Here is a 56,700-nt window from a genome sequence, read left to right on the forward strand (position 1 = left end):
GCCGGCCGGCAGCGGCATCGACGTGCTGCCGCATCCGCACATCGGCCTCGCGACCGTCACCTACCTGTTCGACGGTTCACTGATGCATCACGACAGCCTCGGCTTCCGGCAGAAGATCGTGCCGGGCGACGTGAACTGGATGACCGCCGGCCGCGGCATCGTGCATTCGGAGCGCTCGCCCGACGAAGACCGGCCGCGCGATCAGCCGGTCCACGGCATCCAGACCTGGGTCGCACTGCCGGTCGAGCATGAAGACACCGCGCCCGCGTTCGTCCATCATGCGGCCGACACACTACCGTCGTTCTCGCGCGACGGCGCGAGCGTGCGCGTGATCGCGGGTACCGCGTTCGGGCTCACGTCGCCGGTCGCCGTGTTCTCGCCCACGCTCTATGCGGTCGCGCAATTCACGGCAAACGGCACGCTGGCGCTCGATGCCGAACATGAGGAACGCGGCGTGTACCTCGTTGACGGCGACCTCTCGATCGACGGCACGCCGCTCGCCGCCGCGACGATGGCCGTGCTCGAACCGGATGCGACCGTGACGCTCGCGAGCGCGAACGGCGCCCGCGTGATGCTGCTCGGCGGTGCGCATCTGCCGGGCGAGCGGTTCATCGAATGGAATTTCGTGTCGAGCGCACGTGCGAAGATCGATGCGGCCCGCGCGGCGTGGGCCGACCAGACCTTCGGCAAGGTGCCGGGCGAAGAAAACGAGTGGACGCGCCAGCCGGAACGCAAGGCGCAACAAGGTAACAACGCGCAGTAGGCGGGTTCGCCCGCAGGCAAGCCACGCAACGGCCGGCACACATGCCGGCCGTCGTGCGTTTACCGCTTCAATCCCATCAGCTTCGCGAGCGTCGGCCAGCGGTCGAGCGACTCGATGAACGCGCGGCGCGCCTGCTCGTCGACGTAACGCTCGGGATCGAGCGCGGGCAGATGCCGCGCGAGGCCGAGCACGTCGTTCGGTTGCGACAGGCGGTCATCGTCGCTGTCGGCGGGGAGCATTACTGTTCGTCGATCCATACGCCATCCGGAGTTTTCACCGAGTAGCCCGCGGCCGTCTGCATCGTCACCGTGCCCTCGTTCTCGCCCACCATCCGTGTGCGCGGCAGGTCGGCCGCGTACTGCGCGAGCGTCGTGCCCGGCTTGAACGGGCTGTTCGACACGAGGTTCGACAGCAGTTGCGCGAGCGCGAGGAAGCTGGTCGGCTGGTCGATCACGGTCGTCGCGCCGTGGTTGCCGGCAAAGCCGACGAGCCGCACGCCGACCGGCCCGTGCACGATGCGCGGCGTCGGAATCTCGCGCAGCCCCGCGACCTGGTTCTTGTCGCCGCGCAACGCGGCGCCGTGCTCGGGCACGAACACGATCACCGCGCGGCGGCCCGATTGCGCGATCAGGTCGGCCAGGTGATCGAAGTCGTCCATCAGCTTCGTCACGCGCTGCGGATACGAGTCGATGCTCGTGAGCGCGCTGCCGACGACGCGGTTGCCGTCGTGCAGGCTGATCGTGTTGTAGTACAGCGCGACCGGGCCCGGCACCGACGCGCGCTGCGCGTACCAGTTCGCGAGTGTCGCGTAGTCGCTCTTGATTTCCGAGCCGTCGAACGCGTGCATCGCGACGGGCGCGGCCGCGTTCGACACCGGCGGCGCGTCGGGCACGCCGATGTTGTCGTGGATCACCTGCAGGAAGTTGTCGAAGTGGCCGTCGTGGTTCAGCAGCGACTGCACCTTGTAGCCCGCGCTCGCCAGTTGCGAGAACAGGTAGCACTGCTGCGGCGCCGGCTTGTACAGGTCGGCGTGCGCTTCCTGCCCGCAGCTCGCGCGCAGCACGCGGATCGCCGCCGGCCCGCTGTAGCTCGCGGCCGTGCTGAAGTTGGTGAACAGGTAGTCGAAGTGACTCAGCATCGGATGGTTGCGCGCCTTCGCGGCGTCGAGGTCGTCCCACGACAGCGAGCAGATGTGCAGCACGATCACGTCGAACTGCGCGGCCGGATCGTTGCCGAGATGGCCGAACGCGACCTGCCGCTGCGATTCCTGCGTGCGGAACGTCGCGAGCGCGGCGTTGTGATCCTCCGGCTGGCCGGCGAGCGTCGCGCCCGTCGCGGCCGCCTGCTTCGGAAGCGGTGCGACGACGCGCGCCATCAGCCCGCTGCCGGCCTGCCACAACGGCATCACGATCAGCACGGCCAGCACGAACGTCGCGACGCGCAGCCAGCGGTTGACGATGAAGTAGACGATCAGCGCGCCGGCCACCGTCAGCAGCAGCACCGGCGGCAGCAGGCGCGGCAGCAGCTCCATCCAGTACTCGAGGTTGAACGTGCTCACTTCACGCGCGGCCTCGACGAGCCGGGCAAGCGGCGGCGCATGCATCTCGCGCGCGAGCAGCGGCACCGCGATCGCGATCGCGACGACCTGCCGCACGATGCGCCACGCGCGCCGCCGGATCGGCGCGCTCGCCGCGAGCGCCACCGCGAACGCGAGGTTCGCGAGCCAGAACGGCTGCAGGTGCCCGGTCGCGAACAGCGCGAACTTCAGGATGAAATACAGATTCCAGAACGTCATCTAACCCACTCCATGATGAGCGCCGCGTCAGTCGCGCGCCCGATCGAGTTTCGGCGCCAGCATGGCCAGCAGGCCGCGCGCCGCACCCTTCCACATCCGTACGTTGCCGTCCAGGCCGATCCGCAACACTTCCTTCAGCCCGCCCAGCGGCGTGTCGATCCGTTGGCCTTCGTGCCAGTCGAGCCACGCGTCCGCGCGGCCGAACGTGCATTGCACGAGCTGGCGCTCCTGTTCGAGCGTGAGTTCGTCGAAGCTCACGCCGACGTGGGTCGGCGTCACGCGGCTCACGCGCACCGGGAACGGGAACGGCCGGTCGCCGCGCGTCACGCACACCGTCAGCGTGTCGCCGACGGCAAGCGGGAGCCCCGGCACCGCTTCGAGGCCGAGGCCGCCGGTCGAGTAGTCGCTCGTGAAGCACGCGGCGGTCGACCCGTCGGCGAGCAGCAGCATGGCCGGCACGCGCATCGCGATCCGGTGCGTGACGCGCACCTGCTTGGTTTCGCGCGCCACGGCCAGCGCCGCGCCGAGCATCGCGAGGTTGTACACGGTCCAGCCGAGCGTGATCAGGATCGTCGACGCCTCGTCGCCCTGGTCGGCCACGAGCCGCCACACGCCGGCGAGGATCGCGAGCACGTTCATCCCGAACAGCACCAGATATGGCTTCGACGTCGACCAGTCGACGTAGCCTTCGTCGATCTTGCCACCCTTGTCGGTCACGTTGAACTTCCCGTGCTTCGGGCTGAAGAACGCGACGGTGGTCGGCAGCGCGATGTACCACGCGAGCACCGACTCGTAGACCTCGGCCCAGAACGAATGGCGGTAGCGCCCCTGCATCCGCGAGTTCGCGACGTTCGCGAGCACCAGATACGGGATCACGTAGCTCGCGAGCGCGAGCGCCGACGCGTTGATGAAGTACAGGTGGAAGAACAGGTACGCGAGCGGGATCGTCAGGAACACCAGCCGCGGAATCCCGTAGAAGAAGTGCAGCATCGCGTTGCCGTAGCAGATCCGCTGGATGAGGCCGAGCCCGCGCCCGAGGAACGGGTTGTCGATGCGGAAGATCTGCGCCATCCCGCGCGCCCAGCGCGTGCGCTGCTTCACGTGGCCCGCGAGGCTTTCGGTCGCGAGGCCGGCCGCCTGCACGGTCGGCAGGTATGCCGACGTATAGCCGCGCCGGTGCAGCTTGAGCGCCGTGTGCGCATCCTCGGTCACGGTCTCGACCGCGACGCCGCCCACCTCTTCCAGCGCGCTGCGCTTGAGCACCGCGCACGAGCCGCAGAAGAACGTCGCGTTCCACAGGTCGTTGCCCGACTGCACGAGGCCGTAGAACAGGTTGCCCTCGTTCGGGATCTCGCGGAACGTGCCGAGGTTGCGCTCGAACGGATCGGGCGAGAAGAAATGGTGCGGCGTCTGCACGAGCGCGCACTTCGGGTCGCGCAGGAACACGCCCATCGTCGTCTGCAGGAACGAGCGCGTCGGCACGTGATCGCAGTCGAAGATCGCGATGTATTCGCCGTGCGTCTTCGGCAGCGCGCGGTTGATGTTGCCGGCCTTCGCATGGCGGTTGTCGTCGCGCGTCACGTAGTCGATGCCGGCCTCGCGCGCGAACGCCTCGAATTCGGGGCGCTTGCCGTCGTCGAGCAGATACACGCGCAGCTTGGCCGTCGGCCAGTCGATGCTCTGCGCGGCGAAGACGGTCGGCTTCACGACCGACAGCGGCTCGTTGTAGGTCGGGATGTAGATGTCGACGGTCGGCCAGGTGTCGGGATCGTCGGGCAGCGGCACGATCGGCCGGTCGAGCGGCCAGGCGGTCTGCACGAAGCCGAGCAGCAGGATCATCCACGTATAGGCTTCCGCGCCATACAGCAGATAGCCGGCGACGGCCTCGACCGGGCTGCGGAAATCGAGCGTCTGCGTGGTGCGCCACCACATGTAGCGCACCGTCGCGAGCAGGGCGAGCGACGCGAGCGCGAGCGTCGGCAGATGGCCCGGCAGGCGGCGCAGCGCGAGCGCCAGCACCGCGACGATCGCGAAGAACGCGAACTGCGCGCCCGGCATCAGCGGCGACATCCCGGCCGCGGCCCACAGCAGCGCGCCGGCGACCAGCAGCAGCGGCGCGAGCCAGCGGTGCCGGCCGACGCCGTTCGCACGCGCATCGAGCCAGCCGCCCCAGCGCACCCACGGCAGGCGCGCGAGCAGCGCGTCGATGCGCCGGCCGACCGCGCGCCCGGCCAGATAGACGGGCACGACATACTTGTCGAACCACGCGAGCGGATCGCGCGCGGGCCGGCCATCCGCCGCACGCGGCGCCCGCACGATCGCGCGCCACAGCCATTCGCGCGGGCTGAGCGGCTGCAGCACGCCCCACTCCTGCGCCAGCCGCAGCGACGCGACGCGCACCCAGCGGCGCACGTGATCCGGCCGGCCCGGCGGCGGCGCGTGGAAGAACAGCCGCACGATCCAGTCGACCAGCGTGCGTTGCGCCGGCAACCCGATGCCGCGTGCGAGCCAGTCGGCCCCACGACGGCCGGCCGCACGCAGGCGCAGCGCGAAGCCCGCGTTCATCGCGTCGCTCCGCGGCGACCGGCGGCGCTTGCCGCCAGCCACGTATCGACCCAGTTCGCGACGCCGTTCAGGTCGTGCGACGCCTGCGAATACGGCGCGTCGTCGAAGATCCAGCTGCCGCGCGCGAGCGCTTCGGGCACGGCCGCATCGACGTGGATGCGTTGCTCGAGCATCGACGCCGGCCCCGCGACCGCGCGCAGCATGCCGAGCGCGTCGCGCTGCATGTCGCGCGCCGGATTCAGCCGGTTCACGACGATCTGCAGTTCGCCGCCGCCGGCCCGCAGCGCACCGAGCCGCGCGGCCGTCGTCGCGCACGCGGTCGGCTCGGGCGGCACGACGACGAGCGTCAGGTCCGCGCAGCGAATCGCCTGCTCGGCCTGCGTCGACGGATAGCGCGCGGTGTCGATCAGCACGACGCCGTCGGCCGGCAGCGCAATCTCGTCGAGCGCGCGCGCAAGCCACGCGGGATCGGCCGCGAGCCGCGCATCGCATGCGGCGGCGCCGGCCGCGTCGACTTGCCCGTACGGGACGAACAGCACGCCGTCGGCGTTACGCCACGTATGGGCATGCCACGGTTCGCCGCCACCGAGCAGGCTCTGCGCGAGGCCATGCTCGGCCAGCGAGTCGAGGCCGAGCGTCGCGCCCATCAGGTTCTGTGCATCGAATTCGACGGCGACGACCGGCCGGCCGCGACGCGCGAGCAGCACCGCGAGCGCGGCCGTGAGCGTCGTGCGGCCCGCGCCGCCCGTCGTCGACGCAATGGCGATCGTCTTCATCGGGCCGCCTCGCCGCTATGCTCGCCGCGCGCGGCATCGGGCAGCAGCCGCCCGCGCAGCGCGACGGGCACCAGTTCGCACGGCACCGCGTCGCGCCGGTCGATGCCGCGCGGCGCATGAAAACCGCGGCCGATGCCGAGGTGCTGCGCGACGATCCACACCGGCACCGCGATCACGATGCCGACGATGAAACCGATGACGATTTCGGCAATCATGCGACTCCCTCCTTGCGCAGCGGCATCGCGCTGCGGACGGCGCTGCGCTTGCGCGCGGCGGGAATGACGGGCTCCGGCGCCGATGCACCGACAGCCGCGGCCGTCGGTGTCGCACCGATCGCCTCGAGCGCGACGATCGTATCGATCGCGTCGATCGCGCGGCTCACGTCGCTCGCGTCGGGCAACGCCGCGCCGAGGTCGGTGCGCGCGGGCGATGTGCGCGCCGCGCCCGCCGGCTGCGTGGCCGCGAACAGGTCACTGTAGTCGGCAATCGGCGCGCGCCGGTTCTCCGCCTTCAGCGCATTGAGCTCGGTGTCGATGCTGCCGTGCCCGAGACATACGACGCGGTCGGACAGCGTGTCGACCGGCACGTCGAAGATGCGCGCGAGCGCGTCCTCCGCATCGGCCGGTTCGCACGCGAACAGGAACACGTACAGGTGCGCGGCATCGGCCGTCACGACGTCGCCCGCGCGGCGCGGCTTGCAATGGCGCAGCGCGTCGACGTGCGACACGCCCGGCAGCAGCGTGATCTTCGCGAGCGTGTGCGGCAGCGCGAGCACGGCGCCGCGATCGAGCACCGCGCGAATTCGCAGGCAGAACGCGCCGACCGGCAGGTAGCCGAGCACCGAATCGCCGAGCGCGGCCGCGAGCGCCGCGCGATAGTCGGCCGCGACGGGCCGCGCATAGAGCTGGCCGCGCAACGCGTGCACGGCGGCCTGCATGCGCGACACCGGCAAATCGCGCGCGACGACGCGGCTCGCGCCGACGCTCAGCACGAGCACCTCGAACTGCTGGCGCAGCACTTCGCCGCGCTCGACGACCGCGATCTTCAGCGCACCGCCGCACTGCCGGCGTAGCGCGTGAACGTCTGCGCACAACGCTTCGAGCTGCGCATGCGAGCGGAACACGAGCACCGCGGTGGCGGCCTGCGCCTGCGCGCAGGCGGCGACGACGGCCGCGTTGTCTTCGACGATTTCCCAGCCGTCCGGCGCGCGGTTCGTGCCTTCGAGCACCGCGCGGCTGACGACGACACGATCCTCGTCGCTCGCGATCTTCATCCGGTGCGCGGGCTCGGCCGCGCCGCCGTCGACGTTCGCCGACAGACGGCCGCCGGGCGCGAAGCGCAGCGGCCGCACTTCACCGGCCGCAAGCGTGTCGCCCGCCCGCCAGAAATCGACGACCCACAGCAGCTCGCCGTGCGTGCGCTGCAGCTGCGCGACGCCCGAGCAGATACCGTGAAAACCGCTGCGCGGCGTGCGATCCGCATCGCGGACGAGCGGCGCATCGTCGGTGCGCGCGTCACCGCCCGCACGGGTCGCTTCGGGATCGAGCAGCAGCACCAGCGCGATCCGGCGCGTGCGGCACCAGTCGGCGAGTGCGTGCGCCTCGTCGGCGAGCGCGATCGGGTCGTCCCAGCTGAACCAGCGCTGCGCGCCCTCGACGAAATACAGCGAGCGCGCGCGAAAGCCGTAGCGCTTCAGCGCGCGCAGGCCGCCGGTCAGCCGTGCGAACGGACCCGGCGCCGCGCGGCGCGGTGCGTCGGCAATCACGCCGGCGCCGTCACCGCTGGCCGGCTCGGTCACCGGCGGCATCGCCAGCACGTTCAGGTTGCGCGGCCAGCCGGCCGGCTGCGCGCCGCCTGCAAAGCCGCGCGCCTGCATCTGTTCGGCAACGTGCGCCGCGTCACGCGCGAGCACGACCGTCACGTCGCGCGTGCGCGCCTGTCGCGCGCTCTCCCACACGAGCGCATCGCAGGCCGGCGTGGCGCCGGCCGCGTAGATTGCGTACAGGCCGCCGGCTTCCAGTTGCGTCCAAGCATCGGGCAAGCCGTCGATCGCGAGCCGGCTCACCGTGCCGGCGCGGCCGCCGGCCGGCCCCGCGCCCAGCAGCGCACGCAGGCGGCCCAGCAGGCCGGCGGCGCCGAGCGCGGGACGGGTGGCATCGAGTTCCGTATTCACGGCGCGTTCCCCTAGTAATCCGAATAAAGCCGCACCGGCGTCGGCGTGACGAGCCAGCTGCGTTGCGCGCGCGCGTCGAACGCATAGCGCAGATACACGAGCGCCGAACTCGGCGCGTAGTCGTGCGACCGGTCGACCTTCAACTGCGCGCCCACGCTCAGGTGCGGGTTCACGCGGTACTCGACGATCCCGTTGATCCCGTACGAGAACGACACGCCGCGCGTCGAGCTGCCCGTGTACACGAACCCGGCCGCCACCTGCGCGGCCCGCTGGTCCGCCGACATCGGGTAATACAGCGAATCCTTCTCGTAGCTGTTCGAGATCCCGCCGGTGACGGTCAGGTCCCACGACAGCGCATCGTGCCGCCCCGCCCATTCGATCGGCACGCCGAGCGACAGGTAGCGTTGCGGGCTGTAGTAGCCGCCCTGCCCGTACGTGTAGTAGCGCAGGTTCTCCGCGTAGTGCCAGGCATTGCCGACGAGCCCGGTGCTGACCTTCATCGTCGCGCGCTCGTACACGGGCACCGTGAAGCCGGTGCGCAGCGTGACTTCCGCGTTGCGTTCGACGTTGCGGCCGGACAGCACGCCCGCGCCGAGTTCCGCGAACAGGTTCGTGCGGCCGACGTCGACCGACGCGCGCAGGGTCACGCCATCCCGGCGCACGCCGCCCCAGACCGCGCCCGTCCAGGGGTCGCGCATCCCCGAATACGACAGCACGCTGCTCGTTTCCGGGCGCCGCGACGCATTCACCGAGAAACTGGCCGGGCCGGCATCGAAGCGATAGCGCACGCCGCCGACCAGGTAATGCACGGGGAAACCGAGCGGCGACGTACCGAGATCGAAGCGCCATGCGTCCGTCAGGTAGCCGGCGCCGAGCGCGACGCCGGTGGCCGTCTGGTGCCCCGAGCCCGGCGGATTCGCGATCGATGCGGGACTCAACGCGTTCTGCGCCTTGAGCGCCGCGTAGCTGCCGAACGTGGTAAGCGAATACGCGTTCGGGTTGCTCGTGTCGAGCGTGCCCGGGTCGAGATGCACGGTGTCGATCTGCGCGAACACGTGCCCGTCGTAGCGGATCGGCATCTGCATGTAGATCGGCACCTGCTGCGCACGATACGACGAGATGCCTTCGTCGCCCGACTTGTAGGCGGGCGTCCAGCCGGTTTCGATCTCCGGATTGCGCCGCTGCTGGAGATCCGCGAACGCAGCCTGCGCGGGCGTCAGTCCGTCACGGCCCGGGCTCACGCCCGTCGTGCGCTCCTGCGACTGCGACATCCGGTACAGCGACGCCGCATCGTCATAGCGCCCCTGCGCCTCGGCCACGCGGCCGGCCGCGACCGTCACGTCCGGGCGCAACGGATACGCGGCATGCAGCCGGTCGGTCACCTGCCCGGCTTCGTCCGGACGGCGCAACGCATTCAGGCGACGCACGGCCGACAGTTGCGTGTCGACGTCGTCGTCCGGCGTGCGGGCCAGCACCGCCTGCACGCGTGCAAGCGCCGCGGCCCGATTGCCGCTGTCCTCGTCGATGCGGGCCAGCGCGAGCTGCGTATCCGCATCGTCCGGCGTGCGCGCGACGACCGGTGCAAGCGCGGCGCGCGCCGCATCGTAATGGCCTTGCGCCCGTTCGAGATCGGCCAGTTCGAGCGCATAACGCTTGTCCGCGCGGCCGGCCGGGCTCGCACGATCGAGCAGCGTGCGCGCCTGCGCGTAATCCTGCTGCGCGATCGCGTCGTCCGTCTGCCGCAGCACGAGCCGCAGCGACTGGTCTTCGATCCGCGCCGTCTGTGCGGGCGTCAGCGACGGTTCCCGGCGCAGCGTGTCGAGCCATGCGGCCAGCACGTCGTCGCGCCCCGCGCTGCCGAGCAGGTCGCCGTAGCGCAGCCGCACGTCCGCGTCGGCTTCGCGCGGGTGCGCGGCGATCCAGTCGTGCAACGGGGCGAGCCCGCGGTCGGGTTCGCCCGCGTCGATCCATTGCGCGCCGATCGCGGCGAGCATGTCGGGATCGTCCGGCGCACTCGCCTGCGCCTGCGCAAGCGACGCGGCAAACGCCGTGCGGTCGCCGCGCGCGAGCGCACCGCGTGCGTCGGCCAGCGCACTTTGCGCATCGAGCTTGCGCGCCAGCGCGCGCATCCCGTCCGAACGGTGCGCCTCGTCGACCGGCGCGAGCGCGGCCTGCGCGCCCGCGACGTCGTCGAGCGAATTGCGGTACAGCGCGCTCGCGTAGCGCATCTCGGGCGTCGCGCTCTGCGCCAGCCCGTCGTCCATCACCGTCCGGCCGAGCTGCGGCAGCCCCATGTCGCGATAGAGGCGTGCGAGCGCGAAGCGCGTCCACGGCGCGTCGGGCGCCGCGCGCACGGCCGCCTCGTAACGCTGCGCGGCGGGCCCGCGTTCGCCCTTGTCCGCCAACGCGCGCGCCTGGTTCGCGAGCAGGTCGGCACGCAGGCCGTCGAGCGCGCGTCGATCGTCACGGCCCGTCACGCGGCCTTGCAGCGCATCGAGCAGCGGGCCGATCTGGTCCGCGCGGCCGGTGTTCTCGTACAGCGTGGCCGTGCCGCGCACGGCCGCGAGGTCCGGCGAACGTGCGGCCAGCAACTCGCGCAGCAACGGCTCCGCGCGTGCCCAGTCGCGCTGCGCGAGCAACGCGTCGGCAAGCTGCAGCTTCGCATCCGGGCTGTCCGGCTGCATCGCGAGTGCCGCGCGTGCGGTGCGCTCCTCGTCCTGCGGACGGCCTGCCGCGGCCGCCGCGCGGCCCTGCGCGAGCAGCCCCCAGAACTGCGCGGTGCGCGCGAGGCCCTGCCATTTGCCGCGCTGGTCGGTCGACAGCGTCGCGGCGCGCGTGAACAACGTGCGCGCTTCGTCGTGCCGCCCTTCGCGCAGGCGCAGCAGGCCGAGCCCGCCGACCGCGTCGGCGTCGTCCGCCCGCGCCCGCACGGCGCGCGCGAGCAGCGGATCGGCGCCGGCCAGGTCGCCGCGCGCGAGCGCCTGCAGCCCGCGCTGCTGCGCGATGTAGTCGGGATTGCGTTCGAGCTGGCGCTGCGCGTCGCGCTGGCGATCCAGTTCCGCGACGCGGTCGACGAATTCGGTATCGTCCGGCACGAGCGCGAGGTACGCATGCAGTGCGTCGAGATACGCGGGATCGCTGCCGGCCGACTGCAGCACGCGTCGCCACATCGCCATCGCCTCCGTATGGTCGGCGTCGGCGCGCTTCGCGAGCGCCCAGGCGATCCGGTTCGCCTCCGGCCGCGTCTCGGCGCGCTGGTTCAGGAGCCGCGCGAGCGCCATCGTCGCGCTCGTGTCCTGCGGATCGGCCGCGACCGCGCGGCGCAGCGCGGCGATCGCCGGCTCGCGTCCGCCCGGCGCATTCGACACGATCTGGTAATACTCGGCGCCGAGCGCGCCCGACGGCGCGCCGTTCGGAAACAGCGCGACGATCCGCCGGGCCGCTTCGTCCGCGCGGCCGCTGCGCGCGAGCAGGCGGATCTGCGCCATCTCGCCGCGCCCGCTCGTCGCGACGCGGTATTCGTCAGCCACCCGCCGCGTGGCGGGCGCATTCGGCGACTGCGCCTGCAGGCGCGCGAGCGACGCCTGCGCGCCTTTCGCATCGCCGAGCCGCAGCAGCACGCGCACCTGTTCGGCCAGCAGCTCGGGATCGCCCGGCGCGATCAGCAGCCCCTTGCGCAGCGCGTCGCGCGCGAGGTCGTCGCGATGCTTGACGCCCCACATCCGCGCGGTGTCGAGCAGACGCTGCGCATCGGCGGACGCGGCAGTCGCCGGCGCCGCGGGGTTCGCCAGCGGCGCGTGCGCGGCGGTGCCCGGCGCCGCCGCGCACACCGACGACGCGAGCCACGCGAATCCCGCGACGTGCGGCGCGGCGCGCTTCAGCGGGCGGCGCACGCGCGGCCTCCCCAGCGGGCGTCGAGCGTGCCGTCCGCACCGAACCGGTAGCGCCCGTCGCGCCAGCCGAGCCCGAACAGCGTCAGCACGCTCGTGTAGTAACCGGGCGGCGACTGGCGCGCGAGCGTATCGACACGCGCCGCCTGGGCATCGGCCAGCGCGCGCTGGCCGCGTGCGTCGAGGAACGGCACGGCCGCCGCCGAGAAGCCGCCGTTGCCGTCGTTCGGCCCGGCGACGCCGGTCGTCGTGTCGACCTTCTCCGGCGGCGCGCCGTGCGCGGCGATATGGTCGGCGAACGGCGCAAAACGTGCGAGCATCGGCGCGGCGAGCGGATCGGCGCGGTCGAGCATGCCGGCCCACAGATACACGCGGATCGCGTTGTACGCGCTCTCCGCCTGCGTGTCGCGATCGGGCCCGAAACCCGTGCCCGCGCGATACAGCGCCCAGTCGGGCGAGAAGCCTTTCGGGGCGGTGTCGAGCAGCACGCGGCCGGTGCTGGCGGCGAGCGCGGCCCAGCGCTTGTCGTCGGGCAAGCGCGCGCCGAGCGCACGGATCACCTGCGGCGGCGAGTAGCTCGGGTTCACGCGCCACTGGCCGTCGGCGAGCTTGAACCCCGTCGGCCCGGGCAGCAGCGTGAGGCCGAGGCCCGGCACGGTCGCCGTCTCGACGTCGAGCACGCGCTTCGCGAGCAGCGCGCCGCGCGCCGTGTAGCTGCGTTCGTGCCACAGCCGTCCGGCCTCGACGAGCGCATACGCGATCCACAGGTCGGCGTCCGACGCCGCGTTCGCGTCGAGCACGCGCCACGCGCCGTCGGGCGCGCGGCCCCACAGCCACGCGGGCAGGTGCGCGCTCAGGTCGCCCTGCGCGAGATTGTTCTCGGTCCATGCGAGGATCGTGTCGAACATGCGCCGGTCGTTCGCGACCAGCGCGAAGAAAAGTCCATACGCCTGCCCCTCCGATACCGTGCGTGAATCGGCCGAGCCGACGTCGATCACGCGGCCGTCGGCCGAGATGAAATCGCGCTTGAACGCGTCCCAGCGCGGCCACGCCGCGCCGCAGCCCGCGTCGGCCGCGTCAGCCGCAGCGGCTCCCGCGGCCTGCGCACCCGTGGCCATCCCGGCCGCCGCGCACGTCATCGCCACCGCCAGCGCGAGTGCCGCGCCGACGCGCCGCGCCGGCCGCGTTGCCCGTCGCTTCGCCATTGCCCGCGCCATCCGTTACATCCCCCGTCGACGCGCGGCGATTCTCTGCAGCACGCTGAACACGCCGAGCGCGAGCAGCAGCCCCGCCACGACGCCGACCGCGCCGAGCACGACCGGATGCCGCGCCGCCTGCGTCCACACCCGCGCATACCACGGCACGAACCCGACCACGTAAGGCTCGCCGACGCGCAGGCTGTCGACCTGCCCCGGCCGCACCAGCGCCAGGTCGCCCTGCAGCTGCGACACGAGCCCGCCGTTCTCGAACACGTCGAGCAGATCGCCGAGGCGCGGCTGGTCGGTCGCCGTCAGCGCGACGACGCTGCGCCCGCGGCTGCCCGGCAGCTCGAACCCGGCGAGCGCCGCGAGCGAGCCCGTCTGCTCGATATGCGCGCCGCCTTCGGTCAGGCCGACGCCGTTGCGCCAGCGCTCCTTCACCGAGAAGGCGACGCGCGCGGCGCCTGCGCCGCCCGCGCTGCCCTGCTCGCCGATCACGAGCGGCAGCGCCGAGCGCCAGTGCGCGAGCAGCGGCGACGTGGGCGAGCCGTCGATCACGAGGAGATCCTTGCTGCCCGACAGCGCGGCGACGTCGCCGGGCCGCGCGACCTGCACGCGCAGTGCCGGGAAGCCGGTCCATTCGCCCATGTGGCCGAGCATCGTCAGGTAGGCCTCGAGCTCCTGCGGCGACGGCCGGTCGGGCATCACGACGGCCGTCTGCGCCAGGTCGGCGAAGCGCGTGAACGGGAAGCCGCTGTTCGCGAAGAACGCGAGGTTCGGCAACTGCGCGTAATGGACGAAGTGCGAGAAGTCGATCGTCGAATCGGGATCGATCGCCGCACGCTGCGGCTCGGTCGCCGTGCTCGAGCACAGGCCCGTCTTCTGCGAATCGAGCGTGAAGCGGAACTGCAACTGGTTGCCGCTGCCGACCCGGAACGCCGGGATGTCGACGTCGCTCGTCACGCGCCCTTCCGGCACCGACAGCAACGGCAGCTGCATGCGGCCGTGCGCGTCCTCGGCATGGGCCGGCCCGAGCCGGTACGACTTCACGAGCTGGTCGTTGATCTCGACGGCGAGCGTCGAGTTGTCCTGCACCGTCGGCGCCGTGTAGCGGTAGCGCAGCGTGATCGGCACGCCCGCGCCGTTCCACGAATGCAGGTCGGACGGCACGCGCAGGTTCAGGCGAATGGCGTCGGGCGTGGTGCCGCGCACTTCCAGCTCGCGCGTATCGGCGACGAGCTCCCGGAACGGGATCGGCCGGTTCACCGGCAGCCAGCGCGGCGCGTCGTACGGTTTGCGCGGCGCGCCGAGATCGACGTGCGCGACCGTCGCCGACGGCCCCGACAGCGCCACGCGGCCCAGCACGAGCGTCGCGACCGCGTCGTCGACCTCGGCCGCCGTGCGGCCCGTGACGACGAGCAGCTTGCGCCCCGGCGCGGCCGGGTTGTCGGCCACCGCGAGCAGCGGGCCGTTGATCGACGGCAGCGCGAGGCCGGCCGGCAGCGTCGCGGCCGTGCCGATCACCACCGCCTGGTCGTCGGCCGGCAGCCCGGTCGACACCGGGAAGCGCGCATGCCGGTAGTCGGCCAGCGCGCCGAACCACGACGCGAGCACGCCCGCGCTGCGCAGCGTCGCCGAATCGGGCGACGCCGGCAGCACGAACGGCAGCCGCACGCGGCCGTTGTCGCGCCGGTCGAAGAACGGCGCGGGCAGCAGCGCGAGATCGTTCGGCAGGCGGACCGGCGATTCGTCGAGGATCAGCTCGCTCTTCGGGCTCACGTCGGCCCACAGCGCCGAGTTGGCCGGATCCTCGCAATGGTCGAGCGTGTAGTGCGCGATCAGGCGCAGGCCGATCTGGTTGAAATCCGAGAAGTAACGCGGATCGATCGGGATTTCTTGCGTGACCGTGCGGCCCGCCTGCGCGGCGTCGAACGGAACGGTCGCGATGACCTCGCCGTTCACCGACACCTTCAGGTGCGACATCGGGAACACGAGCGACGGCGAATACGCGTAGGTCAGGCGCAGCCGCGCGCCGGTGACCACGCGGTCGAGCCGCACGCCCGCATTGATCGTGCGGGCGTCGTCTGCGCCGCGCAGGCGCAGCGGATCGAACGCGCCGAGCGACGCGAACGGCAGGCGCACCGTCGTCACCGGCAGCCCGGCTGGACTCGCGCTGGCCGCCGCGGGCGCGGCCGCGAGCACCGGCGCCGGCGCAGCGCCGGACGCGGCGGCGACCGGCACGGCCGGCAGCGGCGCGGCCGACAGCGCGGCGGCATGAAACGCGCCGGCCATCGCGGCCGAGAGGACGAGCAGCGACACGGCCGGCTTCATGCGGCACTCCGTTTCGTCAGGATCATCCGGTCGTCCGTCGCATCGCAATCGATGCACGCAAAGCAGCTATGCCCGTGAGTGAACATCCCCACTGCTTCCCCTCATATATCTAACTGGCCTGATTCATTTATCGAAACGATGCGGCGCTTTCTTTAATCGCGCGGCATCGTGCGACGCGCGCCTGGCACCGGCACACGCCCATTCGTCACACTATCTCAAAAATAGGGCAAAACTTACCCCGATTCGCGAAGTTGAAGCGAAAAAACCTCAATCCGGTCGGAAATGCTGCGCGAGAGGGATGAGTGGCAAGAATTGCGCCGTTGTCGCCCGGCAGGCCGAACGGCATACTGCCGGCGCGGATCGGCTGGCCGGCGGCGGTCCGTTGCAGACCGCCCGGCCTGAACGCGCGGCCGCGAGGCGGCGCGTATGCTACCGCATTCCGACGCCGCCGGATGTGCTTTCTTTCACGGAAAACTGACTTGAATCAAATCGTCGACATTGCCACTCCGTCCCCCGATACGCTGCTGCGCATCATTGCCGCGCAGACCGAGATCGCGAAGCTCGGCCTCGATCTCGGCAGCGTGATGGCCTATGTGGCGGAGCAGGTGCCACGGCTCACCGGCGCGAGCGCCGCCGCGGTCGAATTCGCCGAGGGCGACGACATGGTGTACCGCGCCGCGTCCGGCACGGCCGCCGGGATGCTCGGCCTGCGGCTGCGGCGCTCGGGCAGCCTGTCGGGCCTGTGCGTGCAGCAAGGCGCGTTGCTGCACTGCATCGATTCGGAAACCGACCCGCGCGTGGATCGTGACGCCTGCCGGCGGGTCGGCCTGCGCTCGATGCTCGTGATGCCGCTCACCCATGCCGATACGACCGTCGGCGTGCTGAAAGTGATGTCGCCGGAAGTCGACGGCTTTTCGCCAGCCGACGCGGGCACGCTGCGGCTGACGGCCGACCTGATCGCCGCCGCGATGTTCCACGCGGCGCGCAACGAGGCGAACGAACTGTACCTGCGCGCGACGCACGATGCGCTCACCGGCCTGCCCAACCGCGCGCTGTTCTACGACCGCCTGCGGCAGTCGATGCATACGACGCTGCGCGCGAACGGCCGGCTCGGCATCCTCAACATCGACATGGACGGGCTGAAGCCGATCAACGACGGGTTCGGCCATCGCGCGGGCGACGCGGCGCTGCGCGAGATCGCCACGCGGATGCAGGGGGCGGTGCGGCGCTCGGACACGGTCGCGCGCATCGGCGGCGACGAATTCGCGGTGATCCTGCCGAACATCGGCAACCGCGACGATGCGCATGCGCAAAGCACGCGGCTCGCGCGTCAGGTGAGCGAACCGTTCGAATTCGAGGGGCGCCCGATGCGGCTCGGCGTCAGCGTCGGAATCGCGCTGCTGCCCGACGACGGCACCGACATGAACGCGCTGATCGAGCATGCGGACCAGGCGATGTATGAAGTGAAGCGCACGCGGTCGCAGCGGGTCGCTCACGCGTAACGCGGCGCGACGAGCCGGCGGCGGCGGCGGCGGCGGCGGCCTTGTACGGGCGCTAGCCGATCTGCGGCACGGCGATCGCGAGCCCGACCACGACCCACTGGACGATCGCGACGAGCACACCGGCCCGGCACAGCCCGACCGCACCGCGCACGCGGGCGTCGAGTGCGCGTCCGGCCTTCGACGCATCGATCCAGCCGAGATCGGCGAGCGCGCGGTCGAGCGCCGCGAGGCCGTCGTCGACCGATCCGTCGCCCGCCGCCGCACGCGCGAGCGCGGCGAACAACCGGCGGTCGATCTCGATCCGCACCGCGTACCACAGCGCCGCGATGCCTGACCCGGTGCTGACCACCGCCAGCAGCACGCGGGCGATCGTCGCCGGCGCCCAGCCCGCCGCGATCCACCAGCCGGCGCCGGCCGCGGCCAGCGCGGCCGCGATCGCCCACGCACCCGCATCGAGCGCGCCGCGCGCGGCGGCAATCCTGAATGGCGCGGACGGGTCGCGCATCACGCGCCTCCCGCGCCGCGACGGCGATCGATCCACTGCTGCAGCACGGCCACGCCGTCGTCCGACCACACCGCATGCGGCCGCATCGCACGCACGGCGGCCAGCGCGTCGCGCGCATCGCCGAGCCCGCGTCGCGCCGCCAGCCACGCGGCCGCGCACAGTACGCTGCGCCCGTAGCCGAGCGCACAGCAGACCAGCACGTCGCGCCCTTCCCCATGCAGGCGTTCGAGCGCCGCGACGGCCTGCGCGAGTTGCGCAGCCGTCGGCGCGACGAGGTCGAGTTGCGGCACGGTCGCATAAGCGAGCGACGCATCGACCGACGCCCAGCGCGGCATTTCGGCGGTCAGGTCGACCAGCGCGGTGAAACCGTGGCGGCGCACGTCGCGCGTGGTCGGCGTGCGGCCGATCGACACGCGTTCGTCGATCCTCACCGGCGCCGGCTGCCGGAACGTCCAAAGCCGCGAATTGACGAACGCGCCGGCAATCGTCGGCGCGAGTAGCCAGCGCATGACGACCGGGAATCGCCCGAGCGCGTCCTTCTGGAAAGCGCCGGGCGCGCCGCGCCGGTAGATCCACGCGACACAGGCGAGCGCCAGCGCGACCCACCCTGCCGCCAGCGCCCAGCCGGGTGCGCGCGGCACGCACCCGAGCGCCACGAGCGCGAGCGCCACCGCGCCAAGCGCATAGCGGCGCGCGAGCGCACGACCGGCCGCGCCCGGCAATGCATCGGCGCCCGGCAGGCGGCCCGCGGCATCGCGCAACGGAAACAGGAACAGCGCGAGACAGCCGACGGCCGCGCCGGTCGGCACGTCGATCGCATGATGCTGGTAGGTGGTCAGCACCGACACGCCGATCGCCGCGAACCACAGGTGCAGCACGCCGCGCGCGAGCGCGCCATGCAGGTGCTTCGCATACACGGCCCACAGCACGACGAGCAACCCGATGTGCAGCGACGGCGCCTGGTTGAACGGCTTGTCGAAACCCATCAGCAGCGTGAACAGCGCACCGGCCACGCCGCCGGCGTCGGGCCGCTCGAACCCGAAGCGCAGCGGCCATGCGATGAAGCACGCGACCGAGATCAGCTGCACGGTCAACAGCCGCTTCACGTGGTCGAGCAGGTCGGCGCGGCGCGTCCAGAAAAAGAACGACAGCGCATACAGCAGGTCGATCGACCAGTACGGCACGATCGTCCACGGCACGAACGGGATTGCGTGTTCCCAGCCGAACGCGAAGGTCGGCACCGCCGCGCGGCGCGCGGCGAGCCAGTTCGCAAAGCCGTAGGTCGAGAAGAACACGGCCCCCATCACCGCGAGCCAGCCGAAACGCAGCGCGAGCGACGCGTCGCGTGCGCCGGCGCCGGCATCGGCCGCCGAGGCCGGTTCGGCGAGGTCGCTCGCGCCGCCGCCGAGCGCGCTCATGACGCGTCGACCCGCTGCGCGAGGCTGACCGTGAAGATGCCCATTTCGTCGATCCGCTGGTCGAGCTTGCGGAAGCCCGCGCGCGCGACGAGCTCGTCCATCTCGGCCTGCGAGCGGCGGCGCATCACCCAGGTCGCCTCGCCGCGGTGATTGTTCAGCGCACGGGCGATGAACTCGAGCTGCGGATGCCACGGCTGCCCCGTATAGACGAGATAGCCGCCCGGCGGCACGGCCTGCGCGAGCCCGCGCAGCGAGCGCTCGATCAGCGCGTTCTCGCCGAACAGCTCGTAGAGGCCCGACACGATCGCGAGCGTCGGACGCGGCTCGAGCGTCGCGAGCGACGCCTCGTCGAACGCGTCGCCGCGCTCGAAGCGCGCGATCGACTCGAGGCCGCGCTGCGCGATCAGCACGCGCCCGGCCTCGACGTTCGGCGGGCTGTAGTCGCGCAGCGTGATGTCGTCGGGCGCCGCGCCGTCGCGCTCGGCGGCCGACGCGATCGCGTCGAGCACGTAGCGCCCGTGCCCGGCCGCGATGTCGACGATCCGCACCGGTGTGCCGTGGCCGCGCAGGCGGCCGATCGCCGCGCCGATCAGCTCCTGCAGATGCACCTTGCGCTGGCGGATGCCGACCCAGCCCGGCGAATCGAGATAGGTGCGGTCGATCAGCGCTCCGACGCCGAGCCGCCCTTGCGCGCGGTTGCGGTACACATAGTCGAGCGTCGAGCCCGAATCGAAGCCGAGCCGCAGCCCGAGCGCGATGCCGTCCGACAGCGCGCCGCCGGCCTTCAGGCCGGCGCGCGTGAGCGCCCAGTACGCCCGCGCGAACGCATTCGCGGGCGGCCGGCCGAGCGCCGCGTATTCGTCGTGGAACGCGCCGCGCCGGTCGGCGTCGGCGAGCGACACGCGCGGGCTCGGCGCATCGAATTCGCGCAGCACGAAGGCGCGCAGCGGAGCGAGCGCCTGCGCGCGGTCGCGTTCGCCAAGCGTGTCGTGATAGAAGCCCGGCAGCACGATGCGCTCCTTGCGCGCGGCGCCGAGGCGTTCGAAGAAGCGGTCCTGCGGGCCGCGATGCACGACCCAGTCGGCGCCCGAGATCAGCAGCTGCGTCGGCACGGTGATCGCGGCCGCGTCGGCGACGATCCGCTGCGCGGTGTCGTGCAGGTCGAGCAGCATGTTGACCGCGATCGGCCGCGTGATCAGCGGATCGGACGCATAGCTCGCGATCCGCTCGGGATCGTGCGTGAGGAATTTCGGCTTCACGTAGCTGTTCACGTAGAACAGCCCGCGCAGCTTGTGCATCAGCCGCAGGCCCGGCCGCGCGAACGGCACGTAGAGCTTGATGTGGAACGCCGGCGACGCGACGACGAGCGCGCGGATCGGCGGCGCATAATCGTGCGCCCAGGTGGCCGCGAGCACCGCGCCGACGCTCTGGCCGACCACCGCCATGTCCTCGATCGCGATGCCGTGCGTGTCGCGGATATGTTCGACGAAGGTCTGCAGGTCGCGCACCGACGCGGCCGCGCTCGGGCTGAAACCGCGCGCGCCGGGCGAGCGGCCGTGGCCGCGCGCATCCCATGCGAAAAATGCGAAATCGGGCAGGTCGAGCTCGTCGACCAGGTGCGCGACGCGCGCCGAGTGTTCGTGGCCGCGGTGCAGCAACACGATGGCGCCGCGGCAGCGCGGGCCCGTGGCGGGCCAGTGACGATAGAACAGCGTTTCGCCGTCGTGCGTGATGAAGTCGGCCTCGCGGGCCATGCGTGCGCTCATGCGTTTTTCTCTCGTTTCGTTATTCGAATCTTGGTGCGCCGCCCTCCGGCGCCCGGTACCGCAACTGCGTTGACAACTGTTTCAACCGCCCTTTCAACCGCCCTTTTCCGCGATGCCGGCCCGCACGCGCCGCACCACGGTCACGATCGACAGCACGATCAGCAGGCGCCACAGCCACGCTGCAACACCGCCGACCGGAAAGCCGAGCCCGATCCACAGCGCGAACGCGCCGAGTGCGAGCGCGCGGTCGCTCTTGCCGAACGGGCCGTCGTAGCGGCGGCTCACGCCGACCAGCGGACCGATCAGCCCCGCGCATTCGACGATCACCGCCGTCAGCGCGAACAGCCAGACGTCTGCCGGAGCGAACGCCGGAATCGCGAGAAACGGCAGCACCAGCGCGACATCGGACACGACGTCGCCGAGCTCGTTCAGGTACGCGCCGAGCGTGCTCTTCTGGCCGTGCTCGCGCGCGAGCATCCCATCGATCGCATTGAGCGCCATCCGTGCGAACAGCCACAGCGGGATCAGCAGGAACAGCGCGCGGGCAAACACGCCGAGGCCGGCGAGCGCGCCGACGACGATCGAGCCGCCGGCCGCGAACAGCGTGACCTGGTTGGCCGTCACGCCGCGCTCGGCGAGCGAGTTCGCGAACGGGCGCAGCGTGTTCTGGAATTTGGGTTTGAGTGCGTAGAGGCTCATCGTTTTAATTTGCGCGGCACAGTCGGATACATTTCCCGCCGCCATGCCCCGGGCGGCGAAACGGCCTTGGACGGCCTTCCATGGACGGCCCTAATCGTCGCCGAGCGGCCCCGATGCGTCAAGCGCGCGCCCGGCCCGCACGCGCGGCGCCAATCTGGCGTTTTTGACGGAAACTCGCGATAATCCGCTGGCCCGATCGCAGCGAGATCCATTCGAACTGCAAACGGGCGCTCGTGCAACAGCCGATTATCACGCCGCCGACCGGCGCATTCGCCGCGACGCAACAGCGTGTGACGGCGACTCGTCCGATTATCGCGGACCTGCGACAGGCAGCCACGAATTTGAAAAAATTTAAACAAGGGCCGTCCGGCGCGCATCCTGCCGCGCCGGCATTCCGGGGTCCCGCCCGCCGCTCACGCGCAGCGGGCCATGCAGGCACGCAGGAGGCGCAGCGCCGATGAACATCCTCAACGTCTGGCAGCGCGATTTCCTGCTGTCCATCGTGCGGCTCGTCGCCGGCGCGTATCCGGTCTGGCATCAGGCGCCGCCGTCCCCGACGCAGAAGATCTACTTCTCGAACCACACGAGCCACATCGACACGCTCGCGATCCTCGCCGCGCTGCCGCGCAACGTGCGCGCGGTCGTGCGGCCGGTCGCCGCGCGCGACTACTGGGACAGCAGCGACATGAAGCGCCACATCGCGCAGAAGCTGCTGAACGTCGTGCTGATCGATCGTCACCGCGAATCCGGCGGTGACCCGCTGGACCCGGTGCGCGACGCGCTCAAGCAGGGCCATTCGATCATCATCTTCCCGGAAGGCACGCGCGGCGCCGAGATCCTGCCGCAGCCGTTCAAGAGCGGGCTGTTCCACCTCGCGACCGAGTTTCCGGACGTCGCGCTCGCGCCCGTCTATCTCGAGAACCTGCAGCGGATCATGCCGAAGGGCGCGATCTGGCCGGTGCCGCTGATCTGCAAGGTGCACTTCGGTGCGAACGAACAGCGCGGCGCCGACGAGGACAAGCCGACGTTCCTCGCCCGCATGCGCGACGCGGTCGTCGCGCTCGCGCCGCCGCAGCGGCCGGCGGGCTGAACGCGGCGCCCTCTTCTCCCCTTTCCGGATATCGATAATGCGAACCATTTTCTGGGAACTGGTCGCGGGCGTCACGGGCGTGCTCGTCGTCGCGACCGTCATCGGCGCGATCCTCGGCGCACGCAGCGGCGGCACGAGCGCGACCATCGTCAACCTGAACCAGCGCATCCGCGCATGGTGGGCGATGATCGCGATCATGGCGATCGCGATCGGCCTCGGCAACAACATCACCTATCTCGTGTTCGCGGTGCTGTCCTACCTGACGCTGCGCGAATTCATCACGCTCACGCCCACCACGCCGAGCGACCATACGACGCTGTTCATCGCGTTCTTCATCGCGATTCCCGTGCAATACCTGCTGCTCGGGATCAACTGGTACGGGATGTATTCGATCTTCGTGCCCGTGCACCTGTTCTTCGCGATGTCGCTCGTGTCGGCGCTCACACAGGACACGCGCGACTTCCTGAGCCGCAACGCGAAGATCAACTGGGCGCTGATGGTGTGCGTGTACGGGTTGAGCCATGCGCCGGCCGTGCTGATCCTCGACATTCCGCACTACGCGGGGCAGAACGCGCTGCTGCTGTTCTTCTTCCTGTTCGTCGTGCAGATCAGCGACGTGCTGCAGTACGTGGTCGGCAAGCTGTTCGGCAAGCGCAAGATCGCACCGCAGCTGTCGCCGTCGAAGACGGTCGAGGGTTTCATCGGCGGCGGCCTGCTGGCCACGCTGTGCGGTGCATCGCTGTATCGCGTGACGCCGTTCAGCTTCGGGTCGGCATTCGGCATCTCGCTCGCGATCGTGATCGCGGGCTTCGTCGGCGGCCTCGTGCTGTCGGCCGTCAAGCGCTCGCTCGGCACCAAGGACTGGGGCTCGATGATCGCGGGCCACGGCGGGATGCTCGATCGCGTCGACTCGATCTGCTTCGCCGCGCCGGTGTTCTTCCACCTCGTGCGCTATCTGTACGTGTGATGCGCGGGCGGCGCCACGCCGCCCGTTCCTGCGCGCGATGGATCAGTACCCTTCGCGCAAGGCCTTCGGCACGACGTAGCGGCCACGCGCCGCGTCGAACTTCACCGTGTAGCGCGCGCGGATGGTCTGGTCGCCGCGCGTGGCCGTTTCCGTGACCGTCAGCGGATAGACGTCGCCGGTGCCGGTCAGGTCCGGCGCGATCTCGAAGCGGCGTTCCTCGCAGCGCGCCCGCGCGTTCGCACATTCGGTCGAATCCGCGTTGTCGAGCGCCTCGTCGAGGCGTGCCGCCGCCAGCACCAGTGCATGGCCGACCGGCAGCCAGATCCTGCGGAAGCGTTGCGTATAGCCTTGCCGCGTGTCGCTTTCGCCGATGACGAACCCGAACAGGTGCGGCCCGAGCCGCTCGATGCGCACCGTGCCCGGCTCGCCGCGCCCGCCCGACGCGATCTCCGTTTTCTTCATGACCGGCTCGAGCGTCTTGCCGTCCGCCGCCGGTTTCAGCACATACAGGTCGATCGTGCCGGTCGTCGCGTCCGAATCCATCCCCGGCATCCCGTTCTGCACGGCCGCCTCGGTCTCGCCGCACATCGCGAGCAGCGTGCGCGGGCCGTCCGCGGTCGCGACGCGCAGCGAACCGCACGGCGCATAGACAAGATCGTCCCCGTCCGCCTGCCAGCCCTTGCGGTCGGCGCGCCAGTTGCCGTATGTGTCGTGGATGAAGGTCGTCAACAGACGATCGGGCTGGACCGGCTCGGCCGCATGAACGGGCGACGGCGCGGAAAGTGCGGTGAGCACCGCAAGCGCGGCGAGCGAAGCCGCGAGCGGCTTCAGACGTGTGTTCCGGTGCGGGACTGTCATGACGTGGTTCGTTCTGGTCGAAAAGAAGTGTCGCGAATGGTGGCGGGCCCACCCGATCACGGTTGCCGTGGTGCGATGCCGGTGCCGTCCGGCTTCAGCCGCGCGGTTGGCACCCACCCTTCGGCGATGCCGCGCGTGCGCGGATTCAGGTAGACGACCGACGTGAACCGGCCATAGTCGGCACGCGCATCGACGTGATCGTGCTCGACGATGAACCGCCCGTCGATCCGGCACGCGTCGTCCGGCGCGGAATAGAACGGCAGGCGCCCCTTGCCGGTGACGACCCGCCCGGCATCGCTGCCCATCACGTAATCGCCCTGCGCCTGCGCGCGGCGGTTCAGCGCATCGCAATCGACGGCGTCGCGCACGGGTGCGGCTGGTGCGGCCGGCGCAACGCACGCCGCCACGAAACGCGACAACGCGCGCCGGTCGATCTTCAGCACGTCCGGCCGGTCGGGATCGCGCGTGACGTCGAGCGCCCGCATCGCCTGCGTATCGAGCGTGACCCAGCCGATCGTCGCGTCGCGATTCGGCGTGCCCGGATGATCCGGCATCGTGAACAGCCTGACGCGGTAGACGTTGCCGTCACGCTCGTCCACGTCGGCATGGATGTCGCGCCGGTTCATCCCGGCCGGCCGCAGTGCCGGCACGATCAACCGGGTCAGTTGCTCATTACACGACGCCGGCGGCATGGCAGCAGCCGTTTGCACGGCCATCGCGCCCAGGCATGCCATCGCAGCAGGCACGGCGACAACCGCCGCGAACCGGCGGCGGCATCCGGCCTCGCCATTCGCGCCGGCCGGCGTTACGATCTCGTTCTTCACCCAGGCTCCGTTCGATGCGCGCGGGAACCGGCCCGCGAGCCCGTAGCGTACACGCACGGCGCGGCACCGCAAGCGCACATCGCACCTGCCCGACATGGACCCACGCATGAACCTCACGTTGCAGGACGTCGCCTGGCACCGCTCGGTCGGGCGGCTCATCGAGTCGCTCGACCAGCCGGGCTTCTGGCTGGCGCTGATCCGGCTGATCGAGGAATACGTCGCGGTCGACAGCTGGGTCGCGCTCACGTTCGGCGACGGCCGCCCGCAGGTGCTCGCCGAATGCCCGTACGAAGGCGGCGGCCCCGACCCGCTGTTCCGCGACTACGTGCAGGGCCTGTACCAGCTCGACCCGTTCTACATCGCGAACCGCGACGCGCCGAAGAGCGGCCTGTTCCGGCTGTCCGACGTCGCGCCCGAATGCTTCCGCGATACCGAGTACTACACGCTCTATTTCACGCACAACGTCGTCGAGGACGAGGTGCAGTTCAACGTCGTGCTCGACGATGCACGCACGCTGTGCCTGTCGCTCGGCAGCAAGCGGCGCTTCAGCCCCGAGCAGGTGGCGCTGCTCGACCTGATCCGGCCGTGGGTGGCCGGGCTGATGCGGCAGCGGCTCGCGTTCGAGCCGGCCGCCGTCGAAGCCGCGGTGCCGCCGCGGGCCGGCAACCATGCGCAGGACGGCTTCGAGCGCGCGATGGCGCGGCTCGGCACGCCGCTCACCGCGCGCGAACTCGACGTGATCCGGCTGATCCTGAGCGGCCGCTCGAACAAGGAAGTCGCGAACAAGCTGGCGATCTCCGCCGAGACGGTCAAGGTCCATCGCCGCAACATCTACGGAAAGCTCGCGATCAACTCGCAATCGGAGCTGTTCTCGCTGTTCCTGAACGCGCAAACCGGCTCCTGACGCGCATCGCGGGCCGCCACCGGCGGCGTCACAGATCAATACCCCCGAAGGGTTAACGCGCCGGCGGGATGGGAAATCCGCCGCTTCGGCGCATACTGGGGCCTCCTTACCCACCCTTCCGGCGCCACCGGCGACGGGCCCCTGCATACCGACATCGCCATGAAACTGAAGCTCGATATCGTCCAGCTCGCCGGTCGCGACGGCGACACGCCCTACAACCTGCAACGCACGCTCGACGCGATCGCCACCTGCGCTCCGGGCACCGACATCGTGATGTTTCCGGAAGCGCAGCTCACCGGCTTCCTCGATTCGTCGAATCTCGCGGAATGCGCGGAGCCGCTCGACGGCCCGAGCGTCGGCGCCGTCATCGCAGCCGCACGCGCACGCGATGTGGCGGTCGTGGTCGGGCTGATCGAGAACGACGGCGGCCGTTTCTACAACACGACCGTCTTCGTCACGCCGGACGGCATCGCGCTGCGCTATCGCAAGACGCATCTGTGGGTGAGCGAGCGCGGCGTCGTGCTGCCCGGCGACCGTTTCGCGACGATCGAATGGCGCGGCGTGCGGATCGGCCTGCTGATCTGCTACGACAACGAATTCCCCGAAACCGGCCGCGCGCTCGCCGCGCTCGGCGCCGAGCTGATCCTCATCACCGACGGCAACATGGAGCCGTACCGCCCCGTCCACCGCACGTCGGCCACGGCGCGGGCGATGGAGAACCAGGTGTTCGCGGTGGTCGCCAACCGCGTCGGCGGCAGCGCGCACGACGTCGTGTTCGCGGGCGGCAGCCTCGCGGCCGATCCGTTCGGCAACCTGATCTTCGAAGCCGGCAATACCGAATCGCGTCATGCGGTCGAACTCGATTTCGACCAGCTCGCCGCGTCGCGCGCGGTCTACGACTATCGCCGCGATCAGCGCCTGCACATCGGCGGCGAACGCATCGAGCACGCCAACGGCCTGCGCGAACTGCTGATTCCGTAAGCGCTGGCCCGCCGCCTGCGGCGACCTCCGTCACGCCGGGGCGGGCACCTCGATCGCCAGCAGCGCGGAACTGACCGACTTGCCGTGCGCGTCGAGCGCGAGCGAGCGCGTGACGCCGCCGCCGAGCGCATCGCGCAGCACGAAATTGAATGCGCCGAGCGCCGGCAGTTCGTAACGCACGACGTCGCCGTGCACGATACCCGCGAGCCACGCCTTCACGGCGTCGGCATCCAGATGCGTGCGCAGGTGATCGTAATGACGCGGATCGTGGCAGATCACCGACACGTTCAGCGTATTGCCCTTGTCGCCGGTGCGCGCATGCGCGAGTTCACGCAGTTGCATCATGCCTCCACGAATGAAAACGACGGCGTCACGGCCGCGCGCGGCAGCAGCACCGACTGCACCGCGATCACCTCCCGCGTCGACTTGAACGCGCCGCCGCCGCCGGCCGGCCCGTTCGTATAGAGCGTCTCGACTTCGTTGCCGATGCGCGCGGCTTCGGCGGCGCTCGCCGCACGGCCGGCCACCCGCACGCGCACCTCGGCCGGCTCGCCGCGCACGGCCGGCGTCGCGTCGCCATACAGCGAATCGACACCGATCAGGTCGAAGCGCAGCTCGGTCGCGGCGACACCGGTCATCGCCAACCGCTCGCGGACGATCTCGAGCGCGAGACGTGCGCGTTCGAGCGCACCAGGGCCGCCGTACGAGATCTGCCCTTCACCGATCCAGCCGTCGACGTAAGCCACCGATACCTTCAGCGTATCGGGCCGCGCGGTGCCGCGCCCGCCCGTCACGCGGACGCGATCGGTCGCCTCCTCGGCCACGGTGACCTGCGTGAAATCCGCGACGACATCGGGCTGCAGATAGCGCGCCGGGTCGTGAATCTCGTAGAGCAGCTGTTCCTTGCAGGTCGCCGCGCTCACGCGGCCGCCCGCGTGCGGCACCTTGGTGATCACGACCGTGCCGTCGGCTGCCACTTCGCCGATCGGAAACCCGAGCCGCGCGAGGTTCGGCACGTCCTTGTAGCCGGGATCGGCGAAATAGCCGCCGGTCACCTGCCCCGCGCATTCGAGCAGGTGGCCGACGACCGTCGCGGCGCCAAGCGTGTCCCAGTCGTCCATCCGCCAGCCGAACGCGTGGATCAGCGGTGCGGCGAACAGCGACGGATCGGCGACGCGCCCGGTCAGCACGACGTCCGCGCCGGCCGCGAGCGCATCGACGAGCGGCGCGGCGCCGAGGTACGCGTTCGCAGACACGATGCGGTCGCGATACGCGGCGACGTCGTCGCCCGATTCCTCGAAGCGGAATGCGCCGCGCAGCACGACGTCGAGCACGTCGTCGCCCTCGACCGCCGCGACCTTCAGCTTCGTGAAACCCAGCGATTGCGCGATCTGCGCGGTGCGCCGCGCGGCCGCACGTGGATTCGCCGCGCCCATGTTCGACACGATGCGCACGCCCTTCGGCACGGCGACCGGCAGCACCGCCTGCATCCGCGCGTCGAGCAGCGGGTCGTAGCCGAGTGCCGGGTCCTGGCGCCGCGCCTGCTGCGCGATCGCGATCGTGCGCTCGGCCAGGCATTCGAAGACGAGATAGTCGAGCTGTCCGTGTTCGGCCAGTTCGACCGCGGGCTCGATCCGGTCGCCCGAGTAGCCGGCGCCCGCGCCGATGCGCACGCGCCGTTCAGGTTGCTTTGCTGTCATGTCCGTACCGTCATCCGGCGGCGGTCACCGCCGGGAAAGATCAAAAGATGCCCAGCACGACACACGCGATCGTCATCACGATCGAGGCGCCGAACAGCAGCGGGAACGTGAATTTCTGGTGCTCGGCCAGCTCGATGCCGCACAGGCCGACGACGAGGAAGGTCGCGGGCGTCAGCGGGCTGACCGGGAACCCGGTCGTCATCTGGCCGAGCAACGCAGCCTGCCCGACCTGCACGGCCGGCACGCCGAGCTGGCCGGCCACCTCCGCGATCACGGGCAGCACGCCGAAGTAGAACGAATCGGGATCGAACAGCATGCTGAGCGGCATCGACGCGAGGCCGAGCACCACTGGAATGTGGCCGGCCATCGACGGCGGCACGAAGCCGACCGCCGCCTGCGCCATCGCCTTCAGCATCCCGCTGCCCTGCATGATCCCCGTGAACACACCGGCCGCGAGCAGGATGCCGGCCATCATCAGCGCGGCGCGCGCATGCGCGTCGATGCGCTTTCTCTGCATGTCGACGTCCGGGTAGTTCACCATCAGCGCGATGCACAGCCCGACCATGAACATGATCGCGGGCGGAATCTTCTCGCCCATCACGACCATCGTGCCGAGCACGACGAGCGTCAGCACGAGGTTGAACCAGAACAGGTGCGGCCGGCGCAGCGCCTGCTCGTCGGCCGTCAGCTCGCGCTTCGGCAGCGGAATCGACGCATCGTCGCGCGACAGGCCGAGCCGCTTCTCCTCGCGCCGCCCGAGCCAGTACGCGACGCCGAACACGAACACGAGGCCGATCGCCTGCACCGGGATCAGCGGATTGAACAGCGCCGACACGGGCAGGTGCAGCGACGCCGACGCGCGGATCATCGGCCCCGTCCACGGCAGGAAGTTGATGCCCGCGGCCATCGACACCGCGGCGGCCAGTACGCGCCGGTCCATCTTCAGCCGGTCGTACAGCGGCAGCACGGCCGGAATCGTCACGAGAAAGCAGACGGCGCCCGAGCCGTCGAGGTGGATCAGCAGCGCGAGCAGCGTCGTACCCATCACGATGCGCGTCGGCCGCGTGCCGACCGCGCGCAGGATGCGGTCGATGATCGGGTCGAGCGTGCCGGCGTCGGTGATCGTCCCGAAATAGAGGATCGCGAACACGAACATCCCGACGACGGGCGCGAGCCCCTTCAGCCCGTCGATGACGAACTTGCTGGTGTGCAGCCCGAAGCCGCCGATCAGCGACGCGACGATCGGCACGATGATCAGCGCGACCAGCGGCGACATCCGCTTCGACAGAATCGCGGCCAGCAGCACGACGATCGTGCCCAGCCCGAGTAACGGCAGCATCCGTGTCTCCTACCTTGTCTTTTGTTGGAGACGAGCGTAAGGTCGGCGCAGCGATAGCACAATTGAAATGATTTGATCGCAGCAATCACGAACCCTTATGGATCTGAATCTTCGCGACATTCGCGCGTTCGTCACCGTCGCGCAGGCCGGCAACTTCACGCGTGCGGCCGCGCGCCTGCACCTGTCGCAGCCGGCGCTGACCGTGCAGATCCGTCGGCTCGAGGAGATCGTCGGCGCGCGCCTGTTCGACCGCAACAGCCGCAGCGTCGCGCTCACGCAGACCGGGCGCGAGCTGCTGCCGCTGCTGCAACGCTCGCTCGACGACATGGAGCGCGTGCTGCGCGACGCACGTGCGCTCGGCGAAGGCACGAGCGGCACGGTGCGGCTCGCGTGCCTGCCGACCTTCGCGTCCAGCGTGCTGCCCGAGCTGATCCAGTCGTTCCGGCGCGAGGTGCCGCTTGCGGGCTTCGAGATCCGCGACGGCGTCGCGAGCCTCGTCACCGCGCTCGTGCGCAACGAGGAAGCCGATCTCGGCTTGACGGGCGGCGATACCTTCGATGCGTCACTGGAGGTGCTGTATGCGGGCGCCGACCGGCTCGTCGCCGTGTGCCCGAAGGATCATCCGCTCGCGCGCAAGCGTCGCTTGACCACGGCGGACGTCGCCGCCGTGCCGCTCGTGCTCACCGCACGAGGCACGAGCGTGCGCAGCGTCGTCGATGCCGCGCTGGACACGGCCGGCTGCACGCCCGACATCGCGTGCGAGCCGACCTACATGATGACGGCCGTCGCGATGGTGCGCGGCGGGCTCGGCGTGACGATCCTGCCGGCAACCGCGCGCGAGGTGCGCGCCGAGCCCGAACTGGTCGCGAAGCCGATTGACGACCCGGCGTTCGTGCGGCCGATCGCGCTCGTCACGAAGCGCGGCCGCACGCTGCCGCGCGTCGCGCAGGCGTTCGCCGAGGCCATGCTGACGGCATTGAACAGGCGCGCGTGAACCGCGCGCCCGGATCGGTGCTTACTTCGCGTCCGGATCGACGTGCAGCGATTCCCCGATCGCATAGAAATTGCCGCCCGCGATGTAGTGCAGGCTGCGCAGCGCCGGATCGGCCGATTCGAAATACCAGTGGCCGTCGCGGAACACGCGCGTGTCGGACCACGCCGCGACCACCTCGCCGATGAACAGGTCGTAGGTCTGCTGGTTGTGCGGCTCGGGAATCAGCCTGCACGCGAGCCAGCCCGAACAGCCGGCGACGAGCGGCAGGTCGTGCCCTTCGACATCGAACAGCGTGACGCCCGCTTCGCGCAGCTTGTCGGGGCGCTCCGCGAGACTGTGGCTGCCGACCGCATGCGTGAGCCGCAGCTGCGCGGCCGTCGGCACCTGGATCACGAACGTGCCGCTGCGCTCGACGAGCTCGCGCGTCTTCGCGCTCTTGTCGAGCACGACCGTCAGCTTCGGCGGCAGGAAGTCCAGCGCGCACGCCCACGCGGCGGCCATCACGTTGTCGACGCCGTCGTGGCGGGCCGACACGAGCACGGTCGGGCCATGGTTGAGGAGACGGTAGGCCTTCTTCAGCTCCACCGGAGCGATGTGACTGTCCATACGGGTTCCTTGGAGAACGGCTCGCACGGACGGATCCCGTGCGGCACGGCGCCGGCCGGTGCGCAAGCGCGCAACCGGGTCGGAGGCCGCATTCTCGCACCCAATGTCGATCGGCGCTGACCGCGCCGCCGGTCACTTCGCGAACAACTGGCCGATATCGCGGAACGCCTTGAATTCGAGCGCATTGCCGCACGGGTCGAACAGGAACATCGTCGCCTGTTCGCCGACCTGCCCCTGGAACCGCACATACGGCTCGATCACGAAGGTCACGCCGAACGATTTCAGCCGCTCGGCCAGCGCTTCCCAACTCGGCCAGTCGAGCACGATCCCGAAATGCGGCACCGGCACGTCGTGACCATCCACCGCGTTCGTATGCGCGCCTTCCTGCGACGCGGTCTTCGGATGCTCATGGATCACGAGCTGATGCCCGTAGAAGTCGAAGTCGACCCACTGCGCGCTCGAGCGCCCTTCTGCCAGCCCGAACACACGGCCGTAGAAATCGCGCGCGGCCGGCAGATCGTAGACGGGAATCGCCAGGTGAAACGGGGAAAGACTCATGGTGGCCTCGTGATGGAACGCTCGCGTGGCGCGAGGACGGCACCATGGTAGTCAAGGTCGAGCAAAAATTAAATCAATATATAGTTGCGTCATTCACAAACAGAATTGATCAATGATCCGCGAACTGAAAACCCTCGTCGCCGTCGCCCGGGAAGGCACGTTCGCCGCGGCCGGCAACCGTATCGGGCTCACGCAGGCGGCGGTCAGCGCGCAGATGCAGCGGCTCGAAGCCGAACTCGGCTTCGCGCTGTTCGACCGGCAAGGCCGCTCGGCTCGGCTCAACGAGATGGGTCATCACGTGCTCGACCAGGCGCAGGCGCTGATCGGCCTGTACGAGAACCTGAGCTCGACGTCGCCCGGCTCGCCCGCCGCCGTGCGCGTGACGATCGGCGCGATCGCATCGGTGCAGAGCGCGCTGCTGCCGGCCGCGCTCGCCGATTTCCATCGCCGCCATCCCGCGTGCCGCACGCGTGTGATCCCGGGCCTGTCGATCGAGCTGGTCAATCGGGTCGATGCGGGCGAGCTCGACATGGCCGCGATCATCCGGCCGCCGTTTTCGCTGCAGAGCGACCTGCACTGGACGACCCTCGTGCAGGAGCCGTTCCGGCTGATCGTGCCGCGCGGCGTGAAGGGCAAGGACTGGGCCGAGCTGCTCGCGCGCGAGCCGTTCGTGCGCTACGACCGCGCGTCGTTCGGCGGCCGCCAGGTCGACCGTTTCCTGAGGAAGATGCATGTCGCGGTGCGCGACACGTGTGAGCTCGACGAGCTCGACGCGATCGTCAAGCTGGTCGAGAACGGCGTCGGCGTCGCGCTCGTCCCGCAGACCGCCGTGTATCGCCGCTGGCCGGCCGGCGTGCGCGCGATCGACCTCGGGCATCACACGTTCCACCGCGACATCGGGCTCGTGCATCGCGCGCGGCGCGCGATGTCGGAGCCGGCGCAAATGCTCGCGCAACTGATCGAGGCGGCGGCGCAGCAGCCGGCCTAGCGCCGACGTTGACGATCAGCGCCGCCCGGCCGCCCAGTCGACGGCCGCGTCGAACAGCGCGACACCGGCCGGCGACAGGTTCACGAACGTGTCGTTGTCGAGGAAGAACATCACGCGGCGCGCGGGCGCGAGCGCTTCGTAGTCCATCGTCGCGCCCTTCTCGTACGCGAAGATCGCGGCCTTGTCGGGCTGGCCATACACGGTCGCGATCGTGATCGCGCCGAGCCCTGGCTTGCCCCAGCTCATCGGCGCCTGCTTGCCGTACACGTTCGTCGTGCCGGCCGGCAGCCCGGCCGCGATCGGGTGTGGCGCATTGACGAGCCACAAATAGCGCTCCTTGCCCGTTTCGCCGAAGTCGACGTCGTGACGCTTGCCCGTCATCGCGAGATCGTCGAGCAGGTCGTTTTCCCAGGTCACGAGCGGCTTGTCGAGCGTGCGCCAGCCCGGCCGCACGTTCTTCGACGACACCGTCGACGAAATCACGACCAGGTCGGCGTCGCGCGCCGCATCGGGCGTCGACGATTCGTCGATGAGGCGCACCGCGTAGCCGCGTTCGCCGAGATGCTGGACGATGCGTTCATCGACCTTCAGGTTCGGGCCGCGCAACTGCACGAGCATCGCGACGCGCGTGACGGCCTGCTGCGGCGCATCGGCCGCCCATGCGGGGGCGGCCACCCCCGCGCCGAGGCCCAGGCCCGCGCCGATCGCGAGCACCGAGCCCGCGATCGTGCGCAATGCGCGGCGCCGCGCACTCGCGGCCACGGCGCGCACGGCGCCGGTCTTCATGTTCCGGTTCATCTGGATCTTCTCCGAAGCCGCGCGCCGCCATGACGGCCGCGCGGCGATTGCGTGGTCAGAACTGCAGCGTGGTGAGCAGCGACACCTGTCGCGCATCGCCGATCGCGACGAAGTAACGGTTTGCGCTCGACGGGTAGTACGTGCGATTGAAGAGGTTCTTCACGTTGAGCTGGAACGACAGCTTCTGTTTGCCGATCCGCGTGTCGTACGTGGCGAACGCATCGGCGAGCACGTACGACGGCAGCGTGAAGCTGTTCGCCGAATCGCCGGGCCGCGCGCCGACGTAGCGCAGGTCCGCGCCGATGCGCAGGTCGCCGCCGCCGGCCACCGTGCCGAAGTCGTAGACGGCCGCGAGCGACGCGGTGTGGCGCGCGACGTTCCACAGCTGGTTGCCCGCGTACAGCGGATCCTCGGTCGTCTTCGCGTCGATGTACGCGTAGCTCGCGATCACGTTCACGCGCTCGCCGAGCTTGCCCGACACGTCGAGCTCGATCCCGCGCGAGCGCGCCTTGCCCGACGTGCGCCAGTCGGTCAGCTTGGTCGCGTCGTTGTACTGCGACACGAGCACGTTCTTCTTGTCGATGTTGAAGAGCGCGAGCGTGCCCGTCATCCCGCCCGGCAGGTCGAGCTTGCCGCCCACTTCCCACGCGGTCGCTTCCTCGGGCGGCGTCGCGCCGTCGATGATGTAGCCCGTCATCGGCGCGATCGACGACGACGGCTTCAGCGATTGCGAGTAGCTGCCGTACAGCGAGAACGTGTCGGTCCACTTGTAGACGACGCCCGCGCGCGGCAGCCACTTCGAGCCGCTGAGATCGGTGTTCGCGACGAACGGCCGACCGCGCCCGGCGACCTGGTTGTACGTGATGTAGCGCAACCCGCCCGACACGATCCACTTGTCGGTCAGGTGGATCGTGTCCTGCACGAACGCGGACGCATCGTGCAGCGTGTCGGTCTGGTCGCTGTCGCTCGCCGACACCGTGCTCGACGGCGGCAGCAGGCCGTAGACGGGGTTGAGATAGCTGAACGGCGTCTTCACGGCCTGCCGCAGCATGTCCTTGCGGTAGATGCGGCGGTATTCGGTATCGAAGCCGACCTGCACGTCATGCTGCATCCCGCCCAGCATCAGCTTGCCGTTCACGTAGCCGATCCCGTAGCTGTCGGTGCTGAGCGAGCCGTGCGTCGCGTCGTTGCTGCGCGTCATCGTGCCCTTAACCGGATCGACACCGGTCGTGCGCAACTGGTTCGCGTCGTAGGTCTCGCGGTTGTAGCTGTAGCCGAAATGCGCGCTCCAGTCCGCGTTGAACTGGTGATCGACGCTCACCTGCGCGAGGTGCGATTCGCCGTCCATGTTGTTGAACGGCTCGTCGATGCGCCGCCGCGCGGGAATGTCGAGCGGCGCGTTGGTGCGCGGATCGAGCGCGGTGCCGCGATCGAACGGCGTATGGAATTTTCGGTACTGGTAGGACACCGCAACCTGCGTATCGCGGCCATACCACGCGAGCGACGGCGCGACGAAGGTCTGCCGGTATTCGCCGAAGTTGCGCCAGTACTGCTCGTTCGACTGGTCGACGATCAGCCGGTACGCGAGCCGCGAATCGCCGACCGGCCCGGTCGAATCGAAGGTCGCGCTGCCGCCGTTCTTGCCGTGCCCGAACGTCGACGCGCCGAGCGAGATCGCGTTGTAGCGCTTGAGCTGCGGCTGTTTGGTGACGACGTTGACCACGCCGCCCGGGTCCATCAGCCCGTACAGCAGCGACGTCGGCCCCTTCAGCACCTCGACGCTGTCGACCGCCGCGTTGAACGCACGCCCCTGCACGAGCGGCATCCCGTTCTGCATGATCGAGCCGTCGCGGTTGCCGCCGAAGCCGCGCTTCATGATCGTGTCCTGCGTGCCCGCGAGCGTGTTGCCCTGCGTGATGCCGCTGACGTTGGCGAGCGCGTCGTCCAGGTTGCGCGGGCGCTGGTCGCGCAATACCTGCGCGGGCACGATGTTGACGGCCTGCGCGGTGTCGAGCAGCGGGATCTCGGAACGCAGCACGCCCGCTTCCTTCGGCGCGCGATAGCTTTCGGCGCGCAGCGCACTGGTGCGCACGTTGATCGCGGGCAACTCGGCGCCCGCCGCGACGCCGGCCGCCGCGGGCCGTGCGACCGAACCGTCCGCGCGCTTGAGCGTGTAGCCGCCGCCCGATTGCCGCAACGCGACGAGCCCCGTGCCCGCGAGCAGGCGGTCGAGCGCGCCGTCGACGTCGAAGCGCCCCTGCACGCCGCCGCTCGTCAGGCCGGCGGTCAGCTCGGCCGGAAACGCGAGCAGGATGCCCGCGTCGCGGCCGAACCGGTTCAGCGCCGCTTCGAGCGGGCCGGCCGGAATGTCGAACGCACGGCGTGCCGCGCGCTGCGCGGCCGGCGCCGCATCGGTGTCGGTGTCGGCCAGCGCGGGCAGCGGCAGCAGCGCCGACACCAGGACGGCGCCGGCCAGCCGGCGCGCGAGGCGACCCGGCGCGGCAGGTGCGGCGGATGCGGCCGGGCGCGACGCGCGCGGCAGATGTCGGGCAGGCGCCGGACGGCGCCGATACGTGAGACGGATGGAAACCATGATCGGGAGGTCGGTGGACGATGGGCCAGTGCTGCTTTCATTACCCATGTCACGCGAACATCGAGAAACAGCTCAGGTCGGCGGAAAATTTTTTCGACGGACTCACGAACGGGCCGGTACGACCGTCGCCCAGTAGCGCGTCAGGTAGTGAACGTCGATCGGCAGCGTCGCCTTCAGCGTGTCGAGCACGCGCGCGGGATCGTCGAGCGGATAGGTGCCCGACACGCGCAGGTCGGCCACGGCCGCATCGCAGCGCAGGCTGCCGCGGCGATAGCGGTCGAGCTCGGCGACGAGGTCGGCCAGCCGCATGCGCGACGCGACGAGCATGCCGCCCGTCCACGCGGACGCATACGCATCGAGCGGCGCCGGCGCGTCGATCGTGTCGCGCGTGAAATCCGCGCCCTCTCCGGCCGCGATCACGCGTGCGTCGGCCGTCGCATCGTCGGGCTGCACGCGCACCGCACCGGCGAACACCTCGACGCGGGTCGCGCCGTCGCGCTGCCGCACCGCGAAGCGCGTGCCGAGCGGCCGCAGCTCACCCTGTGCCGTCGCGACGACCAGCGGCCGCGCGGGCACGCGATCGTCGTGGCCGCTCGTCACCATGATCGTGCCGCGCAACAGGCGCAGGCCGCGCGTCGCATCGTCGAAGCGCACGTCGAGCGCCGTGTCGGTATCGAGGACGACGACCGTGCGATCCGCGAGCGTCACCGTGCGCCGCTCGCCGACCGCCGTGCGCAGGTCCGCCGGCCAGATCGCCGCGCGCCGCGCGGGTTCGGCCATCCATGCGGCACCGCCCGCGAACAGCAGCACGGCCAGCGCCTTCACGGCCGCGCGGCGGCGGCCCGCACGCGGCGGCAGCAGCGCCGCCTGCGCGGCCTGCGGGTCGAGCCCGGCCGCCAGCCCGCCGAACCGGCGCTGCATCGTTTCGATATGACGCCATGCCGCGTCGTGCGCCGGATCCTCGGCGCGCCAGCGCGCGAGCGCGGCATCGAACGCTTCGTCGGCGGGGCCGGCCTGCCGGTCGACCCACCATTCCACCGCGCGCCGCGCCACCTGCGGCGGCACCGCCTTCGCTCCCGGGGCGGCCATCGGTCAGGCCGCCATCGCGAAGAAGCACTGTGTGCCGGCCTTCACGAGATAGCGCTTCACCGTCGCCAGCGACACGCCGAGTTCGCGCGCGATCTCGGCCTGCGTGAGCCCGTCGAGCTGCGCGAGCAGGAACGCCCGCTTCGCCGCGAGCGGCAGGCCGTCGAGCAGCCGGTCGATTTCGAGCAGCGTCTCGAGCACGACGGCCCGCTCCTCCGGCGACGGCGCATGCGCTTCGGGGCGCAACGCGAGCGCGTCGAGATACGCGCGCTCGATCTGCTCGCGCCGCCAGTGGTTGCTCAGCACGCGCTGCGCGACCGTCGTCAGGAACGCGCGCGGCTCGTCGGCGCCGATCGGCTCGTTGCGCGCAAGCAGGCGCATGAACGTGTCGTGCGCGAGATCGGCCGCGCGGTGCGCGCAACCGAGCTTCCGGCTCAACCAGCCGCGCAGCCACGCATGGTGGCCGGTGTAGAGGGCGTCGATTTCTCGATGGAGAGACAGCTTGTCAGCAGACATGGCCGGGTTCCGGGAGGCGCAGGCGTCAACGATTTTGTAAATGAGAATGATTATTATATACAAAACCAGACCGGCGACCGGCGTTTCGGTGCGCGGGGGTGGCTGCGCAGCGGCGGGCAGCGCGACGCCGTCGGTCACGCCGGCATGGCATACACACGGCGTTCCACACGCGCAGCGCCCATGATGAGGAATCGGTCACCGAACCGTGAGGCCGTCGCCGGCCGCGCGCGCCGCGTAATTAACACATTCACTACACGCCGGCCAATTCGATTCATTCAATAATTATTTGACGGATCGATAACAATATCCCGGCCCTCCCGATTCCTCGCTGAATTGGCCGAAATTATCGCGAGATATGCAAGCCGCAATGGCCAGATCGCGAAATGCCCATCGATTGATACGTAATTTTCAACAATTCAAATCCCTCGATCGCGGGAATCGGAGGACATCCCTGTCTGCGTCAGGCCACAAAAGAGAATTTCATTTTTGCCGTTTTAATCGGGCTCGGTAGTCTCCTGCCATTCCGGATCACGCACACAAGCCAATGCGCAAGGAGATGACAATGAAACGCACGACCCTCTCGCTGATTTCCATCGCGTCGTTCGCGGCGATACCCGTCGCGCATGCGCAGTCGAGCGTCACGCTGTATGGCGTGATCGACACGTCGATCACCTACGTGAACCATGCTCAGGGCAAGGACAACGCGTGGATGCTCGGCAACAGCAGCGCGGGCAACCTGGCCGGCAGCCGCTGGGGCGTGAAAGGCACCGAGGATCTCGGCGGCGGGCTGAAGGCGCTGTTCCAGCTCGAGAACGGCTTCGACCCGAGCAACGGCCGGATGGGCCAGGGCGGCCGCCTGTTCGGCCGGCAGGCGTTCGTCGGCCTGACGAGCGACCGCTACGGCACGCTCACGTTCGGCCGCCAGTACGATCCGCTCGTCGATCTCGTGCAGGGCATCACCGCCGACAACTACCTCGGCAGCGTGTTCGCGACGCCGGGCGACGTCGACAACTACGACAACAGCTTCCGCGTCGACAACGCGGTGAAGTACACGTCGGCCGTCTATTCGGGCCTGCAGTTCTCGGCGATGTATTCGTTCGGCGGCATCGCCGGCAGCACCGGCGCCGCGAATTCGTATTCGGCCGCCGTGTCGTACAACAACGGGCCGTTCAGCGTCGCGGGCGGCTACTTCCACACGACCAACAGCCCCGCGTCGAACACGCAGCGCACCGGCTGGACCAGCTCGTCGGACGGCACGTTCGACGGCCCGATCAACAGCGGCTACGCGAGCGCGCATTCGATCGGCATCGCGCGCATCGCGGGCCAGTACGTCGCCGGCCCGTTCACGGTCGGCCTCGGCTATAGCAACGCGCAGTACCGCCGCGATGGCAGCTCGGTGTTCGGCTCGAACGAGCACTACAACACGGGGCAAGGCTTCGTGAACTATCAGGCAACGAACGCATTGCTGGTCGGCGTCGGCTACAGCTATACGCGCTCGGGCGGCGACACGTCGGCCACCTATCACCAGGTATCGGCCGGCGCGGACTACAACCTGTCGAAGCGCACCGACGTCTACCTGAGCGCCGCGTACCAGCACGCCAGCGGCCGGACCGGCGACGGCAACGGCGGCTCGATGGCCGCGCAGGCGTCGATCGGTTCGTACGGCTATGCGGGCACGAGCTCGCAGACGATGGTCAACCTCGGCCTGCGTCACCGCTTCTGATGCGAGACGGCCGGCTGCGCGCCGCGCGGCCGGTCGCATCCGCATTCACCGATACACCGATATGGCGGCTGCGGCCGCCGTTGTTTTTGAGTCGCCCTCCCTTTTCATCTCGGATATCGACTTCAGCGCGATTTCCATCCGGTTCGATTCAGCACCGATTTCCGCAAGTAAATGACGCGGCGCGTCAGTATTCCGGCAGCGCCACGACGCGCGTATTCGCGCGAAAATCCGGCCATTTTTACCGATAATACTTCGCCGAATCGCGTGATCGGACACGATAAAAATGCGTGGCGATTGCCTGGGGCAAATGCAAAGGAAAGTTTGACGTGAGCCATTTGCGTGCGCGCTATGGCACACTTCGCGTCTGCGTAATTTCCTTGCACCGGGCGGCCGGATTCCGCCCCATCCTGCCATGCCGCGTCAGACAACCCGTTCGATCAGCCGAGCAACGCCGAAAATCGCCGCGACGATTGCGCTGTCGTGCGCGCTCGCCGGTGTCGCGCGGGCCGATTGCCTCGACGACGCGGCCGCGTTCCAGCACGTGAGCGTCAGCCTGATGCGCGGCATCGCGCAGGTCGAGTCGGGCATGAATCCGAACGCCGTCAACACCAACACGAACGGCACGGTCGACATCGGCCTGATGCAGATCAACAGCACCTGGCTGCCGACGCTCGCGCGCGAAGGCATCACGCGTGAGAGCCTGTTCGATGCCTGCACGAACGCGTATGTCGGCGCGTGGATCCTGTCGCAGAACATTCGCCAGCTCGGCGCCAACTGGAACGCGATCGGCGCGTACAACTCCGCCTCGCCCGACAAGCGCCTCGCGTATGCGCGCAAGGTCTATGATGCAATCCGGACCATGCCGGATTCGCCGGATACTCCCATGCCCATCCTTCCCCCATCCTTTACGCCGCCGCAACAGGCCCAGGCGTACAACCCGTTCGCGAGCCTGAGCGTGTCCGCCCCGCCGCAGGTCACGCGTCCGCGCACGATTTCGTCGGCTCCGCCGCCTCCGCCGCCGCAGGGCGGCCCCGCCGGCCCGGCCGGCTCGTACAACTTCGGATGGACGGTCACGGGCGCGGACCAGGCGAAGCCGACCCAGGTCTTCGACGACGGCGCGCGGATCTACGTGCAGTTCAGCGACATGAAGCACGTGCCGGCGATCTTCACCGAGACGTCGTCCGGGCGCGTGCTGATGTCGTGGGAGCTGCAGTTTCCGTATGCCGTCCTGACGCGTCCCGCGCAAACGTTAATCTTCCAGCTCGGGCCGTTCGAGGCGCGCGCGCAGCGTAGCGCGGGCAATGGCGCCGGCATGACGGCGCAGGCCGGGACGGGGGGGGCAGCTGCGGCCGCCGGGTCGAAAAAGTCGGCGAATACGGCGACGAATACGGCGGCCAATCCGGCGACCGCGACCGCGACCGCGGCAAAACGCACGGCGTCGGCCGATGCGCTGTGGTACGTGAATACGCCTTCGACGTCGGGAACCGCGGCGGCCTCGCCATCGACCGCGAACATTCCGGCCACGCTGCCGACCGCGATCACGTCGAACACGCCGCCGCCCGCGCCGGCCCAAGTGCCGGCTGCCGCCGCTCAGCCTCAGCCGTCGCGCGCCAGCGCGGATGCGCTGTGGTACATCTCGAAGTAGCGCACCGCCGGTCGCACGCGTCGCGCGGCGATCATTGCGCCACGGTCGGCGGCAGCTCGGGCCCGTTCATGTCGTCCACCCGGTTCAGATAGCGCGACGTCGACGGCACGCGCTCGCGTACCCGCACGCACGCCGCCACCGGCCACACACCGCTCACCCGCGCCGCACCCAGATCACCTTGCCGTCACGAATGCCGAGATTGCGGCGTTCCTGCCGGTAATCCATCGTGCCCGGCAACGACGTGCCGTCGCGCTCGAGCACGCGCCACAGGCAGCCGTCCAACTGCGCCGCCGCATCGGCCTCGGTCTTGCCGACCAGCGCGTCGTCCGGCCCCGCGTCCGCCTTGCAGGCCTGCGAAGTACGTGCCGGCTCGCCATTCATCACCATGCCGCCCGCGGTCGCATTCTTCGTTTTCATGTCCGTGCATCCCGCAAACGTTGCGCCCGCAACCAGCGCCATCACCATCGCGATCGTCTTCTTCATCGGATTCTCCCTGTTGCGCCCGGCGGAGCCTGTACGGCGTTCCCGGCCGACCGGGCGTGGCATGCATGTTCGGTCCGCGCGCCCGGGCCACGCCGATTCCGCGTGCCCGCAGCCGCGGGTTCGGCCTGCCGCCGAAGCCGCCTGCATGTTACCGCACGCCGCGCGGCGTGACGGCACGAGCAGGCCGGCTGCGCCACACGATGCGTGCCGCGACGATTCGCTCAGAACTTGTAGGTCGCACCCGCGATGGCGTAGTAGTTGCTGCGCGACTGGACGATCGGGCTGTCGCCGTAGCGGCCGAGCAGCCGCGTCACGCCGCCGGTCGCGAGCACCGACCAGTGCTGCGACAGCGTCCAGTTCCACGCGAGCGCCATCGACGCGCTGTCGATCCCGCCGCGCGTCGAATACGGCCGGAACCGGCTCGTCATCGACTGCGCATCGGTCACGCCGTAGAACGTCTGCGTGTAGCGCCCCGAGCCCGCATGCACGGTGCCCGTCACGATGATCTCGTGCTGCGCGGTCTTGAACACCGGCACCGCGAGATCCATGTGCCCCGACACGCCGCGCGACGTGTGCGTCACGGGCGAGTCGATCGTGACGCTCAGTTCCGCCGCGTTGAACAGCGTCACGCCCGCGCGCACGCCCACCAGCACCGAGCCCGGAACGCGGCCCATGCCCTTCAGGTAGTCGGAGCCAGGCAAGTCGAGGCGGTTCTCGTCGGCTCGCCCCGGGTCATAGCTCACCGCCGCCGACACGAACGCGCCGTGCGGCAGGTCCAGCCGGTAACCGGCGCCCTGCGTGCTGTCGATGAAGAAGCCATTGCCGAACTTCGCAGAGAAACCCGGCGCGACGACGCCGCGAGACTGGTTGCTGCCCGGGTAGCGCGGCGCGATACCGCCACCCAGCGACAGCGAATACTGGTTTTCCGCGTGGGCGGCGGCGGCAAGGGTCAGGCCGGCGAGCGGCATGCAATAGCGGTAGCGGCGAAGTATTGGGCGCACAATATTGAGATAAGAGTGACGGAGCCCGCAGTCTAGGTGCCGCCCTGCGCCGCGACTGTCCTGAATATTCGGGGAATCTGTGCTCAATTGTGTTCGATTGTTCGAGATTGTCGCCCCGCTCCCCCGGCCTTCGGCGCGCCGGATAGAATTCGCGTGCCGCGCCACGCACCGGCGTGCCCGGGCGTGCGTTGGCGCGTGCGCCTCGAGGAGACTATGAACGAAGACCCACTCAAATACCGTGTACTGCTGATCGAAGACGACAACCGCCTGGCGCAGCTCGTCCGCGAATACCTCGACGGTTATGAATTCGCGGTAACGGTCGTGCGACGCGGCGACCTCGCCGTCGCCGCGGTGCGCGAGCACCAGCCGGCCCTCGTGATACTCGACCTGATGCTGCCGAACCTCGACGGGATGGAAGTCTGCCGGCGCATCCGCGCGTTCACCAACGTCCCCGTGCTGATCCTGACCGCGCGCCTGGACGTCTACGACCAGGTCGCGGGCCTCGAGACGGGCGCCGACGACTACGTGACGAAGCCGATCGAACCGCGCGTGCTGGTCGCCCGCGCCCGCGCGCTGCTGCGCCGCGCGCAGCCGGCCGTCGCGGAAGCGCCGGTGGCCGCGCCCGAAGCGCTCGTGTTCGGCGAACTGGCAATCTCGCCGCCGAACCGCACCGTCACGTGGCGCGGCGAGCCGGTCGACCTGAAGACCGCCGAGTTCAACCTGCTGCTGATTCTCGCGCGCGCGGCCGGCACCGTGCTGAGCCGCGACGACATCCTGAAGCAGTTGCGCGGCATCGAGTTCGACGGACTCGACCGTTCGGTCGATTCCGGCATCTCGAAGCTGCGCCGCCGCTTCGAGGATGCGTCGTCGGAGCCGCACAAGATCAAGACGATCTGGGGCCGCGGCTACCTGTTCAGCCCTTCCGCGTGGGACGAATAAATGCTCCGCCCATTGATTCGGCTGTACCTCGTCGTGATCGTGTTCGTCGCGGCGTCGATCGTCTTCGTCCAGATGTCGTTCGACCGGATCTTCTACGATCGCAGCGCGCAGGCGGAACGCGACTCGTTGACGACCTACGCGTTCGTGCTCAACGACTATCTCGAACGCCATCCGGGCGAGCAGCGCAAGTTCGCACTGCGCGAGCTCGCGAAATACGGCAACGAACGGTTCGACTTCATGCCGATGGCCACCGCCCGCGCGCAATTGAGCGGCGAGCCGCTGCGCGATCTAGACGCCGGCCGGATTTCGATCAGCTACGACCGCAAGGATTACTACATGCCGCTCGCGGATGGTTCGGTGCTGCATGCGCGGCCGATCGAAGCATTCAGCCTCGACATCAAGATCTATGCGTACATGCTGCTCGCGCTCAGCGCGCTGTTCGCGGTGGTGCTGTGGATTCACTATCACTGGCGCGACCTGCGCAGGCTGCAGGAAGCCGCCCGCGCATTCGGCGCCGGTACGCTGTCGACGCGCGTGAAGCTGTCCGGCAAGTCGAACATCTACGAGCTGTCGCAGCAGTTCAACGACATGGCCGAGCGCATCGAGGCGTCGATCAAGCAGCAGCGCGAAATGATGCACGGCATCTCGCACGAACTGAAGACGCCGCTCGCGCGGCTCGAATTCGGGCTCGCGCTGCTCGCCGAGCCTGACGAAACGGCCCGGATGCGCGAACGCCGCGACGCGCTGCGGCGCGACGTGCGCGAGCTCGACGAGCTCGTCACGGAGTTGCTGACGATCGGCCGGCTCGAACAGGGGGCAAGCCAGCTCGCGCCGATGGAAGTCGTCGTCGACGCGCTGCTCGACAGCGTCGCCGGCAACGTCGCGAACGACATCGTCGATCGCGGCATCACGCTCGACGTGTCGGCCCTCGAAGCGCCCGCGACCCACGTATGCGACCCGAAGCTGGTCGCCCGCGCGTTGCTGAACCTGATCCGCAACGGCGCGCGTTATGCGTCGCGCACGGTGCTGCTCGCCGCCGAGCGCAACGCGTCCGGCGCGCTCGTGTTGAGCGTCGACGACGATGGCCCCGGCATTCCGGCCGCCGAACGCGCCCGCGTGTTCGAACCGTTCCAGCGGCTCGACTCCAGCCGCGACCGGCAGACCGGCGGCTTCGGGCTCGGGCTCGCGATCGTGCGGCGCGTCGCGCAGGTGCACGGCGGCGACGTGCGGCTCGAGGATTCGCCGCTCGGCGGCGCACGCTTCGTGATCACGCTGCCCGCGCTGACGCTGCCGGACACCCTGTTTGACTTGCCGGAGCCCCTCGCGCATGCCGACGCGTTCGGCGGCAGCACCGGCATGGCCCTCCGCCGGCAATGACGCGCGCGGCAAGCGGCGCCCCGGCCGCCCTCGCCTGACCTGCGCGCCGCTCAGCGGCGGCGCAGCAGTGCAACGAAGAACAGGCTGCCGAACATCGCGGTCACGATCCCGATCGGCAGATCCTCCGGCGCCGCGAGGGTGCGGGCGGCCACATCGGCCCAGACGAGCAGGATCGCGCCCGTCAGCGCGGCCACCGGCAGCAGCCTGCCGTGCTCGGCGCCGACGACACGACGGCACAGATGCGGCGTCACGAGCCCGACGAAGCCGATCGCCCCGCTCACCGCCACCATCGCGCCCGTCGCGAACGATGCGACGACGAACACCTCGCGCCGCATCCGCGCGCTCGGCACGCCGAGCGCAGCCGCGGCAACATCGCCCGACATCAGCGCATTCAGTTCGCGCCGGCGCGCGTACAACGCGCCGCCGGCGAGCGCCGCGCACACGGCCGGCACCGGCAGCAGATCCCAGCGCGCGAGCCCGACGCCGCCGAGCATCCAGAACAACACCGAGGACGCGGCGCGCTGGTCGCCCAGATACAGCAGCAGGTTGCCGAACGCGGCCATCATGAACGACACCGAAACGCCCGCGAGCAGCAGCCGGTCCGATTCGAGCCGGCCGCGCCGGTAAGCGAGCGCGACGACGCAGGCGGTCGCGGCGAGCGCGCCCGCGAACGCGGCGGCCGGCAGCGTGAACGGGCCGAATGCCGCGCCGGCCATCACGGTGACCGCGACGGCGCCGAGCATCGCGCCGGCACTCACGCCGAGCAGATGCGGATCGGCCAGGCGGTTCGCGGTCGCGGCCTGCAACGCCACGCCGACCGCCGCCAGCGTCGCGCCGACGATCGCGGCCAGCAGCGCGCGCGGCATCCGGATCAACCAGACGATGCTGTCGTCGCCCGCCCCCGCCGCCACTGCGCCGGCCTCGCCGAACGGCGACACGAGGTGCGTGGCGACGATCCGCACCGCCGCCGGCATCGCGATCGGCGCCGGCCCGAACGCGGCCGACGCGACGATCGACACGATCAGCAGCAGCGCCAGCGCCGGCAGCACCACGCGCATGGCGGGCCGCGCTGCATGCACTTGCATGCTCATCGCGCCGGCCCGGCGAACGCGGCCGGATACAGCGCGCGCGCCAGCGTCTCGACGGCCGCGACGTTCTCGGGGCCGGGCGTCGCCGCATCGTACGGAATCACGATGAAGCGCCGGTCGCGGATCGCGGCCACGCGCGCGAGCGACGGCTGGCTCAGCAGGAATTGCTGCTTCTGCGCAGCCGTCACGGCCGAATAGTCGACGATCACGATCACCTGCGGATCGCGCGCGACCACGCTTTCCCAGCTCACCTGCGTCCAGCTGCGCGGCAGGTCGGCCATCACGTTGCGCGCGCCGGCCGCCGCCAGCAGCGCGGTCGGCATCGCGAGCCCGCCGGCCGTCATCGGCTTGTCGGTGCCGCTGTCGTAGACGAACACGCGCAGCGGCTCCGGATGCCCGATCGCATGCGACACCGCCGCGAGACGCGTGCGCATCGACGCGACGACCTGTGCGGCGCGCGCGTCGACGCCGAAGATCCGGCCGAGATTGCTCAGGTCGCGGAACACGTCGTCGAACGACGCGGCCGCCTGCTTCATCACGTGCGAACACGATTCCGTCAGCTCGTACGCACGGATGCCGAACGGCGCGAGCGTCGCGGGCGTCACCGGGCCGCCGACATGCATCCCGTAGTTCCAGCCCGCGAGATAGAAGTCGGCGCGCGCGGCCGCCAGCACCTCGAGCGACGGATACTGGCTCGCCAGTTCGGGCACGCCGCGCAGCGCTTCACGCACGCGCGCGGTGCCGGTCTTCCAGCCGCCGATCCCGGTGTAGCCGACGAGCCGGTCCTTCAGCCCGAGCACGAGCATCATCTCGGTCAGGTTCACGTCGTTGCTCACCGCCCGCGTCGGCGCGCGCTCGAACGTCACGTCGCGATCGCAGCTGCGCACGGTGACGGGATAGGCCCACGCTTGAGCGGCCGCGCAGCCGAGCGCGGTCGCGGCAAGCAGCCGGCGGAATACAGGCGACGAAGTGGACAAGGCGGAGGACAACGCGCAGGACAAGACAGGAAACGGCATGGCGGTCATTCCGGATGAAGCGGCGTGATGCGCGGCCGGCCCGTGACGGGATGGCGATCGACGAGCGCGGCGACGCCGAACACGTCGCGCAGCAGCGCTTCGGTCAGCACGTCGGCCGGCACGCCCGATGCGACGACCCGGCCGCGCGCGAGCACGTGGAGCCGGTCGCAATACGCGGCCGCGAGATTGAGGTCGTGAATCGTGGCGAGCGTCGCGATGCCGAGGCGCCGCACGCGCGCGAGCAATTCGAGCTGATGGCGCAGGTCGAGATGGTTGGTCGGTTCGTCGAGCAGCAACAGTTCGGGCTGCTGAGCGAGTGCGCGGGCCAGCAGCGCGCGCTGCTTCTCGCCGCCCGACAGCGACGCGAAGCGTTGCGCACGGCGCTCGACGAGACCGACGTCGTGCAGCGCGGAGTCGACGATCCGGCGATCGTCCGCCGTCTCCGCATCGAGCAGCCGCTGGTGCGGCGTGCGCCCCATGCCGACCAGTTCGTCGACCGTCAGCCCGAAATCGTCCGGCGTCTCCTGCTGCAGCACCGCGATGCGCTGCGCGACCGCGCGCGGCCGCATGCGCCACACGTCCTGCGCATCGAGCGCGACACGGCCCGCATCGGGCCGCGCGTAACGGAACACGCAGCGCAGCAGGCTCGTCTTGCCGCTGCCGTTCGGGCCGACCAGCCCGACGAACTCGCCTTCGGCCACGCTCAGCGTCACCGAATCGAGCACGGTGATCGCGCCGCCGGGAGACCAGCTCACGCGCTCGATGTCGAGCATGTGCGTCACGGGAGGCGCGCCGTGCCGCATCAGAAGCGCATCGTCGCGACGAGCTCCGCCGAGCGCGACGGGCCGAGCAGCCATTGCTCGCCGCCGTTCGACGTCGTCACCGCGTACGTGCGGTTCGCGAGGTTGCGCACGATCAGCGCCAGCTCGGTGCGCGACGTCGGCTGCCAGCGCAGCGACGCGTCGAACACCGTGTACGACGGCACCTGCACGCGGTTCGCGTCGTCGCCGTAGGTCGCGCCGACGTAGCGCACGCCCGCGTTCGCCTGCCAGCGCTCGGCAAACGCCCAGCCGAGCCACAGGTTCGCCGTCTGCTGCGGCACGTTGGCCGGTGCATTGCCAGCGCGCGACACCGTCGCACTGCCGACCTTCTGGTTGAACGCGTCATAGCGCGCGCGCAGCAGCGCGACGTTCGCATCGACCGTCCAGCCGTGCGGCAACCGCGCGCCGCCCGTCAGCTCGATGCCGCGCGACGATTGCCGGCCGACCTGCTGGCGCAGTGCGGGATTGAACGGGTCGGTGGTGAGCAGGTTGCGCTTCGTGATGTCGTACACGGCGAACGTCCAGTATGCGCGGCCGTCGAGCAGCGTCTGCTTGACGCCGGCTTCCCACTGTTCGCCGGTCGCGAGCCGGTAGCCCGCCTGCGACGCGGACAGCGTCACGAGCGAGCCGAGGCCCTCCGCGCCCGTCGTGTACTGCGCATACGCGCTGAGCGTCGGCGCGACTTCGAACACGAAGCCCGTGCGCCAGCCGACGTTCGCGAAACGCTTGTCGAAGCCCGCGCCGGTTGCCGCCTGCTCGCGGCTGAACGCGATGTGGTCGTAGCGCAGACCGCTCACCCACGCGAGCCGCGGCAGCACTTCGAGCCGGTTCTCGGCGAATACCGCCGCCTGCCGTGCCCGCGTGCTGAACTGCGGCACCGTCGGGTCGGGGCTCGTGAACGCGCCGGGATCGAAGCCGTGCGCGGGCACCGTCGATTCGCCGCCGTACGGCGAATTGTTGGTGCCGCTGAACGTGATCTGGCTGAATTCCGTGCCGACGACGAAGCGGTTCGCGCGGCCGAACAGCGTGCCGTCGAAGCGTGCGCTCAGCCGATCGCCGATCTGCCGCTGGTGGTGGCCGATGTCGAGATAGTCGCTGCGCGTGACGCGACCCGTCGCGGTATCGAGCGCATACGATTCGGCATTGCGCCACTGGCGGTTCGACGTCAGGTAGTAGAGCTGGTTGTCGATCGTCACGCCGGCCGTCGGCCGGTAGGTCGCCGACAGGCGCGTCCACTGGTCGTAATAGGCAATCGACGCGTCGCCGACGTTGTAGTTGACCTTGCGCAGCGACGGATCGAGCACGCCGTTCGGCGCCGGCACGCCATAGTAGGTCGCCGGCATCTGGCGGCCGTAGTCGAAGTCGAGCGTCAGCGTGAGCGTCGGGCTCACGTCGAACTTCAGCGCGCCGCCGACGGCCGTCGTATGCGTATCGACCCGCTCGGCGAGACCGTTCGCGCGCGCATCGCTTGCATGGAAACGATACGACAGCCGCGGGCCGAGCATGCCCGTCGTATCGAACGCGGCGCGTTTCGCACCATCCAGGCCGACACCGACCTGCAGCGTCGTCTCGCGCGTGCGCTGCGGCCGCTTCGGCACCACGTTCACCGCGCCGCCGATCGCCCCTTCGCCGTACAGCACCGACGCCGGGCCGCGCAGCACCTCGATGCGCTCGACCGACCACGTATCGAACGGGAACGTGATCGTGCCGGCGGCCGGCATCAGCCGCACGCCGTCGAGCAGCGTCATCACCGATTCCTGCCCGCTGAAGCCGCGCACGCTCAATGCGGTGCCGCCGGTGCCCGGCGCCATCGCGCTCGAGAAACCCGCGGTGCGCGTCACTGCGTCGAGCACCGTGCGATCGCCGCGCGCGTCGATCGTGTCGGCCGTGACCGTCTCGACGCTCGCGGGCGTGTCGAGGCTGGCGAGCCCGAGCCGCGAGCCCGTTTCGAGCGGTTGCGTCAGCGGGTCGGCCGGTGCGGATGGTGCGCTGACGTTGATCGCCGGCAATGCATGCCGTTCGTCCGGTGCGGGTGCGGCCGCTTCGGCGGCCAACGCGCCGGAGGTCGCCATCGCGCAGCCCAGCAGGGTCGTGCAGCCGCGTGCCGCGCGGGCGCGCCAGGCGTCGGCGTTCCGGCGCGATGCGGCGGGGTGCCGCTCCCCGCGCGCCGGGGTGTGTCTGGTTTTCGTCACGTCGTATCGATCTTCGGATGATGGCGCCGCCCACTGCCGCACTCGGCAGCCCGGCAGCGCGCCGCCGGTGGCGCCGGTGGCGCAAACTTCAAATGATACAATATATCATCCTGGTTCGTCAGGATTTTGTCAGGTTGTCCCGGCCCGGCGCGCGGCCGTGGCCGTCCGTCACGCCTGCAACGGGAAACTGAGCCGCCCCACGGCTTGTCGCCCTGCGGCACGGTTGTGCAGCGCGAACGCGTGCTGGTATTTCACGGCCACGACCGCCGCCGGCCCCACATGTCGCGCAGCTGCACGCCGATCGCGCCCGCTTGCCCGCGCACGCAGTCCGACGCGGCCTGGGCACCGGCCTGCGATCAGCGGCCGACTTCCTTCCACTTGCGCGCGAGCCCGAGGCGTTCGACGCGCTCGATCAGGAACTCGGTGAACACGCGGATCTTCGCCGGCTGGTGACGGCGGCTCTGGTACGCGATGTTGACGGTGAGCGCCGGCAGTTGCCAGTCGGTGAGCACCGGCACCAGCTTCCCGGCGACGATATCGTCGTGAATGATGTAGAGCGGCTGGATCAGGATGCCGAGCCCGGCAAGCGCCGCGGCGCGGATCACCTGCCCTTCGTTCGCATCGAGCACGCTCTTGATCGTGACCGACTGCTTCTTCGCGCCGTGGCGAAAATGCAGCACGTGCGGATCGTTCGCGAGGTTGTACACCAGCAGCCGGTGGTCGCACAGCGCATCGGGCGTCGCCGGCGCGCCGTGCGTCGCCAGATACCCGGGCGACGCTGCCAGCACGCGCCGCGTCTCGGCCAGCTTGCGCACGGTGATGCCCGAATCCGCTTCATGCTCGCGCGTGCGGATCGCCACGTCGATGCCGGCCTCGATGAAATCCGGATAGCGGTTCGCCGCGACGATCTGCACGTTCAGGTTCGGGTAGCGCCGATGGAACTCGGGCAACGCAGGCGCGATATAGATCGACGCGAACGATACCGACGCGGTCACGCGCAGCGTGCCGGCCGGGTTGACGCTCGCCTCGTTGACCGCCGCATCGGCCTCCGACAGCTCCATCAGGATTGCCACACAACGCCGGTGGTATTCATGCCCGGCGTCGGTCAGCCACAGGCGCCGCGTGGTGCGCTCGACGAGCCGCGCCCCCAGCCGCTCCTCCAGCGCGTTCAGGCAGCGGCTCGCCGCCGCGCTCGACATCCCGAGCCGCTCGGCGGCCTTCGACAGGCTGCCCAACTCGGCCACCTGCACGAAAAATTCGATCTGCGTCCACTTGTCCATGCGCTCGATTCTTCCACCTGGCGGAGAACAAAACTCCCCCAAACCCTCTTTTTTACGATCCAGGGAGGAATTAATGTTACGTCAACGCGCTATCCAACGACATCAGGAGACACCCCCTATGCGCAATCTCGACGAAGACACCATCACACAGGCCGTGATCGCGTCGCTGGGCGGCTGTCGCGACGAGCGGTTGCGCACGGTGATGACCAGCCTCGTCCAGCACCTGCATTCGTTTGCACGGGAGACGAAGCTCACCGAGGCCGAATGGCAAAGCGCGATCGGCTTCCTGACGGCGGTGGGCCACATCACCGACGACAAGCGCCAGGAGTTCATCCTGCTCTCCGACGTGCTCGGGCTGTCGACCCTCGTCACTGCGCAGAACCATGCGAAGCCGGCCGGCTGCACGGAGGCGACCGTATTCGGCCCGTTCTACGTCGAAGGCAGCCGCGACTTCGGGATGTTCGACGACATCGCGAACGGCGCCTGCGGCGAGCCCTGCTTCGTGTCGGGCCACGTGCGCGGCATCGACGGCCTGCCGGTCGCGCACGCGTCGCTCGAAGTCTGGCAAGCCGACGAGGACGGGCACTACGACGTGCAGCTTCCGGCCGACGACGGCTCGGTCACGCACCGCGCGCGCGGCCGGCTGCGCACGGATGCCGACGGCCGTTACGCATTCCGCTCGATCCTCGCCGAGCCGTATCCGATTCCGCACGACGGCCCCGTCGGCGCGATGCTCGACGCGCTCGGCCGTCATCCGTGGCGCCCCGCGCACCTGCACTTCATGATCGAGGCGCGCGGCTACGACACGCTGATCACGCACGTGTTCCGCGACGGCGACCGCTATCTCGACTCCGATGCGGTGTTCGGCGTACGGTCGACGCTCGTCGCCGACTGGGTCCGGCACGCGCCCGGCATCGCGCCGGACGGCTCTCGGATGGACACGCCGTTCTACACGCTCGAATACGACTTCGTGCTCAATCCCGCGGAGCACACCGCGTGATCCGCCACGTCGTGATATGGAATGTTGCGGGCGCAACTGACTGCGAGCGCGTGCAGGCACAACGCGCGCGCCAAGCGCGCGGCGCGCGCCGCGCCGCCATCACCCCGACTCAACCGCCGATCTTGAACGACGGCAACTGCTGCGCGAGCCGCGCGCCCATTTCGGCACCGAGTGCCTGCAGCGCATTGAACGGCCGGATCATGACCTCGAACTCGACGATCCGCCCGTCGTCGTCGAAGCGGATCATGTCGATCCCCTTCAGTGCCTTGTCGCCGATGGCCGCGCTGAACTCCAGCACCACGCTCTTGCCGTCGTCGGTGACGAACTGGCGGTGATAGGTGAAATCCTCGAGGATCGTGATCACCGTGCGCAGCGCCAGCAACAGCGCGGGCGCCGGCCCGTACGGCTTGAACGCCATCGGCGAACGGAACACGGCGTCGGGATGGACGATCGACTCCAGCGCGCCAAAATCCTTGCGTTCGACCATCGCGTGCCACGTGTCGAGCGATTGCGCGACAGCGGGTTGAAGATGCAGCGGTGCGTTCGTCATCGAAGACTCCAGTATCGTCGGGCGGAAAGGAAACGAATCAGTCTCAAAGGGTGGCGGCAAGCGTCGTGCCCTGGTGAATCGCGCGCTTCGCGTCGAGCTCGGCCGCTTCGTACGCACCGCCGATCACATGGACCTTGCGCCCGGCGGCCTCCAGTTGCTCCGCCAGTTCGCGCAACGGCTCCTGTCCCGCGCAGATCACGACGTTGTCCACCGGCAGCGTCTGCTCGACACCATCGATCGTCACGTGGAATCCCTCGTCGTCGATACGCCGGTAGGTCACCGCCGACGACATCCCGACACCGCGCGCCTTCAGCGCCGTGCGGTGGATCCATCCGGTGGTCTTGCCGAGCCCGTCGCCGACCTTCGACGCCTTGCGCTGCAGCAGATGGATTTGCCGCGCCGCCGGCTCGGGGTGCGCATGACGCAGGCCGCCTGCGTTCGCATACGACCGGTCGACACCCCACTCGGCGAAGAAGCGGTCGGCGTCGACGTGCTCGGCGCCGTCGCGATGCACCAGATACTCCGCGACGTCGAAGCCGATCCCGCCGGCGCCGACGATCGCGACATTGCGACCCACCGCCTTGCCGTCGCGCAACACGTCGAGGTAACCGAGCGTCTTCGCATGCCCGACACCGTCGATCGGCGGCGTGCGCGGCACGATACCCGTCGCGATCACCACTTCGTCGAATTCGCGTTGCAGCAGCAACTCGGCGGTCGCGCGCGTATTGAGGTGGAGCGTCACGCCGCGCAGTTCGAGCTGCCGGCGGAAATAGCGCAGCGTCTCGTTGAACTCTTCCTTGCCGGGCACCTTCTTCGCGATGTTGAACTGGCCGCCGATCTCGGCGCCGGCTTCGTACAGCGTCACCGCATGGCCGCGCTCTGCCGCGGTGACCGCGAAGCCGAGGCCTGCCGGCCCGGCGCCGACCACGGCGATCCGCTTGCGGTGCTGGGCGGGGCGAATCACGAGCTCGGTTTCATGGCACGCGCGCGGATTCACGAGGCACGACGTGATCCTGCCGCTGAACGTATGGTCGAGGCAGGCCTGGTTGCAGCCGATGCACGTGTTGATTTCGTCCGCGCGCCCTTCCCGCGCCTTGCGCACGAACTCGGCATCGGCGAGGAACGGCCGCGCCATCGACACCATGTCGCAATAGCCGTCGGCCAGCAGTTGCTCGGCGACCTCCGGCGTGTTGATCCGGTTGGTCGCGACGAGCGGGATGCCGACCTTGCCCATCAGCTGCCGCGTGACCCAGGCGTACGCGGCACGCGGCACCTTCGTCGCGATGGTCGGAATGCGCGCCTCGTGCCAGCCGATACCCGTGTTGATGATCGTCGCACCGGCCGCTTCGATCGCCTGCGCGAGCCGGATCACTTCGTCGAGCGTCGAGCCGCCTTCGACGAGATCGAGCATCGACAGCCGGTAGATGACGATGAAGTTCGTGCCGACCCGCTCGCGCACGCGCCGCACGATCTCGACAGGGAAACGGATGCGGTTCTCGTACGCACCGCCCCATGCGTCGTCGCGATGGTTCGTCCGCGCGGCGATGAATTCGTTGATCAGATAGCCTTCGGACCCCATGATCTCGACGCCGTCGTAACCCGCCTGCTGCGCGAGCGCCGCACATCGGACGAAATCGGCGATCGTCTCGTCGACTTCATCGCTCGTCAGCGCATGCGGCGTGAACGGGTTGATCGGCGCCTTCAACGCGCTCGGTGCAGCGAGCGCCGGGTGATACGCGTAGCGCCCGAAATGCAGGATCTGCAGCGCGATTTTGCCGCCCTCCGCGTGCACCGCGCGCGTCACGACACGATGACGCTCCGCTTCCGCTTCGGTCGTCAGCATCGCGCCGCCGGGCGCGGGACGGCCGCGCTCGTTCGGCGCAAATCCACCCGTGACGATCAGGCCGGCCTCGCCGCGCGCCCGCTCCGCATAGAACGCCGCCATCCGCTCGAAGCCGTTCGGCGCTTCCTCGAGGCCCACGTGCATCGACCCCATCAGCACACGGTTCCTGAGTGACGTGAAGCCGAGCTCGAGCGGGGTCGTCAGATGCGGGTAACGCGACGTCATGGGGTGTCTCCATTTTTTATGCAACAAGTTGCACAGATAGTAGTCGACCGCTTTCGTTTATGCAACCCGTTGCATAAACGCATCCGTCATCTTGTACCGTGGCCCCGATATGGCAAGATGCGGTTCATTCCGCGGCCTCCTCCGATCCGACATGTCCCTGCCCCACGCACTCCTCACCGCGCTCGCCGAACGCCCCGGTTCAGGCTCCGAACTCGCCGACCGTTTCGATCGCTCGATCGGTTATTTCTGGCAGGCGACGCACCAGCAGATCTATCGCGAGCTGGGGCGTCTCGAGGAAACGGGCTGGATCGAATCGCTGCCGGCCGAATCGGGGCGCGGCCGCAAGCGCGCGTACCGGATCCTGCCGGCCGGCAAGAAGGAGTTGCGCCGCTGGATCGCCGAACCGGAGGACCCGACGCCGCTGCGCGAAGCGTTGATGGTGCGCCTGCGTGCGGAAGCGGTGCTCGGCCCGGCCGGCCTCGAGGACGAAATCAGGCGGCGCATCGCGCTGCACCAGGAGAAGCTCGACCTGTATCTGCAGATCGAGGCACGCGATTTTGCGGAGAGCGCCGATTCGCGCACGAAGCGCCTTCAGCACCTGGTCCTGCAGGCCGGCATCGCGAACGAGCGGTTCTGGGTCGAATTCTCGCAGCACGCGCTCGACGTGCTGCGCTTGCCGAAAGACTGAACGACTGACGGATGAAGGGACGATGACGCAGAAAACCGTGCTCTGCTACGGCGATTCGAACACCCATGGCACCCGCCCGATGACGCGTGCCGGCGTACTGGAGCGGTTCGCACGCGAAGAACGCTGGACCGGCGTGCTGGCGCACACGCTCGGCGCGAGCTGGCGGGTCATCGAAGAAGGGTTGCCCGCGCGGACGACCGTGCATGACGATCCGATCGAAGGCCGGCACAAGAACGGTTTGTCGTATCTGCGTGCATGCCTCGAAAGTCACTTGCCCGTCGATGTCGTCGTGCTGATGCTCGGGACCAACGACCTGAAGACACGCTTCTCGGTCACGCCCGCCGACATCGCGACGTCGGTCGGCGTGCTGCTTGCGGAGATCGCCGCGTGCGGTGCCGGCCCGTCCGGTGCATCACCGACGCTCGTGCTGATGGCGCCTGCGCCGATCGTCGAGGTCGGATTCCTCGGCGAGATCTTCGCGGGCGGCGCAGCGAAGTCCCGGCAACTCGCGAAGCGGTACGAACAGGTGGCAAGCGACGCCGGTGCGCACTTTCTCGATGCCGGCGCGATCATCGAGGTGAGCCCGGTGGATGGCGTTCACTTCGAGGCCGATCAGCATCGTGCGCTCGGGCAGCGGGTCGCGGC

Annotated in this window: 49 protein-coding genes (2 of these 49 running past the window's edge); 15 read left to right on the plus strand and 34 right to left on the minus strand. The window is 69.7% G+C overall.

The window, feature by feature from the left end:
* Nucleotides 1–763, plus strand: the 3' portion of a protein-coding gene (locus tag CFB34_RS16990; protein ID WP_089439812.1) for a pirin family protein. Its footprint begins 140 nt before the window's first position; 763 of the gene's 903 nt are visible here — the last part of the coding sequence; its start codon lies off the left edge, out of view; the stop codon is at nt 761–763.
* 59 nt (nt 764–822) lie between these two features.
* Here CFB34_RS16990 and CFB34_RS16995 read toward each other — a convergent pair whose 3' ends face one another.
* From CFB34_RS16995 to bcsB, 9 genes are read right to left on the minus strand one after another with little or no spacing between them, the layout of a single operon-like run.
* Nucleotides 823–1,020, minus strand: coding sequence for a hypothetical protein (locus CFB34_RS16995; protein ID WP_089425132.1), 198 nt, complete (start codon nt 1,018–1,020; stop codon nt 823–825).
* Nucleotides 1,002–2,558 carry a cellulose biosynthesis protein BcsG gene (gene bcsG, locus CFB34_RS17000; RefSeq protein ID WP_089439811.1) on the minus strand — a complete coding sequence of 519 codons (1,557 nt, stop codon included), beginning with the start codon at nt 2,556–2,558 and terminating at the stop codon, nt 1,002–1,004. The genes CFB34_RS16995 and bcsG overlap by 19 nt, the downstream gene beginning before the upstream one ends.
* Before the next feature lie 27 nt (nt 2,559–2,585).
* Nucleotides 2,586–5,123, minus strand: a complete 2,538-nt coding sequence (bcsA, locus tag CFB34_RS17005; RefSeq protein ID WP_089440386.1) for a UDP-forming cellulose synthase catalytic subunit — start codon at nt 5,121–5,123, stop codon at nt 2,586–2,588.
* Complete coding sequence (gene bcsQ / locus CFB34_RS17010; protein WP_089439810.1) at nt 5,120–5,899, minus strand: cellulose biosynthesis protein BcsQ; 780 nt, start codon at nt 5,897–5,899, stop codon at nt 5,120–5,122. Before bcsQ ends, bcsA begins: the two co-directional genes overlap by 4 nt.
* The gene (locus tag CFB34_RS17015; protein WP_089439809.1) at nt 5,896–6,114 is read right to left on the minus strand and encodes a hypothetical protein; all 219 of its coding nucleotides are present in this window, start codon (nt 6,112–6,114) and stop codon (nt 5,896–5,898) included. Before CFB34_RS17015 ends, bcsQ begins: the two co-directional genes overlap by 4 nt.
* On the minus strand, nt 6,111–8,072 hold the full coding sequence (gene bcsE, locus CFB34_RS17020; RefSeq protein ID WP_089439808.1) for a cellulose biosynthesis protein BcsE: 1,962 nt from the start codon (nt 8,070–8,072) through the stop codon (nt 6,111–6,113). Before bcsE ends, CFB34_RS17015 begins: the two co-directional genes overlap by 4 nt.
* Before the next feature lie 11 nt (nt 8,073–8,083).
* A complete protein-coding gene (locus tag CFB34_RS17025) occupies nt 8,084–11,965 on the minus strand; it encodes a cellulose synthase subunit BcsC-related outer membrane protein (RefSeq protein WP_089439807.1) in 3,882 nt (1,293 codons plus the stop codon).
* Nucleotides 11,950–13,179 carry a cellulose synthase complex periplasmic endoglucanase BcsZ gene (gene bcsZ, locus CFB34_RS17030; RefSeq protein ID WP_089439806.1) on the minus strand — a complete coding sequence of 410 codons (1,230 nt, stop codon included), beginning with the start codon at nt 13,177–13,179 and terminating at the stop codon, nt 11,950–11,952. Before bcsZ ends, CFB34_RS17025 begins: the two co-directional genes overlap by 16 nt.
* Before the next feature lie 3 nt (nt 13,180–13,182).
* The gene (gene bcsB, locus CFB34_RS17035) at nt 13,183–15,492 is read right to left on the minus strand and encodes a cellulose biosynthesis cyclic di-GMP-binding regulatory protein BcsB (protein WP_089439805.1); all 2,310 of its coding nucleotides are present in this window, start codon (nt 15,490–15,492) and stop codon (nt 13,183–13,185) included.
* A gap of 302 nt (nt 15,493–15,794) precedes the next feature.
* Here bcsB and CFB34_RS17040 point away from each other — a divergent pair, with 302 nt between their 5' ends.
* Entirely contained in the window at nt 15,795–16,994 is a 1,200-nt protein-coding gene (locus CFB34_RS17040) for a sensor domain-containing diguanylate cyclase (RefSeq protein WP_089439804.1), read from the plus strand.
* Between the two features lie 52 nt (nt 16,995–17,046).
* Here the strand turns inward: CFB34_RS17040 and CFB34_RS17045 are convergent, their stop codons facing one another.
* The 4 genes from CFB34_RS17045 to CFB34_RS17060 all read right to left on the minus strand — a co-directional run bounded on the left by CFB34_RS17045 (nt 17,047) and on the right by CFB34_RS17060 (nt 21,382).
* Nucleotides 17,047–17,499, minus strand: coding sequence for a hypothetical protein (locus CFB34_RS17045; RefSeq protein ID WP_089439803.1), 453 nt, complete (start codon nt 17,497–17,499; stop codon nt 17,047–17,049).
* The gene (locus CFB34_RS17050) at nt 17,499–18,917 is read right to left on the minus strand and encodes a phosphatase PAP2/dual specificity phosphatase family protein (protein ID WP_089439802.1); all 1,419 of its coding nucleotides are present in this window, start codon (nt 18,915–18,917) and stop codon (nt 17,499–17,501) included. Before CFB34_RS17050 ends, CFB34_RS17045 begins: the two co-directional genes overlap by 1 nt.
* On the minus strand, nt 18,914–20,683 hold the full coding sequence (locus CFB34_RS17055; RefSeq protein WP_089439801.1) for a bifunctional alpha/beta hydrolase/class I SAM-dependent methyltransferase: 1,770 nt from the start codon (nt 20,681–20,683) through the stop codon (nt 18,914–18,916). Before CFB34_RS17055 ends, CFB34_RS17050 begins: the two co-directional genes overlap by 4 nt.
* Nucleotides 20,684–20,776: 93 nt before the next feature.
* On the minus strand, nt 20,777–21,382 hold the full coding sequence (locus CFB34_RS17060) for a CDP-alcohol phosphatidyltransferase family protein (protein ID WP_089439800.1): 606 nt from the start codon (nt 21,380–21,382) through the stop codon (nt 20,777–20,779).
* 457 nt (nt 21,383–21,839) lie between these two features.
* Here CFB34_RS17060 and CFB34_RS17065 point away from each other — a divergent pair, with 457 nt between their 5' ends.
* Both CFB34_RS17065 and CFB34_RS17070 read left to right on the plus strand, forming a co-directional pair.
* Nucleotides 21,840–22,472 carry a lysophospholipid acyltransferase family protein gene (locus CFB34_RS17065; RefSeq protein WP_071334306.1) on the plus strand — a complete coding sequence of 211 codons (633 nt, stop codon included), beginning with the start codon at nt 21,840–21,842 and terminating at the stop codon, nt 22,470–22,472.
* Nucleotides 22,473–22,509: 37 nt separating this feature from the next.
* Nucleotides 22,510–23,439, plus strand: a complete 930-nt coding sequence (locus tag CFB34_RS17070; RefSeq protein ID WP_089439799.1) for a phosphatidate cytidylyltransferase — start codon at nt 22,510–22,512, stop codon at nt 23,437–23,439.
* A gap of 42 nt (nt 23,440–23,481) precedes the next feature.
* On the opposite strand, the gene CFB34_RS17075 is transcribed toward CFB34_RS17070, so the two are convergent.
* Together CFB34_RS17075 and CFB34_RS17080 are read right to left on the minus strand one after the other, a co-directional pair.
* Nucleotides 23,482–24,297 carry a topoisomerase IV gene (locus CFB34_RS17075; RefSeq protein WP_089439798.1) on the minus strand — a complete coding sequence of 272 codons (816 nt, stop codon included), beginning with the start codon at nt 24,295–24,297 and terminating at the stop codon, nt 23,482–23,484.
* A 56-nt stretch (nt 24,298–24,353) separates the two neighbouring features.
* A complete protein-coding gene (locus CFB34_RS17080) occupies nt 24,354–25,121 on the minus strand; it encodes a hypothetical protein (RefSeq protein ID WP_242808670.1) in 768 nt (255 codons plus the stop codon).
* A 106-nt stretch (nt 25,122–25,227) separates the two neighbouring features.
* Here CFB34_RS17080 and CFB34_RS17085 point away from each other — a divergent pair, with 106 nt between their 5' ends.
* Nucleotides 25,228–26,025 carry a LuxR C-terminal-related transcriptional regulator gene (locus tag CFB34_RS17085; RefSeq protein WP_089439797.1) on the plus strand — a complete coding sequence of 266 codons (798 nt, stop codon included), beginning with the start codon at nt 25,228–25,230 and terminating at the stop codon, nt 26,023–26,025.
* Nucleotides 26,026–26,184: 159 nt separating this feature from the next.
* Nucleotides 26,185–27,006 carry a carbon-nitrogen hydrolase family protein gene (locus CFB34_RS17090; RefSeq protein WP_089439796.1) on the plus strand — a complete coding sequence of 274 codons (822 nt, stop codon included), beginning with the start codon at nt 26,185–26,187 and terminating at the stop codon, nt 27,004–27,006.
* Between the two features lie 30 nt (nt 27,007–27,036).
* On the opposite strand, the gene CFB34_RS17095 is transcribed toward CFB34_RS17090, so the two are convergent.
* From CFB34_RS17095 to CFB34_RS17105, 3 genes are read right to left on the minus strand one after another with little or no spacing between them, the layout of a single operon-like run.
* Nucleotides 27,037–27,348: a hypothetical protein gene (locus CFB34_RS17095; protein WP_089425890.1), complete on the minus strand. Its 312-nt coding sequence runs from the start codon at nt 27,346–27,348 to the stop codon at nt 27,037–27,039.
* Nucleotides 27,348–28,706: an acyclic terpene utilization AtuA family protein gene (locus tag CFB34_RS17100; protein ID WP_089439795.1), complete on the minus strand. Its 1,359-nt coding sequence runs from the start codon at nt 28,704–28,706 to the stop codon at nt 27,348–27,350. The genes CFB34_RS17095 and CFB34_RS17100 overlap by 1 nt, the downstream gene beginning before the upstream one ends.
* Before the next feature lie 40 nt (nt 28,707–28,746).
* Nucleotides 28,747–30,045 (minus strand): citrate:proton symporter, encoded by a 1,299-nt coding sequence (locus CFB34_RS17105; protein WP_089439794.1) that lies wholly within the window; start codon nt 30,043–30,045, stop codon nt 28,747–28,749.
* A 97-nt stretch (nt 30,046–30,142) separates the two neighbouring features.
* Here CFB34_RS17105 and CFB34_RS17110 point away from each other — a divergent pair, with 97 nt between their 5' ends.
* Entirely contained in the window at nt 30,143–31,039 is an 897-nt protein-coding gene (locus tag CFB34_RS17110; RefSeq protein WP_089439793.1) for a LysR family transcriptional regulator, read from the plus strand.
* Between the two features lie 21 nt (nt 31,040–31,060).
* On the opposite strand, the gene CFB34_RS17115 is transcribed toward CFB34_RS17110, so the two are convergent.
* Both CFB34_RS17115 and CFB34_RS17120 read right to left on the minus strand, forming a co-directional pair.
* A complete protein-coding gene (locus CFB34_RS17115) occupies nt 31,061–31,645 on the minus strand; it encodes a flavin reductase family protein (protein WP_089439792.1) in 585 nt (194 codons plus the stop codon).
* A gap of 132 nt (nt 31,646–31,777) precedes the next feature.
* The gene (locus CFB34_RS17120) at nt 31,778–32,203 is read right to left on the minus strand and encodes a VOC family protein (RefSeq protein ID WP_011351673.1); all 426 of its coding nucleotides are present in this window, start codon (nt 32,201–32,203) and stop codon (nt 31,778–31,780) included.
* A gap of 112 nt (nt 32,204–32,315) precedes the next feature.
* Here CFB34_RS17120 and CFB34_RS17125 point away from each other — a divergent pair, with 112 nt between their 5' ends.
* Nucleotides 32,316–33,191 (plus strand): LysR family transcriptional regulator, encoded by an 876-nt coding sequence (locus tag CFB34_RS17125; RefSeq protein ID WP_089439791.1) that lies wholly within the window; start codon nt 32,316–32,318, stop codon nt 33,189–33,191.
* A gap of 15 nt (nt 33,192–33,206) precedes the next feature.
* Here CFB34_RS17125 and CFB34_RS17130 read toward each other — a convergent pair whose 3' ends face one another.
* The 4 genes from CFB34_RS17130 to CFB34_RS17145 are packed head-to-tail and all read right to left on the minus strand — an operon-like array spanning nt 33,207 to nt 38,184.
* Entirely contained in the window at nt 33,207–33,989 is a 783-nt protein-coding gene (locus tag CFB34_RS17130; RefSeq protein ID WP_089439790.1) for a hypothetical protein, read from the minus strand.
* 55 nt (nt 33,990–34,044) lie between these two features.
* Entirely contained in the window at nt 34,045–36,630 is a 2,586-nt protein-coding gene (locus CFB34_RS17135; protein WP_089439789.1) for a TonB-dependent receptor, read from the minus strand.
* 54 nt (nt 36,631–36,684) lie between these two features.
* Nucleotides 36,685–37,671, minus strand: coding sequence for a FecR domain-containing protein (locus CFB34_RS17140; protein ID WP_089439788.1), 987 nt, complete (start codon nt 37,669–37,671; stop codon nt 36,685–36,687).
* A gap of 3 nt (nt 37,672–37,674) precedes the next feature.
* The gene (locus CFB34_RS17145; RefSeq protein ID WP_089439787.1) at nt 37,675–38,184 is read right to left on the minus strand and encodes a sigma-70 family RNA polymerase sigma factor; all 510 of its coding nucleotides are present in this window, start codon (nt 38,182–38,184) and stop codon (nt 37,675–37,677) included.
* 562 nt (nt 38,185–38,746) lie between these two features.
* Between CFB34_RS17145 and CFB34_RS17150 the strand changes: the two genes are divergently transcribed.
* Both CFB34_RS17150 and CFB34_RS17155 read left to right on the plus strand, forming a co-directional pair.
* Nucleotides 38,747–39,907: a porin gene (locus CFB34_RS17150; protein ID WP_089439786.1), complete on the plus strand. Its 1,161-nt coding sequence runs from the start codon at nt 38,747–38,749 to the stop codon at nt 39,905–39,907.
* A gap of 412 nt (nt 39,908–40,319) precedes the next feature.
* A complete protein-coding gene (locus tag CFB34_RS17155) occupies nt 40,320–41,552 on the plus strand; it encodes a transglycosylase SLT domain-containing protein (RefSeq protein ID WP_089439785.1) in 1,233 nt (410 codons plus the stop codon).
* A gap of 31 nt (nt 41,553–41,583) precedes the next feature.
* Here CFB34_RS17155 and CFB34_RS39060 read toward each other — a convergent pair whose 3' ends face one another.
* The 3 genes from CFB34_RS39060 to CFB34_RS17165 form a co-directional block, all read right to left on the minus strand.
* Nucleotides 41,584–41,709: a hypothetical protein gene (locus tag CFB34_RS39060; RefSeq protein WP_256979856.1), complete on the minus strand. Its 126-nt coding sequence runs from the start codon at nt 41,707–41,709 to the stop codon at nt 41,584–41,586.
* Nucleotides 41,706–42,035 carry a hypothetical protein gene (locus CFB34_RS17160; RefSeq protein ID WP_089439784.1) on the minus strand — a complete coding sequence of 110 codons (330 nt, stop codon included), beginning with the start codon at nt 42,033–42,035 and terminating at the stop codon, nt 41,706–41,708. The genes CFB34_RS39060 and CFB34_RS17160 overlap by 4 nt, the downstream gene beginning before the upstream one ends.
* Nucleotides 42,036–42,256: 221 nt before the next feature.
* On the minus strand, nt 42,257–43,003 hold the full coding sequence (locus CFB34_RS17165; protein ID WP_089425103.1) for a MipA/OmpV family protein: 747 nt from the start codon (nt 43,001–43,003) through the stop codon (nt 42,257–42,259).
* 246 nt (nt 43,004–43,249) lie between these two features.
* Here CFB34_RS17165 and CFB34_RS17170 point away from each other — a divergent pair, with 246 nt between their 5' ends.
* Together CFB34_RS17170 and CFB34_RS17175 are read left to right on the plus strand one after the other, a co-directional pair.
* On the plus strand, nt 43,250–43,975 hold the full coding sequence (locus CFB34_RS17170; RefSeq protein WP_089439783.1) for a response regulator: 726 nt from the start codon (nt 43,250–43,252) through the stop codon (nt 43,973–43,975).
* Nucleotides 43,976–45,352 (plus strand): ATP-binding protein, encoded by a 1,377-nt coding sequence (locus CFB34_RS17175; protein WP_089439782.1) that lies wholly within the window; start codon nt 43,976–43,978, stop codon nt 45,350–45,352.
* Between the two features lie 50 nt (nt 45,353–45,402).
* Here CFB34_RS17175 and CFB34_RS17180 read toward each other — a convergent pair whose 3' ends face one another.
* The 5 genes from CFB34_RS17180 to CFB34_RS17200 form a co-directional block, all read right to left on the minus strand.
* Nucleotides 45,403–46,443: an iron ABC transporter permease gene (locus tag CFB34_RS17180; protein ID WP_179243627.1), complete on the minus strand. Its 1,041-nt coding sequence runs from the start codon at nt 46,441–46,443 to the stop codon at nt 45,403–45,405.
* Complete coding sequence (locus CFB34_RS17185; protein WP_089439781.1) at nt 46,440–47,456, minus strand: ABC transporter substrate-binding protein; 1,017 nt, start codon at nt 47,454–47,456, stop codon at nt 46,440–46,442. Before CFB34_RS17185 ends, CFB34_RS17180 begins: the two co-directional genes overlap by 4 nt.
* Before the next feature lie 5 nt (nt 47,457–47,461).
* Nucleotides 47,462–48,259 (minus strand): ABC transporter ATP-binding protein, encoded by a 798-nt coding sequence (locus CFB34_RS17190; RefSeq protein ID WP_089439780.1) that lies wholly within the window; start codon nt 48,257–48,259, stop codon nt 47,462–47,464.
* Nucleotides 48,259–50,349, minus strand: a complete 2,091-nt coding sequence (locus CFB34_RS17195) for a TonB-dependent siderophore receptor (protein ID WP_089439779.1) — start codon at nt 50,347–50,349, stop codon at nt 48,259–48,261. The genes CFB34_RS17190 and CFB34_RS17195 overlap by 1 nt, the downstream gene beginning before the upstream one ends.
* 476 nt (nt 50,350–50,825) lie before the next feature.
* The gene (locus tag CFB34_RS17200) at nt 50,826–51,749 is read right to left on the minus strand and encodes a LysR family transcriptional regulator (protein ID WP_089439778.1); all 924 of its coding nucleotides are present in this window, start codon (nt 51,747–51,749) and stop codon (nt 50,826–50,828) included.
* Nucleotides 51,750–51,867: 118 nt separating this feature from the next.
* Between CFB34_RS17200 and CFB34_RS17205 the strand changes: the two genes are divergently transcribed.
* Nucleotides 51,868–52,749, plus strand: a complete 882-nt coding sequence (locus CFB34_RS17205) for an intradiol ring-cleavage dioxygenase (RefSeq protein WP_089439777.1) — start codon at nt 51,868–51,870, stop codon at nt 52,747–52,749.
* A gap of 109 nt (nt 52,750–52,858) precedes the next feature.
* Here CFB34_RS17205 and CFB34_RS17210 read toward each other — a convergent pair whose 3' ends face one another.
* Nucleotides 52,859–53,299, minus strand: coding sequence for a nuclear transport factor 2 family protein (locus CFB34_RS17210; RefSeq protein WP_089439776.1), 441 nt, complete (start codon nt 53,297–53,299; stop codon nt 52,859–52,861).
* Nucleotides 53,300–53,342: 43 nt separating this feature from the next.
* Entirely contained in the window at nt 53,343–55,367 is a 2,025-nt protein-coding gene (locus CFB34_RS17215) for an NADPH-dependent 2,4-dienoyl-CoA reductase (RefSeq protein WP_089439775.1), read from the minus strand.
* 151 nt (nt 55,368–55,518) lie between these two features.
* On the opposite strand from CFB34_RS17215, the gene CFB34_RS17220 reads away from it, so the two are divergent.
* Together CFB34_RS17220 and CFB34_RS17225 are read left to right on the plus strand one after the other, a co-directional pair.
* On the plus strand, nt 55,519–56,055 hold the full coding sequence (locus CFB34_RS17220) for a PadR family transcriptional regulator (RefSeq protein WP_179243626.1): 537 nt from the start codon (nt 55,519–55,521) through the stop codon (nt 56,053–56,055).
* A gap of 22 nt (nt 56,056–56,077) precedes the next feature.
* Nucleotides 56,078–56,700 carry the 5' portion of an SGNH/GDSL hydrolase family protein gene (locus tag CFB34_RS17225; RefSeq protein ID WP_089439773.1) on the plus strand. 22 nt of this gene lie beyond the right edge of the window, so the window shows 623 of its 645 coding nt (coding positions 1–623); the start codon lies at nt 56,078–56,080; its stop codon lies beyond the right edge, outside the window.

This window comes from Burkholderia sp. HI4860, assembly GCF_002223045.2.
Taxonomy (GTDB): domain Bacteria; phylum Pseudomonadota; class Gammaproteobacteria; order Burkholderiales; family Burkholderiaceae; genus Burkholderia.

Excerpts from the sequence above, each read along its gene's own strand:
- CFB34_RS17115 (WP_089439792.1), bottom strand. The coding sequence starts at position 31,645 with ATGGACAGTCACATCGCTCCGGTGGAGCTGAAGAAGGCCTACCGTCTC.
- CFB34_RS17045 (WP_089439803.1), bottom strand. The coding sequence starts at position 17,499 with ATGCGCGACCCGTCCGCGCCATTCAGGATTGCCGCCGCGCGCGGCGCG.
- CFB34_RS17215 (WP_089439775.1), bottom strand. The coding sequence starts at position 55,367 with ATGACGTCGCGTTACCCGCATCTGACGACCCCGCTCGAGCTCGGCTTC.
- CFB34_RS16995 (WP_089425132.1), bottom strand. The coding sequence starts at position 1,020 with ATGGATCGACGAACAGTAATGCTCCCCGCCGACAGCGACGATGACCGC.
- CFB34_RS17015 (WP_089439809.1), bottom strand. The coding sequence starts at position 6,114 with ATGATTGCCGAAATCGTCATCGGTTTCATCGTCGGCATCGTGATCGCG.
- CFB34_RS17090 (WP_089439796.1), top strand. The coding sequence starts at position 26,185 with ATGAAACTGAAGCTCGATATCGTCCAGCTCGCCGGTCGCGACGGCGAC.
- CFB34_RS17095 (WP_089425890.1), bottom strand. The coding sequence starts at position 27,348 with ATGCAACTGCGTGAACTCGCGCATGCGCGCACCGGCGACAAGGGCAAT.
- CFB34_RS17205 (WP_089439777.1), top strand. The coding sequence starts at position 51,868 with ATGCGCAATCTCGACGAAGACACCATCACACAGGCCGTGATCGCGTCG.
- CFB34_RS17135 (WP_089439789.1), bottom strand. The coding sequence starts at position 36,630 with ATGGGTAATGAAAGCAGCACTGGCCCATCGTCCACCGACCTCCCGATC.
- CFB34_RS17085 (WP_089439797.1), top strand. The coding sequence starts at position 25,228 with ATGAACCTCACGTTGCAGGACGTCGCCTGGCACCGCTCGGTCGGGCGG.
- CFB34_RS17055 (WP_089439801.1), bottom strand. The coding sequence starts at position 20,683 with ATGAGCGCACGCATGGCCCGCGAGGCCGACTTCATCACGCACGACGGC.
- CFB34_RS17125 (WP_089439791.1), top strand. The coding sequence starts at position 32,316 with ATGATCCGCGAACTGAAAACCCTCGTCGCCGTCGCCCGGGAAGGCACG.
- bcsB (WP_089439805.1), bottom strand. The coding sequence starts at position 15,492 with ATGAAGCCGGCCGTGTCGCTGCTCGTCCTCTCGGCCGCGATGGCCGGC.
- CFB34_RS17050 (WP_089439802.1), bottom strand. The coding sequence starts at position 18,917 with ATGAGCGCGCTCGGCGGCGGCGCGAGCGACCTCGCCGAACCGGCCTCG.
- CFB34_RS17140 (WP_089439788.1), bottom strand. The coding sequence starts at position 37,671 with ATGGCCGCCCCGGGAGCGAAGGCGGTGCCGCCGCAGGTGGCGCGGCGC.
- CFB34_RS17100 (WP_089439795.1), bottom strand. The coding sequence starts at position 28,706 with ATGACAGCAAAGCAACCTGAACGGCGCGTGCGCATCGGCGCGGGCGCC.
- CFB34_RS17210 (WP_089439776.1), bottom strand. The coding sequence starts at position 53,299 with ATGACGAACGCACCGCTGCATCTTCAACCCGCTGTCGCGCAATCGCTC.
- CFB34_RS17075 (WP_089439798.1), bottom strand. The coding sequence starts at position 24,297 with ATGACAGTCCCGCACCGGAACACACGTCTGAAGCCGCTCGCGGCTTCG.
- CFB34_RS17110 (WP_089439793.1), top strand. The coding sequence starts at position 30,143 with ATGGATCTGAATCTTCGCGACATTCGCGCGTTCGTCACCGTCGCGCAG.
- CFB34_RS17065 (WP_071334306.1), top strand. The coding sequence starts at position 21,840 with ATGAACATCCTCAACGTCTGGCAGCGCGATTTCCTGCTGTCCATCGTG.
- CFB34_RS17220 (WP_179243626.1), top strand. The coding sequence starts at position 55,519 with ATGTCCCTGCCCCACGCACTCCTCACCGCGCTCGCCGAACGCCCCGGT.
- CFB34_RS17145 (WP_089439787.1), bottom strand. The coding sequence starts at position 38,184 with ATGTCTGCTGACAAGCTGTCTCTCCATCGAGAAATCGACGCCCTCTAC.
- CFB34_RS17200 (WP_089439778.1), bottom strand. The coding sequence starts at position 51,749 with ATGGACAAGTGGACGCAGATCGAATTTTTCGTGCAGGTGGCCGAGTTG.
- CFB34_RS17175 (WP_089439782.1), top strand. The coding sequence starts at position 43,976 with ATGCTCCGCCCATTGATTCGGCTGTACCTCGTCGTGATCGTGTTCGTC.
- CFB34_RS17120 (WP_011351673.1), bottom strand. The coding sequence starts at position 32,203 with ATGAGTCTTTCCCCGTTTCACCTGGCGATTCCCGTCTACGATCTGCCG.
- CFB34_RS17150 (WP_089439786.1), top strand. The coding sequence starts at position 38,747 with ATGAAACGCACGACCCTCTCGCTGATTTCCATCGCGTCGTTCGCGGCG.
- CFB34_RS17160 (WP_089439784.1), bottom strand. The coding sequence starts at position 42,035 with ATGAAGAAGACGATCGCGATGGTGATGGCGCTGGTTGCGGGCGCAACG.
- CFB34_RS17165 (WP_089425103.1), bottom strand. The coding sequence starts at position 43,003 with ATGCCGCTCGCCGGCCTGACCCTTGCCGCCGCCGCCCACGCGGAAAAC.
- CFB34_RS17170 (WP_089439783.1), top strand. The coding sequence starts at position 43,250 with ATGAACGAAGACCCACTCAAATACCGTGTACTGCTGATCGAAGACGAC.
- CFB34_RS17105 (WP_089439794.1), bottom strand. The coding sequence starts at position 30,045 with ATGCTGCCGTTACTCGGGCTGGGCACGATCGTCGTGCTGCTGGCCGCG.
- bcsQ (WP_089439810.1), bottom strand. The coding sequence starts at position 5,899 with ATGAAGACGATCGCCATTGCGTCGACGACGGGCGGCGCGGGCCGCACG.
- bcsG (WP_089439811.1), bottom strand. The coding sequence starts at position 2,558 with ATGACGTTCTGGAATCTGTATTTCATCCTGAAGTTCGCGCTGTTCGCG.
- CFB34_RS17060 (WP_089439800.1), bottom strand. The coding sequence starts at position 21,382 with ATGAGCCTCTACGCACTCAAACCCAAATTCCAGAACACGCTGCGCCCG.
- CFB34_RS17185 (WP_089439781.1), bottom strand. The coding sequence starts at position 47,456 with ATGCCGTTTCCTGTCTTGTCCTGCGCGTTGTCCTCCGCCTTGTCCACT.
- CFB34_RS17180 (WP_179243627.1), bottom strand. The coding sequence starts at position 46,443 with ATGAGCATGCAAGTGCATGCAGCGCGGCCCGCCATGCGCGTGGTGCTG.
- CFB34_RS17155 (WP_089439785.1), top strand. The coding sequence starts at position 40,320 with ATGCCGCGTCAGACAACCCGTTCGATCAGCCGAGCAACGCCGAAAATC.
- CFB34_RS17070 (WP_089439799.1), top strand. The coding sequence starts at position 22,510 with ATGCGAACCATTTTCTGGGAACTGGTCGCGGGCGTCACGGGCGTGCTC.
- CFB34_RS17130 (WP_089439790.1), bottom strand. The coding sequence starts at position 33,989 with ATGAACCGGAACATGAAGACCGGCGCCGTGCGCGCCGTGGCCGCGAGT.
- bcsA (WP_089440386.1), bottom strand. The coding sequence starts at position 5,123 with ATGAACGCGGGCTTCGCGCTGCGCCTGCGTGCGGCCGGCCGTCGTGGG.
- CFB34_RS17195 (WP_089439779.1), bottom strand. The coding sequence starts at position 50,349 with ATGGCGACCTCCGGCGCGTTGGCCGCCGAAGCGGCCGCACCCGCACCG.
- bcsZ (WP_089439806.1), bottom strand. The coding sequence starts at position 13,179 with ATGGCGCGGGCAATGGCGAAGCGACGGGCAACGCGGCCGGCGCGGCGC.
- CFB34_RS17190 (WP_089439780.1), bottom strand. The coding sequence starts at position 48,259 with ATGCGGCACGGCGCGCCTCCCGTGACGCACATGCTCGACATCGAGCGC.